General features: G+C 39.0%; 65 protein-coding genes (1 of these 65 cut by a window edge). 46 read left to right on the top strand and 19 right to left on the bottom strand.

Features of this window, described 5'->3' with window-relative positions:
- Positions 1-266, top strand: the 3' portion of a protein-coding gene (locus ACOJQI_RS21400) for a hypothetical protein (protein ID WP_421381921.1). 139 nt of this gene lie to the left of the window's left edge; the window shows 266 of its 405 coding nt (coding positions 140-405); the start codon falls outside the window, past its left edge; the stop codon is at positions 264-266.
- Positions 267-385: 119 nt separating this feature from the next.
- Here the strand turns inward: ACOJQI_RS21400 and murB are convergent, their stop codons facing one another.
- Both murB and ACOJQI_RS21390 read right to left on the bottom strand, forming a co-directional pair.
- Entirely contained in the window at positions 386-1,306 is a 921-nt protein-coding gene (gene murB, locus ACOJQI_RS21395) for a UDP-N-acetylmuramate dehydrogenase (protein ID WP_421381919.1), read from the bottom strand.
- 212 nt (positions 1,307-1,518) lie between these two features.
- Entirely contained in the window at positions 1,519-1,668 is a 150-nt protein-coding gene (locus ACOJQI_RS21390) for a hypothetical protein (RefSeq protein WP_421381917.1), read from the bottom strand.
- Between the two features lie 890 nt (positions 1,669-2,558).
- Between ACOJQI_RS21390 and ACOJQI_RS21385 the strand changes: the two genes are divergently transcribed.
- The 8 genes from ACOJQI_RS21385 (at position 2,559) to ACOJQI_RS21350 (ending at position 9,078) form a co-directional block, all read left to right on the top strand.
- Positions 2,559-3,407 carry an LPXTG cell wall anchor domain-containing protein gene (locus tag ACOJQI_RS21385; protein WP_421381915.1) on the top strand — a complete coding sequence of 283 codons (849 nt, stop codon included), beginning with the start codon at positions 2,559-2,561 and terminating at the stop codon, positions 3,405-3,407.
- Between the two features lie 54 nt (positions 3,408-3,461).
- Positions 3,462-4,142 carry a class D sortase gene (locus ACOJQI_RS21380; protein WP_421381913.1) on the top strand — a complete coding sequence of 227 codons (681 nt, stop codon included), beginning with the start codon at positions 3,462-3,464 and terminating at the stop codon, positions 4,140-4,142.
- A gap of 425 nt (positions 4,143-4,567) precedes the next feature.
- Complete coding sequence (locus ACOJQI_RS21375) at positions 4,568-5,035, top strand: hypothetical protein (RefSeq protein ID WP_421381911.1); 468 nt, start codon at positions 4,568-4,570, stop codon at positions 5,033-5,035.
- Between the two features lie 85 nt (positions 5,036-5,120).
- A complete protein-coding gene (locus tag ACOJQI_RS21370; protein ID WP_421381909.1) occupies positions 5,121-5,255 on the top strand; it encodes a hypothetical protein in 135 nt (44 codons plus the stop codon).
- A 547-nt stretch (positions 5,256-5,802) separates the two neighbouring features.
- Positions 5,803-7,044: an ABC transporter substrate-binding protein gene (locus tag ACOJQI_RS21365; RefSeq protein ID WP_421381907.1), complete on the top strand. Its 1,242-nt coding sequence runs from the start codon at positions 5,803-5,805 to the stop codon at positions 7,042-7,044.
- Between the two features lie 75 nt (positions 7,045-7,119).
- The gene (locus ACOJQI_RS21360) at positions 7,120-8,001 is read left to right on the top strand and encodes a carbohydrate ABC transporter permease (protein ID WP_421381905.1); all 882 of its coding nucleotides are present in this window, start codon (positions 7,120-7,122) and stop codon (positions 7,999-8,001) included.
- Positions 8,002-8,031: 30 nt separating this feature from the next.
- Positions 8,032-8,841, top strand: coding sequence for a carbohydrate ABC transporter permease (locus ACOJQI_RS21355; protein ID WP_421381903.1), 810 nt, complete (start codon positions 8,032-8,034; stop codon positions 8,839-8,841).
- A gap of 75 nt (positions 8,842-8,916) precedes the next feature.
- Positions 8,917-9,078 carry a hypothetical protein gene (locus ACOJQI_RS21350; protein WP_421381901.1) on the top strand — a complete coding sequence of 54 codons (162 nt, stop codon included), beginning with the start codon at positions 8,917-8,919 and terminating at the stop codon, positions 9,076-9,078.
- A gap of 55 nt (positions 9,079-9,133) precedes the next feature.
- Here the strand turns inward: ACOJQI_RS21350 and ACOJQI_RS21345 are convergent, their stop codons facing one another.
- The 4 genes from ACOJQI_RS21345 to ACOJQI_RS21330 all read right to left on the bottom strand — a co-directional run bounded on the left by ACOJQI_RS21345 (position 9,134) and on the right by ACOJQI_RS21330 (position 11,917).
- Positions 9,134-9,382 (bottom strand): phosphatase, encoded by a 249-nt coding sequence (locus ACOJQI_RS21345; protein ID WP_421381899.1) that lies wholly within the window; start codon positions 9,380-9,382, stop codon positions 9,134-9,136.
- 15 nt (positions 9,383-9,397) lie between these two features.
- Positions 9,398-9,658, bottom strand: coding sequence for a hypothetical protein (locus ACOJQI_RS21340; RefSeq protein ID WP_421381897.1), 261 nt, complete (start codon positions 9,656-9,658; stop codon positions 9,398-9,400).
- A 135-nt stretch (positions 9,659-9,793) separates the two neighbouring features.
- Complete coding sequence (locus ACOJQI_RS21335; protein ID WP_421381895.1) at positions 9,794-10,201, bottom strand: hypothetical protein; 408 nt, start codon at positions 10,199-10,201, stop codon at positions 9,794-9,796.
- A 549-nt stretch (positions 10,202-10,750) separates the two neighbouring features.
- Positions 10,751-11,917 (bottom strand): MFS transporter, encoded by a 1,167-nt coding sequence (locus ACOJQI_RS21330; RefSeq protein ID WP_421381893.1) that lies wholly within the window; start codon positions 11,915-11,917, stop codon positions 10,751-10,753.
- A 283-nt stretch (positions 11,918-12,200) separates the two neighbouring features.
- On the opposite strand from ACOJQI_RS21330, the gene rbsK reads away from it, so the two are divergent.
- From rbsK to ACOJQI_RS21315, 3 genes are all read left to right on the top strand, one after another.
- Positions 12,201-13,055 carry a ribokinase gene (gene rbsK, locus ACOJQI_RS21325; RefSeq protein ID WP_421381891.1) on the top strand — a complete coding sequence of 285 codons (855 nt, stop codon included), beginning with the start codon at positions 12,201-12,203 and terminating at the stop codon, positions 13,053-13,055.
- Between the two features lie 111 nt (positions 13,056-13,166).
- On the top strand, positions 13,167-13,931 hold the full coding sequence (locus ACOJQI_RS21320; protein WP_421381889.1) for an SMI1/KNR4 family protein: 765 nt from the start codon (positions 13,167-13,169) through the stop codon (positions 13,929-13,931).
- A 36-nt stretch (positions 13,932-13,967) separates the two neighbouring features.
- Positions 13,968-14,198 carry a hypothetical protein gene (locus tag ACOJQI_RS21315; RefSeq protein ID WP_421381887.1) on the top strand — a complete coding sequence of 77 codons (231 nt, stop codon included), beginning with the start codon at positions 13,968-13,970 and terminating at the stop codon, positions 14,196-14,198.
- Between the two features lie 70 nt (positions 14,199-14,268).
- On the opposite strand, the gene ACOJQI_RS21310 is transcribed toward ACOJQI_RS21315, so the two are convergent.
- Entirely contained in the window at positions 14,269-14,613 is a 345-nt protein-coding gene (locus ACOJQI_RS21310; RefSeq protein ID WP_421381885.1) for a DUF805 domain-containing protein, read from the bottom strand.
- Between the two features lie 566 nt (positions 14,614-15,179).
- Here ACOJQI_RS21310 and ACOJQI_RS21305 point away from each other — a divergent pair.
- From ACOJQI_RS21305 to ACOJQI_RS21285, 5 genes are all read left to right on the top strand, one after another.
- Positions 15,180-16,064, top strand: coding sequence for a helix-turn-helix domain-containing protein (locus ACOJQI_RS21305; RefSeq protein WP_421381883.1), 885 nt, complete (start codon positions 15,180-15,182; stop codon positions 16,062-16,064).
- Positions 16,065-16,478: 414 nt separating this feature from the next.
- Positions 16,479-16,937, top strand: a complete 459-nt coding sequence (locus tag ACOJQI_RS21300; RefSeq protein ID WP_421381881.1) for a hypothetical protein — start codon at positions 16,479-16,481, stop codon at positions 16,935-16,937.
- Positions 16,924-17,400, top strand: coding sequence for an HIT family protein (locus ACOJQI_RS21295; RefSeq protein ID WP_421381879.1), 477 nt, complete (start codon positions 16,924-16,926; stop codon positions 17,398-17,400). Before ACOJQI_RS21300 ends, ACOJQI_RS21295 begins: the two co-directional genes overlap by 14 nt.
- Before the next feature lie 38 nt (positions 17,401-17,438).
- Positions 17,439-18,191, top strand: coding sequence for a hypothetical protein (locus ACOJQI_RS21290; protein ID WP_421381877.1), 753 nt, complete (start codon positions 17,439-17,441; stop codon positions 18,189-18,191).
- Between the two features lie 155 nt (positions 18,192-18,346).
- Positions 18,347-20,530 carry a cell wall-binding repeat-containing protein gene (locus ACOJQI_RS21285; protein ID WP_421381875.1) on the top strand — a complete coding sequence of 728 codons (2,184 nt, stop codon included), beginning with the start codon at positions 18,347-18,349 and terminating at the stop codon, positions 20,528-20,530.
- Positions 20,531-20,701: 171 nt separating this feature from the next.
- Here ACOJQI_RS21285 and ACOJQI_RS21280 read toward each other — a convergent pair whose 3' ends face one another.
- The 6 genes from ACOJQI_RS21280 to ACOJQI_RS21255 all read right to left on the bottom strand — a co-directional run bounded on the left by ACOJQI_RS21280 (position 20,702) and on the right by ACOJQI_RS21255 (position 24,345).
- Positions 20,702-21,019 (bottom strand): DUF3862 domain-containing protein, encoded by a 318-nt coding sequence (locus ACOJQI_RS21280; RefSeq protein ID WP_421381873.1) that lies wholly within the window; start codon positions 21,017-21,019, stop codon positions 20,702-20,704.
- Positions 21,020-21,068: 49 nt separating this feature from the next.
- Positions 21,069-21,584, bottom strand: a complete 516-nt coding sequence (locus ACOJQI_RS21275) for a hypothetical protein (RefSeq protein WP_421381871.1) — start codon at positions 21,582-21,584, stop codon at positions 21,069-21,071.
- 2 nt (positions 21,585-21,586) lie between these two features.
- Entirely contained in the window at positions 21,587-22,114 is a 528-nt protein-coding gene (locus tag ACOJQI_RS21270; RefSeq protein WP_421381869.1) for a MauE/DoxX family redox-associated membrane protein, read from the bottom strand.
- Positions 22,115-22,147: 33 nt separating this feature from the next.
- Positions 22,148-23,917, bottom strand: coding sequence for an ABC transporter ATP-binding protein (locus ACOJQI_RS21265; RefSeq protein ID WP_421381867.1), 1,770 nt, complete (start codon positions 23,915-23,917; stop codon positions 22,148-22,150).
- Between the two features lie 75 nt (positions 23,918-23,992).
- Positions 23,993-24,142 carry a hypothetical protein gene (locus ACOJQI_RS21260; protein ID WP_421381865.1) on the bottom strand — a complete coding sequence of 50 codons (150 nt, stop codon included), beginning with the start codon at positions 24,140-24,142 and terminating at the stop codon, positions 23,993-23,995.
- A gap of 53 nt (positions 24,143-24,195) precedes the next feature.
- The gene (locus ACOJQI_RS21255; protein WP_421381863.1) at positions 24,196-24,345 is read right to left on the bottom strand and encodes a hypothetical protein; all 150 of its coding nucleotides are present in this window, start codon (positions 24,343-24,345) and stop codon (positions 24,196-24,198) included.
- A gap of 294 nt (positions 24,346-24,639) precedes the next feature.
- Here ACOJQI_RS21255 and ACOJQI_RS21250 point away from each other — a divergent pair, with 294 nt between their 5' ends.
- The 7 genes from ACOJQI_RS21250 to ACOJQI_RS21220 all read left to right on the top strand — a co-directional run bounded on the left by ACOJQI_RS21250 (position 24,640) and on the right by ACOJQI_RS21220 (position 28,268).
- The gene (locus tag ACOJQI_RS21250) at positions 24,640-24,783 is read left to right on the top strand and encodes a hypothetical protein (protein ID WP_421381861.1); all 144 of its coding nucleotides are present in this window, start codon (positions 24,640-24,642) and stop codon (positions 24,781-24,783) included.
- 20 nt (positions 24,784-24,803) lie between these two features.
- Entirely contained in the window at positions 24,804-25,667 is an 864-nt protein-coding gene (locus tag ACOJQI_RS21245; protein ID WP_421381859.1) for an ABC transporter permease subunit, read from the top strand.
- Positions 25,668-26,663: an ABC transporter permease subunit gene (locus ACOJQI_RS21240; RefSeq protein ID WP_421381857.1), complete on the top strand. Its 996-nt coding sequence runs from the start codon at positions 25,668-25,670 to the stop codon at positions 26,661-26,663.
- 50 nt (positions 26,664-26,713) lie between these two features.
- Entirely contained in the window at positions 26,714-27,028 is a 315-nt protein-coding gene (locus tag ACOJQI_RS21235) for a hypothetical protein (RefSeq protein WP_421381855.1), read from the top strand.
- Positions 27,029-27,337: 309 nt separating this feature from the next.
- Complete coding sequence (locus ACOJQI_RS21230; RefSeq protein WP_421381853.1) at positions 27,338-27,487, top strand: hypothetical protein; 150 nt, start codon at positions 27,338-27,340, stop codon at positions 27,485-27,487.
- Positions 27,469-27,786, top strand: a complete 318-nt coding sequence (locus tag ACOJQI_RS21225) for a hypothetical protein (RefSeq protein WP_421381851.1) — start codon at positions 27,469-27,471, stop codon at positions 27,784-27,786. Before ACOJQI_RS21230 ends, ACOJQI_RS21225 begins: the two co-directional genes overlap by 19 nt.
- 29 nt (positions 27,787-27,815) lie before the next feature.
- Positions 27,816-28,268 (top strand): hypothetical protein, encoded by a 453-nt coding sequence (locus tag ACOJQI_RS21220; RefSeq protein WP_421381849.1) that lies wholly within the window; start codon positions 27,816-27,818, stop codon positions 28,266-28,268.
- A gap of 444 nt (positions 28,269-28,712) precedes the next feature.
- Here the strand turns inward: ACOJQI_RS21220 and ACOJQI_RS21215 are convergent, their stop codons facing one another.
- Positions 28,713-29,645, bottom strand: coding sequence for a LytR family transcriptional regulator (locus ACOJQI_RS21215; protein ID WP_421381847.1), 933 nt, complete (start codon positions 29,643-29,645; stop codon positions 28,713-28,715).
- Positions 29,646-29,906: 261 nt separating this feature from the next.
- Between ACOJQI_RS21215 and ACOJQI_RS21210 the strand changes: the two genes are divergently transcribed.
- A complete protein-coding gene (locus ACOJQI_RS21210; protein ID WP_421381845.1) occupies positions 29,907-30,866 on the top strand; it encodes a cell wall-binding repeat-containing protein in 960 nt (319 codons plus the stop codon).
- Between the two features lie 130 nt (positions 30,867-30,996).
- Here ACOJQI_RS21210 and ACOJQI_RS21205 read toward each other — a convergent pair whose 3' ends face one another.
- Entirely contained in the window at positions 30,997-32,613 is a 1,617-nt protein-coding gene (locus ACOJQI_RS21205; RefSeq protein ID WP_421381843.1) for a protein kinase domain-containing protein, read from the bottom strand.
- A 92-nt stretch (positions 32,614-32,705) separates the two neighbouring features.
- Here ACOJQI_RS21205 and ACOJQI_RS21200 point away from each other — a divergent pair, with 92 nt between their 5' ends.
- The gene (locus ACOJQI_RS21200) at positions 32,706-33,131 is read left to right on the top strand and encodes a hypothetical protein (RefSeq protein WP_421381841.1); all 426 of its coding nucleotides are present in this window, start codon (positions 32,706-32,708) and stop codon (positions 33,129-33,131) included.
- A 128-nt stretch (positions 33,132-33,259) separates the two neighbouring features.
- On the opposite strand, the gene ACOJQI_RS21195 is transcribed toward ACOJQI_RS21200, so the two are convergent.
- On the bottom strand, positions 33,260-34,282 hold the full coding sequence (locus tag ACOJQI_RS21195; RefSeq protein WP_421381839.1) for a LysM peptidoglycan-binding domain-containing protein: 1,023 nt from the start codon (positions 34,280-34,282) through the stop codon (positions 33,260-33,262).
- 142 nt (positions 34,283-34,424) lie between these two features.
- Positions 34,425-35,234, bottom strand: coding sequence for an SGNH/GDSL hydrolase family protein (locus ACOJQI_RS21190; RefSeq protein ID WP_421381837.1), 810 nt, complete (start codon positions 35,232-35,234; stop codon positions 34,425-34,427).
- A 180-nt stretch (positions 35,235-35,414) separates the two neighbouring features.
- On the opposite strand from ACOJQI_RS21190, the gene ACOJQI_RS21185 reads away from it, so the two are divergent.
- The 18 genes from ACOJQI_RS21185 (at position 35,415) to galE (ending at position 54,053) form a co-directional block, all read left to right on the top strand.
- Positions 35,415-36,146, top strand: coding sequence for a YveK family protein (locus ACOJQI_RS21185; RefSeq protein WP_421381835.1), 732 nt, complete (start codon positions 35,415-35,417; stop codon positions 36,144-36,146).
- Positions 36,139-36,840 (top strand): CpsD/CapB family tyrosine-protein kinase, encoded by a 702-nt coding sequence (locus tag ACOJQI_RS21180; protein WP_421381833.1) that lies wholly within the window; start codon positions 36,139-36,141, stop codon positions 36,838-36,840. The genes ACOJQI_RS21185 and ACOJQI_RS21180 overlap by 8 nt, the downstream gene beginning before the upstream one ends.
- 79 nt (positions 36,841-36,919) lie before the next feature.
- A complete protein-coding gene (locus tag ACOJQI_RS21175) occupies positions 36,920-37,687 on the top strand; it encodes a tyrosine-protein phosphatase (RefSeq protein WP_421381831.1) in 768 nt (255 codons plus the stop codon).
- Positions 37,688-38,148: 461 nt separating this feature from the next.
- Complete coding sequence (locus ACOJQI_RS21170; RefSeq protein ID WP_421381829.1) at positions 38,149-38,301, top strand: hypothetical protein; 153 nt, start codon at positions 38,149-38,151, stop codon at positions 38,299-38,301.
- 93 nt (positions 38,302-38,394) lie between these two features.
- Positions 38,395-40,215 (top strand): polysaccharide biosynthesis protein, encoded by a 1,821-nt coding sequence (locus ACOJQI_RS21165; protein WP_421381827.1) that lies wholly within the window; start codon positions 38,395-38,397, stop codon positions 40,213-40,215.
- A gap of 12 nt (positions 40,216-40,227) precedes the next feature.
- Positions 40,228-41,121 (top strand): UTP--glucose-1-phosphate uridylyltransferase GalU, encoded by an 894-nt coding sequence (galU, locus tag ACOJQI_RS21160; protein WP_421381825.1) that lies wholly within the window; start codon positions 40,228-40,230, stop codon positions 41,119-41,121.
- Between the two features lie 520 nt (positions 41,122-41,641).
- The gene (locus ACOJQI_RS21155) at positions 41,642-42,850 is read left to right on the top strand and encodes a DegT/DnrJ/EryC1/StrS family aminotransferase (RefSeq protein WP_421381823.1); all 1,209 of its coding nucleotides are present in this window, start codon (positions 41,642-41,644) and stop codon (positions 42,848-42,850) included.
- 15 nt (positions 42,851-42,865) lie between these two features.
- On the top strand, positions 42,866-43,570 hold the full coding sequence (locus ACOJQI_RS21150; RefSeq protein WP_421381821.1) for a sugar transferase: 705 nt from the start codon (positions 42,866-42,868) through the stop codon (positions 43,568-43,570).
- A gap of 21 nt (positions 43,571-43,591) precedes the next feature.
- A complete protein-coding gene (locus ACOJQI_RS21145) occupies positions 43,592-44,329 on the top strand; it encodes a CDP-alcohol phosphatidyltransferase family protein (protein ID WP_421381819.1) in 738 nt (245 codons plus the stop codon).
- A 59-nt stretch (positions 44,330-44,388) separates the two neighbouring features.
- On the top strand, positions 44,389-45,501 hold the full coding sequence (locus tag ACOJQI_RS21140) for a glycosyltransferase family 4 protein (RefSeq protein WP_421381817.1): 1,113 nt from the start codon (positions 44,389-44,391) through the stop codon (positions 45,499-45,501).
- 25 nt (positions 45,502-45,526) lie between these two features.
- Positions 45,527-45,958 carry an adenylyltransferase/cytidyltransferase family protein gene (locus tag ACOJQI_RS21135; RefSeq protein WP_421381815.1) on the top strand — a complete coding sequence of 144 codons (432 nt, stop codon included), beginning with the start codon at positions 45,527-45,529 and terminating at the stop codon, positions 45,956-45,958.
- A gap of 23 nt (positions 45,959-45,981) precedes the next feature.
- Positions 45,982-46,917, top strand: coding sequence for a glycosyltransferase family 2 protein (locus ACOJQI_RS21130; protein WP_421381814.1), 936 nt, complete (start codon positions 45,982-45,984; stop codon positions 46,915-46,917).
- A gap of 39 nt (positions 46,918-46,956) precedes the next feature.
- Positions 46,957-48,087, top strand: a complete 1,131-nt coding sequence (locus tag ACOJQI_RS21125) for a glycosyltransferase (protein ID WP_421381812.1) — start codon at positions 46,957-46,959, stop codon at positions 48,085-48,087.
- 39 nt (positions 48,088-48,126) lie between these two features.
- The gene (locus tag ACOJQI_RS21120; protein WP_421381810.1) at positions 48,127-49,290 is read left to right on the top strand and encodes a glycosyltransferase family 1 protein; all 1,164 of its coding nucleotides are present in this window, start codon (positions 48,127-48,129) and stop codon (positions 49,288-49,290) included.
- Between the two features lie 23 nt (positions 49,291-49,313).
- Positions 49,314-50,780 (top strand): O-antigen polysaccharide polymerase Wzy, encoded by a 1,467-nt coding sequence (wzy, locus tag ACOJQI_RS21115; protein ID WP_421381808.1) that lies wholly within the window; start codon positions 49,314-49,316, stop codon positions 50,778-50,780.
- 154 nt (positions 50,781-50,934) lie between these two features.
- Positions 50,935-51,372 carry an HIT family protein gene (locus tag ACOJQI_RS21110; protein ID WP_421381806.1) on the top strand — a complete coding sequence of 146 codons (438 nt, stop codon included), beginning with the start codon at positions 50,935-50,937 and terminating at the stop codon, positions 51,370-51,372.
- Positions 51,373-51,473: 101 nt separating this feature from the next.
- Positions 51,474-53,006 (top strand): lipopolysaccharide biosynthesis protein, encoded by a 1,533-nt coding sequence (locus ACOJQI_RS21105; RefSeq protein WP_421381804.1) that lies wholly within the window; start codon positions 51,474-51,476, stop codon positions 53,004-53,006.
- Between the two features lie 36 nt (positions 53,007-53,042).
- A complete protein-coding gene (galE, locus tag ACOJQI_RS21100; RefSeq protein WP_421381802.1) occupies positions 53,043-54,053 on the top strand; it encodes a UDP-glucose 4-epimerase GalE in 1,011 nt (336 codons plus the stop codon).
- Between the two features lie 409 nt (positions 54,054-54,462).
- Here galE and ACOJQI_RS21095 read toward each other — a convergent pair whose 3' ends face one another.
- Both ACOJQI_RS21095 and ACOJQI_RS21090 read right to left on the bottom strand, forming a co-directional pair.
- Positions 54,463-54,648 (bottom strand): DUF5348 domain-containing protein, encoded by a 186-nt coding sequence (locus tag ACOJQI_RS21095; RefSeq protein ID WP_421385531.1) that lies wholly within the window; start codon positions 54,646-54,648, stop codon positions 54,463-54,465.
- Between the two features lie 50 nt (positions 54,649-54,698).
- Complete coding sequence (locus ACOJQI_RS21090; protein WP_421381800.1) at positions 54,699-55,034, bottom strand: hypothetical protein; 336 nt, start codon at positions 55,032-55,034, stop codon at positions 54,699-54,701.
- 165 nt (positions 55,035-55,199) lie between these two features.
- Between ACOJQI_RS21090 and istA the strand changes: the two genes are divergently transcribed.
- A complete protein-coding gene (gene istA / locus ACOJQI_RS21085) occupies positions 55,200-56,777 on the top strand; it encodes an IS21 family transposase (RefSeq protein WP_421379664.1) in 1,578 nt (525 codons plus the stop codon).
- Positions 56,774-57,538: an IS21-like element helper ATPase IstB gene (istB, locus tag ACOJQI_RS21080; protein WP_421379666.1), complete on the top strand. Its 765-nt coding sequence runs from the start codon at positions 56,774-56,776 to the stop codon at positions 57,536-57,538. The genes istA and istB overlap by 4 nt, the downstream gene beginning before the upstream one ends.
- Positions 57,539-57,671: the final 133 nt, after the last annotated feature.

The raw sequence follows: 57,671 nt of genomic DNA, 5'->3' as shown, positions 1-57,671 counted from the left end.
TATCCAGTGTCTGGGGGGACACTGCCACGCGAAGTTTTTTCCTTGCTATCAGGAAGGACTACTTCCCAAATAAAGCTATTGTGTTTAACGGGGCACGTGGAAATCTTACAAGCCTGGAAGCTTATTATGATGTCGTGCATGAGACAGTCGAAACACCTAAAGAAGTCCAAATACGGAACACAACCTATATTTACGACATAGCTGAAATAAAAATCAAAATGATGATCAGTTATGATGGCCATGAATTTATTGGGGAATTCGACTGACAGGTGCTCCCCAACAAAAAAGCTTTAACACTCTAAAGCGATGGGGGACTGTCCCCCGCCGCTTTAAAGCACTAAAGAGGCGGCCCTCCTTCCATAGGAGAACCGCCTCTGTATCATGATTATTCCAAATCCTCGCCAAGGATCCGCACTTCACGCTCAAGCTCGACATCAAATTTCTCTTTAACGGTCTTTTGAACATGCTCAATCAATGAAATATAGTCCTTAGCCGTTGCGTTATCCTTATTAACGATGAACCCGGCATGCTTCGTGGAAACTTCCGCACCACCGATATTCTTGCCCTGCAGCTGGCTGTCCTGGATCAACTTACCGGCAAAGTAGCCCGGAGGACGCTTGAACACAGATCCGCATGAAGGATATTCAAGCGGCTGCTTGGACTCACGCTTATAAGTCAGATCATCCATAACAGCTTTAATTTCCTCATAATCACCAGGCTTCAATTTAAACGTTGCTTCCAGCACAATGTCCCCATTATCCGGGATATTGCTCGTACGGTAATCCAAATCAAGCTCGGAAGCCAAACGCTTAACAAGATTCCCTTCCTTATCAACGACATAAGCATAATCAAGGACATCCTTGATCTCCCCGCCATAAGCACCGGCATTCATATAAAGAGCACCGCCGACTGTCCCCGGAATCCCACAGGCAAACTCAAGACCGGACAAACTTTCCGCCAATGCTCTTCGGGAAGCATCAATGATCCGCGCCCCGCTTTGTGCCACAAGCGTAGCCCCATCAGTCGAAATATCATCAAGATGCTTCAAATTAATGACGATCCCGCGGATGCCGCCATCTTTAATGATCAAATTCGATCCATTCCCAAGCAATGTAAACGGAATATTCTCTTCATTAGACAGCTTCACGACATTCTGGACTTCTTCATACGTAGTCGGGGTGATAAAGAAATCCGCTTTCCCGCCAAGCTTCGTGTAAAGATGATCCTTCAGCATTTCATCCACTTTAATATTTTCGGTTTTTACAACATCAAGCAATTTATCATGAATTCTTTTGTTATCGATCATAGACATCATTCCCATTTCAAGTTTTATTTCCCCTATAGGTATCAGTCTTTCCCTTATAATTATATGCCTAATACCATCTAAAGTTAAACTTTTTAAGGAGAAGAAAGTTCCAGGTGCAGCTATTTCATCATAATACATTCACGGGCGTTTTTAAATGGAAATGAGTATTTTAAAAGTTATGTAGGAAATCAACTTCACAAATGTGAAATTGATTACTCTTCTATCATTTTATATCGATGATATTCAATCTTACTCCTGATCTTCGTTTTAAACTCTTCATCCAAACAGCCTTCCAAAATAGTCCTGTTATATCCCAACATGAAGTTATGCCACATACGACGAATTTTGGTCAAGGTTTTCAATGGAATAGCCTCCCCGAAGTTTTCTTGTAATTATATATATACCTTCCCGCAGGATTTTAAACCAGTACCGAAAAGGGTCGGCCTATGGTCACGAATGGAGGAACTCTATGGAAAAAAAGCAATATTTTTATAAAAAATAAGGACTATTGGTTTAGCCCTTGGGTTGCCGGGTAACTTTTCAATGTACGCCGGCAGGTAAAAAAAGTAAAAAGACCTTGCATACATAACCAGCAGGAACAGCATATCAAGTGCAATGGTCGGCCCCCCTGCCACACCGAAAAGATGAACAGAAAGGAGGCAGATGCTGCTAGAAAAAGCTTTTCTTAGAACTCGTCTCCATCAGAATGCACCTAGATGCACTTCCTAAGGCGTAATCGACCAATAACTTTGGCGTGAATGAAAAACTTGGTCACTTCTTCACCGGAATGGACCAAAATCGCCAGCCGAATCGCAAAAAGAGGTCGATTAATCGTTGGAATAGTCCAGAATCTAAGGCTGCACCGAAAGATTTGGTCAGTTTTTCAGATTAATAGACCAAATCCTCAGGCAGCGCCGCAAAGTTTGGTCACTTCTTCAGCGAAAAGGACCAAGATTTCCGACTGGCCCGCAGAAATTGGTCACATCTTCACCGGAATAGACCAACAACTCTGACCCACAAACAAAACTTGGTCCATTCCAAAGCGGAAAGCACCAAAATATCCAACCAACCAGCTAAACCTGGTCAATTCTCCATCAGAACAAGCCAGTTCAAAACCGACCAGTCAACTAAATACACCCATAACTCCAGCCACCGCAAAAAAAATTGGACACTTCCCCGTCCAAATAAACCACCATCCAAGAATCAACATAACCTTCACAGTCCAAAATCAAAAAGAAAAGAGGTACAGAAATTGAATAAAAAACAAACAACGATTTTTTCAGTACTGATTACTCTCTCTTTGGTCCTGCTGAGTCTGCTCGGTACTTCCCCCGCAGCCGCGGAAGGAAATGACGAATCCACCGCCCAAAACATGAATACAGAGTTTAAAAAGATAAGGATCGCGCTTATAGAAGATGTAGAGATTAAAGATGCTGTCCTGCTGCTGAAAGATGGGACAAGTATTGAACTGGGCTCTGACGATTCTTTTGACCTTGATAAAAGCTATCATGTTGATCAAGTTTCGGAATTTGAGGCCACTATAAGCGGGGAGCAATACACCGTTCCGCTTTCAGACCCGCAAGTGGCACTCGGGACACTGATCATAGAAATCAGTTTTGAAGAAGGCCAAGAGGTATCCGGAGCGACACTTGAGAGCCCTGAAGGAAATGAAGGGGAAGCGGAAAACTTTACTGGAGTGAAGCTGAAGGCCGCTGAAGGAATAGAAGTCGAAGCAGCAAAACTGGTCCTGGCGGATCTCACTCCCGTTTTGCTGAAAAAAAGCGAAGCCGGTGTTTTTCTGACTGGTGATGAACAAGTCAGCAGGGATGATTTATTTGTCGTGATGTTGATGATTGATGGTAAAGAACACACAATCAATTTAAAGAATAGAGACTATCAAATCGATGCAGAGGGATTCCTCCACATTTCAATTGATGAAGAAATCCTAAACGGAGGAGAAGAGATGGATGCTGCACCTAAGGAGAGCGGAATGCTTCCTGAAACAGGTGACAGCAGCGATGCCATGTTCTATCTTGCCGGATTGCTGCTCATATCCCTTGGCATGTTCTCTTTAAGAAAAAGAAAGCTGTGTGAAGAGTAAGACTGGCAATGGGAGGGGGAGATTCCTCCTCCTATTCTCTTAGTGAGGTGAAATATGAAAAAAGTATTGCCCTTTGTAATAATACTAATTGGACTAAGCGTTGTGATTTATCCTAAAGCGGCAGACATGCATGCTTCCTACAAACAGGACAAGCTCATGCAGGAATGGGAAGATGAGATGGCTCCTGGAGATCAAGATAGTGTTTCCACTGACCCGGTACAAGAAACGGCTCAGGAAAGCTATATCAATCTTGATGATGTGTTTGACCCTTCTGCCAAAACCGAAGACGCTGTTTCCCAGGAAAGGGAGAGAGCGTCAGAAGCCGGCACCGAAGAATCCCTGGGGCACCAAATGCTGGGCATCATCACGATTGATAAAATCAATGTAAACCTGCCTATACTCAGAGGAGCTTCCCAGAAAAACCTAAAGTATGGCGCAGGCCATCTGACAGGGACTGTCATGCCCGGCCGGAAAGGAAACAGTGCCATTGCCGCACACCGCAGCAGAGAATATGGAAAAAATTTTAACCGATTGGGCGAAATCCAAGCAGGGGATGTCATCTCAGTGAAAACCAGGGGAGGGTCCTTTCAATATGAAGTAACCGGCACGAAAATCGTCAAACCAAGTGATTTGTCCGTTCTTCAAGAAAGTGATGGCTCCATATTGACACTGATTACCTGCGATACCATTGATAATCCGGTCAACCGGCTGATTGTCAAGGCCGAAAAGCTTTAGAAAAAAGCAGATTCTCTTATGAAATTGCTTTTTTATTGTTTGAAGTTCTATAAAAGTTTTATGGGGAAAAGGGTTATCTTCTCCATCCAGCTCCAGCGGCTAGCCCCTCGGGGTCATAAGCCAATCCGTCAAGAAGGTTAAAGAGCAACCTTCCCGCCGGCTCGTCTTATGCCTGTCGGAGCTGATCAAGCCGCTTCCGCTTTTGATCATCCAGCTCCAGCGGCCAGCGCCTAGCAGATTTCAGTCTCTCTCCTTGTGATAAGTCATCATCGAATCGCTTCGCTCTTCGTGATTCCTTTATCTCATGCGAGAGCCCTCCAATCTGTACGGCGCTGAACGGCCGCTTCCGCTTTTGTTATTTGTCTTCATAGTCTCCAACAGGTTGTCATACCTATAAAATATGGCACTTAATAAAGGAGATTACCATGCGAAGACGAAACTCACCACTTCCTTTAGTGGCATTCGGTCTTATTCTTATTTTTATCGTGATACTCGTTCTGAGATCTTGCGCGGGAGGCAGTTCGCCGCCGGATTCCCCGGAAAGCGTTATAAAACAATTTTATGAGTACGAACAGGACGCTGACTTCGGGAACTCGTGGGACCTGTTCCATTCTGAAATGAAGGAAAGGTTCAAGAAATCGGCCTACATCCAGACGAAGAATCATGTGTTCATCGGGCATATGGGTGTTGAAACGTTTGAGGTGAAAATCGGCGAAATCAAAAAGTTGGAAGAGTGGAAGATGTCCAAGGACAGCCCGGTTTTCAAGGACGTATCGGCCGCCGATGTAACGATGGTCTACAAAAGTCAATTCGGGGTTTTGGAGATCAACCAAACATGTTACACTGTGTTGGAAAAGGGAGAGTGGAAGATACTCTGGGACTATGATTTTTAACTTGAAAAAATATTAAAAAATCAGGTTTTAAAATGACATGTCCGGGTATTTAGAAACTAACTTTTTAATAGGAGGGTGAGAGACTGTGTCACTATTGTTTACCAAAGCACGCGAAATGTTTGAACAGGATGCCAAACGAATTGAGAAAAGCGGAGAAGATTTATCTGCTAACCGCGTCTATCGCAGTAAACCTTCACCCATGGGCTTTAAGAAGAAATAACAATTAAACACCATTAACAAAACCAGCCCAAAAATGGTCTGGTTCTTTTTTTTGTTGTATAGGGAATTAAAAAAGTTGTAGGTTGTGGATAACAAAGATTGATATCTGCATCCAGCTCCAGCGGCCAGCGCCTAGCAGATTTCGGTCTCTCTCCTTGCGATAAGTCAACATCGAAACGCTACCGCTCTTCGTGTTTCCTTTATCTCATGCGAGAGCCCTCCAATCTGTACGGCGCTGAACGGCCGCTTGCGCTTTTGTTCCGTAAAAATTTGTCATAAAATAAACTTTTTTGAATATTCATGTTTTAGAAAATACGAAGCGGGGTACTGAAGTAATTAAGGGACCGGCAACTGGGATAAGGATGTTTTCTTACATAATGAAATCGAATAATCTTGTCGGAAAAGAAAAAGAAAGGGGGAACGTGCCTCATTTTGTCGACTGAATGCTCAATCAGTCTACACTCATGATTTAAATTATCAGAAATTTCAAATTCTAACTTTAAATCCATTACCCACATAAAAAAATTATAAACAAAGGGGATCTCAAAATGAAAAGAAAGCTATCTTTATTATTGATGTTCATTCTGTTGGTTTCCAGTTTCCTTGCAGGATGTTCTTCTTCAGAGAACGGTTCTGCGGATGGGGCGACGGAAATCAGCTTTATCCACTGGCGCGGGGAGGACTCTGAGGCATTTAAAGAGCTGATCAGCCGATTTGAGGAGGAAAACCCGGATATCAAAGTGGAAATGACGGTCTATCCTTCTGAAAAATATCAATCTACCGCACAGACACTTCTTCGTGACGGATCCACTGGTGATGTCTTCACCGCCTTCCCTGGATCTCAATTTGAAATTATCAAGAAAGCAGGCCTTTTTGAAGATTTAACAGGAGAGGAGCTCGTCGGAAACTTTAATGAAAATCTTCTGGCTGCCGGCCAGGATGGAGATAAACAGCTGGCACTTCCGTTGCAGCTTGTCTATAACCAGCCGGTCTACAACAAAACCTTATTTGATGAGCTGGGCTTGGAACCAGCTGAAGATTGGGAAGGATTCCTTGAACTCTGCGAAACGTTAAAAGAAAACGGATATACCCCGATTGCGTTCCCTGGGGCAGACATCGGTCCGGGACAGATGATGAACTCCATGATGATGAACAATGCGCCTGAAGGCATTTTCGGTGAATTGATGAATGGAGAAACCGAACTGACGGAGGACTGGTGGGTCAAAACACTGACTCAATTCCAGGAGCTTATGGATAAAGGCTATATCGGCGAGGATGCCCTTGGTATGAAGCATGAAGGTGCGATCGCTCAGGTTGCCCAGGAAGAAGCGGCGATGCTTGCTTCAGGTTCTTATGCCATGGCGAATGTAAAGGAATTGAATCCGGATATCGAGCTTGGCCTCTTGGCACCGATCACGGTCCCTGCCGACGAAGCTGAATATGCAGGAATCCATACGACCACATTCATGCTTGCCGTGAACAGCAAGTCCCAAAATAAAGAAGAAGCGAAGAAATTCATCGACTTCCTTTCACAGCCGGAAAATGCCGAGTACTATGCCAATGAAACCGGCCAGTTCCTGACGATTCCGGGAGTCAATTATGAATCGGAATCATTGAAAGCGGCGGCTGATTGGATGGATAAAAACACCCGCTTCCAGCCTCGTTACCTGATTCCTGATGCAGACGTAGAGAAAGCGGTCATTGCTTCCATCCAAAACGTCCTAAGCGGAGAGGACCCGGAAGCAGCTGCAGAACAAGCACAGGAAATCGTCGACCAAAAGATACAATAAATCTTGATGGGAGAGAGGCGACTCTCTCTCTTCCTATTACACTATGTTTTTGGAGTTTACAAGGAGGGGGTTCCTATGGATCTAAAGAAAAATAAGGTCCTGTATCTGTTTGTCCTGCCGGGCCTGATACTCTATTCGATCTTTTTTATCTACCCGACGCTGAGCGCACTGTTCTACTCGTTCACCGACTGGGACGGACTGACGCCGGACTATAATTTCGTCGGAGTGGATAACTACATAAATATTTTTACCAACGATTCGATATTCATAAAAGCCTTCGGGAATAACCTGAAGTTCATGTTGTTCGTCGTTATTTTTCAAACAGCATTCTCACTATTGTTCGCTATCTACTTAGTCAAAAACACCAAGACCAACGTCTTCTTAAGAGCACTCTATTTCTTTCCTACCATCCTGTCATCCGTATCGGTGGCATTCATCTGGTCGTTCGTCTATGACCCGAACCTGGGGATCTTGAATACCCTGCTTGAAAAAATAAATCTCGAAGCCTTGACGCATAACTGGTTGGGGGATCCGGATATCGCGATCTTCTCGGTGGCCGTAGTCCAGGTATGGATGCACACAGGGCAGATGCTCATCATCTTCGTTGCCGGCCTGCAGAATATCCCGAATGATTTATACGAAGTGGCCAAAATCGAAGGGGCTTCCAGGTGGCAGCGATTCCGGTTTGTCACCTGGCCTTTAGTGGCGCCAGCCGCAACCATCGTTGTTGCGTATACAACGATTCAGTCGTTCAAGGCTTTTGACCTCATCTTCGCGATGACAAGGGGCGGCCCGAACTACTCGACGGAAATCCTGGCAACGCTGATCTACTCAACAGCTTTCCGAAGCTTTAAATTTGGATATGCTTCGGCGGAATCCGTCATTTTCATGATCGTGATTGCTATCATTACCATCATTCAATTCAAAGTGCTCCGGTCAGACCGGGCGGCGAGCTAATCTATAGAGAAAAAAAGGAGGGGGAAGCTCTTGAAACTGTCAAAAGGCGTTCTTACGATAATCTATGCCTTGCTGATCATCATTCCGGTCATCGCCATCTTTTTCGCAACGTTCAAATCGAATGCGGAAATGTATCAGGACGTATTGGGGCTGCCGGAAAGTTTTGATTTCGTTAACTATGTAACCATGTTTGCCGAAGAGTCAATGAGCACATACTTTTGGAATAGTGTGATCGTCACGCTGATTTCTGTAAGCATGACATTGTTCTTCTCAAGCTTGATTGCATTTGCCATCACCCGGCTGTCAGGATGGCCAGGAAGAATCTTATTCGGTCTGTTCACATTGGGAATGATGGTCCCGGCACAAGTGAACATGATTCCTCTTTATCAATTGGTCTTTGATCTAGGGCTGACAAATAGCCTGACGGGATTGATTCTCGTGAACACCGCGGTAACCACCCCGGTGGCCGTGTTTATTTTGACCGGGTTCATGAAATCACTTCCGAGTTCACTGTTTGAAGCCAGCCGAATCGACGGCGCTTCCAACTGGCAGATGTATGCGAAAGTCGCTATCCCGCTGTCGCTGCCGTCCATCTCGGCTACAGCCATCTTCCTGTTCGTGATGGTGTGGAATGACCTCTTGTATCCATTACTATTCATCACCGACAAGGATTACAAAACACTGCCCCTTGCCCTGCTGGAATTCCAGGGTGAGTACATGACCAACTATCCGATGCTCTTCACGGGAGTCATCATTGCTTCCGCGCCGATGGTCATCGCCTATATCTTCCTGCAGCGTTACTTCGTTGCCGGTATGATGGCGGGATCGGTGAAAGGGTAAAAGCCTGGATTTTTTCCGGGCTTTTTTCTGTGTGGTGAGGTTTGTTGCTTGAAATAGTTTGTTGGAAAATCTGATTTGGCTGATAGAATGTCCAAACCGATTGATAGGCGAGGCAAACTGGTTGATAGACAGGGAAAAGTGGCTGATAGAATGACCAAACTGGTTGATAGAGCAGGTAAAGTGGTCGATACAGTACCCCACTCGTCGATAGACCGGGAAAAACTCTCGATAGGATAGTAACACTAAATATAAAAAGGACAATCACTTCCTGAAGTGATCGCCCTTTTTGCACCTATTTTTTTCTAAAAGAAGTATAAATAACCGTCAAACCGATCACCCCAGCCAGCACCGCTAAACTAAGCGGCAGCGTACCAACCTCAATAAGAGCAGTCCCGAAGACTCCATACCGTCTGTCCCAGCCCTCGCCGCCATCCCTTGTCAAAACAAGAGAATAGACAGAGGCAGAGATTAACGCGGCCCCGTATAAGACGGCACTCGTCAAAAGTAAGGTTACGCCAATAATGATATTTTTAATGTTCATTTGCCCCATGCAAACTCAACCCATGCGTTTTTGCAAAAAATAAAAAGAGATGGAAAACGTGCTGACGGCCAGGAGTAAAAGAGCAATCCCCACCACTAAAGGGATATACGTCCAGGCACGGGTTAACTCGTCGGACACCATCCAAACATCTTCATAACCCTGCCTCGAAAGGGAGGATGCGATACGGCCGCCAAAACCAGACAAAAGGACCAGCAGAAACCCCGCGACAAAGCTCCAGGTCGACACGCCGAATGTTTTAAAAATAAGATTTTTCAAAGTGATTCTCCTTTTATTCAGATGAGATAATTATATCCCCATAAGGGAATAAAAGGGAATGTGTTTTTTTGAAAATTATAATAATTATTATTCGACTTTTCCCACACTTAATCTCTGAAAAACGGAAGAACGTTACTAATTATCATTCAACTTAGGGATTTTTGAAAAATAGAAATCTACAAAGAAAAATAACACACAGCATATAAAACCATAAATTCCAAAGTCCCATCCCAGGAAAGTAAAACAAATCATTCCAACGGCAATATGAACTAATAGGGAAGTCACAAAAGGTTTTACTCGTATCATCTTTCGGGAAATGAATTCTGCGAGCAGGGAAAGAGGGAGTGCATAAAAGAGATTACCTGCCAGCGCTACTAGAAAAGCAATAGATAAAACAGGCCAAACAAAGCCCATATCTATTTCAGGGTCAATAAAGAGATTCCAAAAAACATTAAGCAGTAACATACCAATAACCAAAATAAACGTAACCGCCCACGCAGCAAGGAATTTCCTGATAAATAAAATAGAACTCACCGCTTTCATCAATCATCTATTATTTGTTAATAGTATACAATACTCATTCTGAGCAATGGAATTTTTTTCACGAGCTCTAAAGGACTCTTATTCTATCTTTTAAGAATTAAAGTCCTGTAGAGAAGTTTTAAAGGCCTCTAGTTACACTTTTAAAGAATTAAAGTCCTGTAAAGAGGTTCTAAAGGCCTCTAGTTACACTTTTAAAGAATAAAAGTCCTGTAGAGAGGTTCTAAAGGCCTCTAGTTACACTTTTAAAGAATTAGAGTCCTCTAGAGAGGTTCTAAAGGACACTAGTTTTGCTTTTAAAGAATTAGAGTCCTATAGAGAGGTTCTAAAGACCTCTAGTTACACTTTTAAAGAATTAAAGTCCTCTAGAGACATTTTAAAGGCCTTTAGTTTCGCCTTTTAAAAATTAAAATCCTGTAGAAAGGATCTAAAGGACTTTAGTTACACTTTATAAAAAATAAAAGCCTCTGGAGAGATTGCAAAGAACTTAGAACATGCAAAAAAGCGAGCATCGAATTGACCCATCAATTCAATGCCCGCTTTTTATAAAGACTAACCTAAAACCTTACCTACAACAGGCTTCCTCTCGAACTTCGCAAACATATACCCGCCAATCACAACAGCCGGAATAGCTACAATCGCCATTCCCAGGAAGGCATATCCTGACGCATACTCATATAAAAATCCGCTGACAAAGGTCAGCAATGCAGTACTTAACCCGGATCCGAGCGCAGTGTAAACGCCCTGTGCAGCAGGCAGATCCTTACTTTCAAGTTCTTCATAGACAAGTCTCATGAACGCATAGTGAGTGAGACCGAAAGTAAAGGCGTGCAGCAGCTGGGTCGCCACGAACACCGATACACTCGGGAACAGGAACAGCATCGTCCATCTGAGGACGGCTGCGGAACCGGCAACCATGAACATGATCGAAATCGATTTTCCTTTTAAAAACTTATCAGAAAGAGCGAAGAACAAGATCTCTGCAATAACGGCAACATTCAGCAGGACACCGATATACATGTTGCTGACATGGAGCTCTTTCAGATAAAGAACACCGTAGTTATAGTAAGCGGCGTGGGTGCCGAGCGTAAAAATTACGATGCCCATGGCCAGGACGAATTTTTTAGATTTTAAAAGATTGCGGTACGACATTCTTTCCTGGCCGCGGGGTTCGCTCATGGAGGCAGGAAGTTTCATTAAGGAAGACAACAGGATCGTGATAATCCCGGCAAACATCATATAGATGATGGCGCCCTCGCTGAAAATCGAAGTGATGAAACCGGCCGACAATAGAGCCGATGTATATCCGATGGATCCCCAAGACCTGCTTTTTCCATAATCGATACTATCTTTCTTCATCATGACGGCTGCCATGCTTTCAACAAGCGGCATCAGCATTGGGTAAACAAGGCTGAAAATGACCATGCAAGCCATCATACCGACAAATGAGCTCAACGGGATAAATAGGAGCAGCAAAACGCTGGATGCTGCAACCAGGATGCGGGCCAGCTTACCTAGCGGAATCCGCTGACTGAGCGCCGGAAACAGATAAAAACTAGAAAACGCACGGGCAATCATGCCGGCAGCAACAAGAGACGAAGCAGTAGCAACCGAAAATCCTTTGCTCTCAACAAGCCATGCTGTCCAATACGGAATGAAAATACCCCAGGTGAACATGATGACAAAGAACTGAACGGACAGCCAAGATTGTTTCTTCATATAAAAAAGGGATCCCCCTTATGTATTAGTGAAATTACTGATTTGCGTTATATTCAAGGACAAATTATACGCCTGGCGAGAAGCGGATACAAGAGGAAATTCAGCAGATTTTTGGGTGTTTGCGCTTACATCCCCGGCCCGTCAACACAAAAAATCTTCACCCCTTTAAAGCAGTGGGGGACAGTCCCCCACCGCTTTAAAGGGGTAAAGTGTTCTGTTCATTCAAGTGGTTTTGCTGTAAGATTTTCTCAAGAGATGATAATGGAAAGGAGCGGTCACACACATGATTACGGTACTTGGAAGCATTAACATGGACCTGGTGACCTCAACGGATAAGGACCCTGACTGGGGAGAAACGGTTATTGGCAGCCAGTTTCACACCAATTTTGGGGGAAAAGGCGCGAACCAGGCGGTTGCCGCTGCAAAGCTCGGAGCAAAAGTGCAGATGATCGGCGCGGTCGGAAATGATGCATTCGGCCAGGATTATCTGGAGCACCTGAAACAATATGGAATCAAAACGGAACATATACAAACCATCCAAAACGAACGTACGGGTGTTGCGGCAATCACCTTACATAATGAAGAAAACAAAATTATCGTTGTCCCGGGAGCGAATGCCCACGTCACACCGGAAGTCGTAGAAAAGCACAAAGAAGCCATCCAACAGAGTGAATGGCTTCTGCTCCAGCTCGAAATCCCGGCAGAGAGCGTAAATAAAGCAATCGAAATTGCACACGCAACAGGGACCAAAGTGATCCTCAACCCTGCGCCGTTTCAGCCAATTCCGCAAACGTGGATCGAGAAACTCACTTACCTGACACCAAATGAATCCGAAGCCAACCAGCTGCTGAAACAATACAGCGGGAACAAATTCAACCTCCAGGACAAACTAATCATCACCAAAGGAGAAAAAGGTGTCACATTCTACCAAAACGAGCAGGAAAACCACATCCCGGCCCCGAAAGTAAAAGCAGTCGATACCACCGGAGCGGGCGACACCTTCAACGGCGCATTAACAACGGCCCTTGCGGAAGGAACAACGTTAAAAGAAGCATGCGAATTTGCCAGTAAAGCAGCCGCCATCTCCGTCACCAAACTCGGTGCCCAGACAGGAATGCCGGCAAGGGAAGAACTCTAAGCGAGGCAAAGGGATGTTGTCCGGGTCCACCCGGCACCGGCGCAGGGGAGTCTTCAAGTTACCCGGCTCCCATCCCAGCCCCCAATCCTCCAAGAAAGGACAAACCAATCCATGAAAGTCTGGAGAAAACAAAAAGGTGACATCTACAAACTGAAAAAAATCTCGGAAACACAAATCAAAGAAGCGGAAAAAGAACTCCAAATCAAATTACCAGAAGAATACATCCAATTGATACTAGAGCAAAACGGCGGTGAAATCCTATTCAATGCCCACCCATTACCTTCCTCAGAAATGGAGCACATCAACATAGAACACATAATGGGAATCGGCAGAGACAACGGCCTTTTAGAAAACAGTTACTTGCTACAGGAATGGGGGATGCCGGATGGACTCATCCTGCTTTCTGGAGACGGCCACGCCTGGACAGCCCTTGATTACAGGGATACAAAAGAGAACCCTCCCGTCGTTTTCATCGATAACGAGCAACAGAAAATAACGCAGGTCGCCGGTTCATTCAAAGAATTTTTAGCAGGGTTATATACTGAAGAAGATCCAGAAGGGGACTTCCCGGTTTTCATGGAAAAGGAATGGACATTAGAAAAAGTCAAAGCAGCCCTTGCCTCCGACTTCGAGCAGGAAATCACTCTCGCGTTCGACTACCTAGTGACGAACGCCGCCGAAAACATAGATTTAATCAGGGAAGTATTGCTCGATCTCTTGCGCCATCCTATTCTAGAAGTGAAACAAATGGCAGCCAGTGTCGCACATCACCTGGATGAAGAAGGATACCTATCAAACTCTTACATTACCGAGATAAGAAAGATCCTTCGGCAAGACAGGGATATCGCTTACTATGAGGAAATGTACTTCTCATAACAAAAGGCCAAAAAACCACCAAAAAGGAAGAAAACCATGTTAACTATTCTAAGAATCCTATTCGCACTCACCGCTCTAGCTCTAGGCATAACAGGCCTTCTCACCGACACACTGGCCATTTTACCTTACATGTTCCTTGCCTTAGCCTTCATGCTGGTCACCATGGCAGCAACAGAGTTCAAAACAAAGAGAAACCGCCTTGCCGTCCTGTTTGTCCTGGCCTCAATGGCGTGTTTCTATAACTCCTTAATCGAATTCATCAGGTAAGTTGCATCACAATCCCCGGTTCCCAAACATAAAAAAAGCCTGGTCGATTGACCAAGCTTTTACGGGAATATCAGTATTTAGGGTTTGGCCCCCATTTGTTTTGACCGTCTTCACTGTCCAGGCATGCGAACACAAGCAGAACGATTGCCCCGACTAAAGGAACTAAACTGATCAATACCCACCATCCGCTCCTGCCGGTATCGTGCAGACGGCGTACCAATACAGCAAAGGACGGCAGGAAAATCAATAAGGAATATAAAGTGGTAAGCCATTCATCTAAATCCGCCATCGTCTCGATAGCAATAAGCGGAATGGAGATGATGAAGTTAAAAAGCATAAACATCCAATACTCCTTACGTCTGGCGCGCCCGCTGAAATTCACATAATTCCTTAATACCTTCAGATACCATTTCATGATTGATCCCTCTTCTTATCTAGTATAAAAGCACTCTTATTATATCATTTATATGCATTAAAACAGAAAAATGTCAAAATTTTTAAAACCCAAGAGGGAGAAAGGTCGGTTGTCTTCCCTGTCTCTGCCAAAAGTCCCATTCTTCCTTCAGGGCAGGTTTATTCGTGAAAGAATATGCCTTCAGGCAGGGAAAAGGCGTATAATAAGAGAAAGGAAAAAGAGCACCCCATTTAAGGAGTGCCCTCGTAAATATTGTTGATTGTATTAATAGATGTTTGGAAGTTCAGTTTGAGGAGTAGCTTCATCTGCTGAGGCCATGGATACTCCGGCACCGAACACTAGGAATGTAGCAGCTAGCAAAACCATGATTTTTTTCTTCATTGGTAAATCCTCCTTTAAAATAGTAAGATAACGTTAAGATTATCTGTTAAGTTTATTAAAACACATATTGGAAATCTTCGCATTCGCCTTAAGGCGGGAATTAGAATGTTTTTTACAATAATTTTAAGGCATATAGGCTTTTTTCTCATAAAATATAACTTTAGGAATATTTAGGGGAGATATGGATGGATTTTTCAGCTGTAGGGAAAAAAATAAGAGAATTAAGAAGGAATATTGGGCTATCTCAAGAGGAATTATCAGAAGGGATATGTACCCAGGCACAGATCAGCAAGATTGAAAAAGGGGATGTCTATCCATACGCATCGACCTTGTACCTGATTTCGCAAAAACTTGGGGTGGATGTCAACTACTTTTTTGATATAGGGATGACCCCGAGACTTGATTATGTACAGGAAGTGAAAAGGCAGCTCTTCCAGGCCCGCCGCAATTTCAATTATGATGAAATGAGGCAGGTAGTGGAAACAGAAGGGCAAAACCCGCTATTCACGCAAAATAATAAGAACCTTCAGCTTCTGCTATGGCACAAAGGGATTTACCAGTATGAACTGGAAAAAGATATGGATACCGCCCTTGAAACGCTTTTCTCGGCTATTCAATTAACGCATCTATCAAATAAGTACTGGTCGGAAAGAGAGATTGAGATCATGCTGACGATCGGTGCGATTCATTTCCAGGAGGATCAACTTGATGAGGCTCTAGAGGTGTATCAAAACATTCAAAAGTATATAAGGACCATCCCTTATATTACCGATTATACCATAAAGTCGCGTCTCGACTACAACATCGCCAGAACTTTGACCAGGCTCCATAAGTATGAAGAGTCCAATGATTATTGTGTGGCCGGGATCAACTGGTGTATCCAGAAGGACAACCTCTTCGTACTCGGAGAGCTTCACTATCATCTGGGCTACAACTATGAATTGCTCGGTGACTATGAAAAAGGCATCCGGTATATGGAAAAGGCCTTGATTGTATTCGACCTTCAGCAAGATGAAAAATATAGTACGTACATTAAGGAAAAAATCAAACAACTAGAAGGCAAGCTATAAAAAATCGTCTTCGGCATCATGCCGGAGACGGTTTTTTTTGTTATTTATCAACGTTACATCAGGTGAAGGGCTAGATCTGATAATATCATCGGATTATAAGGCGGAGGAAACACGAGATTATAAAGCGGTACGTCGTCCATAACCAGGTGAATAGGGAGGAAACACTGGATTATAAAACGTGTCGTTGTCTATAACCAGGTGAATACGGTGCAAACACCGGAATATAAAGCGGGTGGTCGTCCATAGCAAGGTGAATAGAGAGAAAACACCGTATTATAAAACAGCTCGTCATCCATAACCTGGTGAATACAATTCAAACCCGGGATTATAAAGCGAGTCGTCCTTTATAACCATATGGTAAAATTAGGTGAAGGGACTAGTTCCATATCCCTTAACGAAAGCAGGAAATAGACTATGAAAAAATTAGAAAAAGCTACATATACACCATTCTATAAAAATATGAAACTAACCTGGGACATCAACACCCCGGTTTGGTATCCGTTAGCCGCAACAAATCGAGAGGACATTCTAGCATTTGACTTCAATGAGGATCCTGCTGCAAAGGAGATATTCCTTAAAAAGTTAAAACAAGTCTTATCTACATACAGAACAGAACATCTTTACCAACTAGGAGAGGCGGAACTTGGATTCACCCCTTATAAACTCACGCTCAATGAACTCCACATCAGTGCTCACCATATTATTGAAGACACGTTTTGGTGTGACCAGTCACTGGAGTGGATCATCTATGCCTGCCACGATGGATATATCACAAGTGGCGGAAATCAGCTGCTAAACGAACTGAAAGAAATTTGGACAGAATGGAACAAATACACTGTCGACCAAGGGAGAGATGAAAATGAAGCAGAATGATGACTGGAAAAAAGATAGAATAAAGTCCGCGCAGCTTGGTGAGAACCCAATGGTCATTGCTAAAATGAGAAGCGGCTTTGCGGTCATCGGCGATACACAGTTCCTGCCGGGATACTGTGTCCTTCTGCCATCTGAAAAAGTAAACTCGCTGGAAGATCTGGATTTCCAGCGGCGGTGTGAATACCTGCTGGATATGAGTTTGATAGGGGATGCCATCTTAAAAGTGTGTGAGCCACGGAGAGTCAATTATTCCATATACGGAAACACCGATGCCTTTTTACATGCACATGTGTTTCCGCGCTATAACTGGGAACCAGAAGAACGAATCCCTTACCCCGTCTGGCAATACCCGGGCGAAAAATGGAGGGACCCGGAATATCAATACTCGGAAGAAACCCATTGCGAATTGAAACAGAAACTAAGCCTGGCACTCCACGAGTTAATGAAAAAGGCTTATAAATAGGATACTAGCTTGATTCCTACAAGAATGGATTTGGTTATATGAAAATATTCCGCCACGCACTAATCTGGTTCTTCTTCCTGCTGGGATGGCTGCTCGTCCTCAGCGCTGTCCCCACTCTTTCTGAAATGGCCCGGGAGGAAAGGTATCAGTCCTACATGGACAAGACATATGATATCTACCGGCATGATTTTTTGTCAGAAGTCGAGCGGGAGCAGGAGTATCATGGTGTCAAAATCAATACCTATTACATAAATGAAAGTGAAGAAACAGAGGTTACGCCGTCTAATTATCATGTTAAAAGAGCGGATGTTGTCGTTGAGATAAATGGTGAAGCGGTCACCACCATCGAAGGGACCGATGTATATCCTGACTTGTTAGAAATGGAAGCTTTCAGGAAAACGGTCCAGTATTACCTGGTCGAAAACCTTGAAACGGGAAAAGAAGAACTCGCCATTGCCATTGAAACGACAAAACAGAATCCAAGAGACTCTGGAATCCAAATTACAGGAATGACTTTTGATGAGGATTCATCCTTCAGGGTCTTCCTGATTGATGAAGACGGCAATATTTCAAAGGAAGATTTCACCTTGGCGACGAAGAACAAACTTCAGACTCAGCTCATCCGCGACCTTACCTATTCCTGGCATGGTTACACAAGTGATCTTCCGTATATGATGCCGAATCCTTTACTGCCGATTCAGTTAGTCGGGGGAGGACTGATGATTATTCTTTCTGGGATCATCCTGATCTATCCGGTTCTTAAAAGAAAAATTCCCTCGTCTCGCAACTGACCGTCCCGCAAGCCTGCGCAGGACGGTTTTTTACAGCAATCTCCCATTTAAGCCATCTCGCGTCCCTCCGTTATGGTAAAATTGTAATATTCGGTTAAATAGAAGGTAGGTTAAAAGTACCGAAGTACATCAGGGATTAAGGGGGAAGCAGTATTTTGAAAAAGATAGTCATTCTATTAGTTGGCTTGTTCTTTCTTTGGACGAGCCAGGGTACATATGCAAGTGCGAATTATGAACGGGTTGCGGGAGATAATCGGATCCAGACCGCAATTGAGGTTTCCAAGAAGGGGTGGCCGACTGAATTAGTTAGAGACGAATCGGCTGTCATTTTGGCAAGAGCGGATAACCCGGCGGATGCGTTAGCCGCTGCCAGTCTTTCAGGTGCGCAAGACGCGCCGATCTTGCTGACAGCTACCAATAAAATCGATCCTGCAGTCTTGGATGAAATCAAACGATTGAACCCGGATCTTGTTTACCTGCTGGGTGGTACGACCGCCATCAGTGAAGAAGTAGAAACTAGTTTAAAAGATTTAGAGTATCCCGTTCAGCGGATCAGCGGGCTGAATCGTTTTGAGACAGCCTACAATATCAATGAAGCTGCTGGAACGTCTTCCAGCGAGGAAGCCATCCTGGTCAATGGCCTGACGGTGGCGGATGCCTTGTCAGCTTCAAGTGAATCAGCCATTCATCAAACACCGATCTATCTTACAAAGAACAACTCAATGCCTGTTGAACTGCCGAAAACCATTAAAAAGGTAAAAATCTATGGCGGCCCGGCGGCGATTAGTCAAGACATAGAAAACCAATTGGCTACTAACGGAGTGGAAGTGGTTCGAATCGCTGGAGCGAACCGATATGAAACAAACTTGAGAGCCATTCAAAATCTCAACAACAGCTCCATCATCGTGGTCAGAGGAACCTCCACTAGCGTTGATAAAGAAGATTATCCAGATGCTGTAGCAGTTTCCGGTCTGGCATATAAGTTGAATGCTCCTATTCTTTTGTCTCATCCAACGAAAAGCAGAGACGATTTAGAAGGTCTCTTTGAGTGGAAAAGGTTTAAGAATGTGTACATGATCGGAGGACCAAGTGCGATTTCGGACTATGTGGCGCAGCAGCTCACAAACGTTTCTCCGAAGCCTATGCCGGTTATCCCTCAGAAGACGATAACGTTGGGATCGACCATGGAAGATATCAGGGACATCATGCCGAATGGGCGCTTGCTGTCAACAAGCACCTACCAATATGGCTCCTCTTATCTTTACATTGAAGAAACAGAAGAGTCATGGGTTGTAACCGGATGGGACAACAATGGGGATTTGAAAGTCAGTGTCGGCAGTAAGGTGTCTAACGCGCCGGACATTACGCTGGGTTCAACAAAAGTAGACGTTGCAGCTGCAATGGGCACTCCATCTTATATTGATCCCAGAGGAAATTATTGGTCATACCCGAGCGGGTCCAGAGTCGATTTTGATTATCAGTACAAAGTAGACGGATTTACGAATGAAGGAGACCTGAAAGTGAAAGTCGGGATTGGTTATGAAACCGCACCCCCTTTTACCGTAGGATCGACAAAGGCGGAAGTGCTGTCAGCAATGGGCACACCTGATACGATTGAAGCAGAGTATGGCGGTTCCAGCTACTGGAGATACGGATCTTCCCGAATCGATTTTTCTGAGGATAGAGTCGAAAGCTATACAAATAATGGAGAATTGAAGATTCTTTTAAAAGATCCCGAAACCGGCGCATCTGCTGTGTCACTGGGATCATCCAAATCAGACATACTACGCGCGATGGGGACGCCTGATGACGTAGTATCCGCTGTTTACTTCAGAACAAGCTGGAAATATGGCTCTTCCTATCTTGGAGTGAATAGTCAAAATGAAGTGATTGGCTGGGTGAATAACGGAGACTTAAACGTAACCATGGGGGAAAAACTTCCCGATGCGGAACCTATCACAGTCGGTTCCACGGAAGAAGCTGTTGTTCAAGCCATGGGAACGCCGGATGAACTCGTGGATGGAAACTGGACATACGATGAATCCGACATTTTGTTTGATAACGGGAGAGCAAGATATTTAGATAATGACAGTCATAACTTGAAAGTCAGCAAACAGGAGAAAGTGGATGGTGCCCCTCCATTCACGGTAGGTTCAAGTAGAGAAGATGTGACCAGATTCATAGGAAGCCCGGACAGTATCCGGGAAGTGACAGAATACATGACAACGTATATCTGTTGGTATTACGGGTCCTCCACCATCCTGTTCACTCATGATCATGAGGTCGTCAGTTGGGATAATTATTATGGCGATCTCGGCGATGATATTCCCCAAAACTGATCAGGATACCAGCGGATAGTTTTCTCCATTAACTTCAAGCCAAGGTTCTATATGACTAAAATTAATTTATATTGGACCTTCTCACATTAAAACGTCTTTGGCTTAAAGCCAAAGACGTTTTGATTAGGAGCGGTATATTCTCATAACAGTTCACTAAGCCAACCTGCCACATTATTTAAGACCATTTTGTACCTTTTCTGATAACTTCCCATTCTGTTTGAAGGTTAGAGACATAAAAGAATCTGGAGCAACGCCATCCCAGACATACATGGTCACATCGTCGTCCTCGGCTGTCATGAGGGTTCCTTCTGTGCCTACGAGTTCCTTAACCTCTTCATAGGTCATGCCTTTCTTTATTTGGTTGAAGTCCTGCAAAGTAACTAATCCGGATTCACTGTTCTCCTCGGTTGATTGTTCTCCTTCATTAGAACACCCTGTCATAACGCTGAATAAAATACATGCTGCAAATACTGAATAGAGTAGTTTCATGAATAGCTCCTCCTAAAGATATACGTTTTGAATAACTTATTAACCTGCTTCAGCTTGCTTTCTTAAACTCGTCTATTGCCTTCAGAGAAGGGGCAGGACCTTTTGACATAATCTTTTGATCCTTCATAATAATGCCGAAAGGGAAACCTTTTATGACATAATCATTGAATATCTTTTCTGTAACTCTATTACATTCTACATTAACCTTGGAAATTTTGCTTTCATATTCTTCATATACTTCCCTGTGATCATCTTTAATAAAAACAAGAACTCTTGAGTAATCTTCCTTAAGTTTAGGTAATTCATTAATGATGCCCTTGCAGAAATGACAGCCTGTTGATAGGAAAAGGACCAGAGTCTCTTCTTTGGTAAGTTTAACATTTCCAAGAGGCTTTGCCTGACTTCCAATTGGGGGGCCAATCACATTCTTTTCCTCTTCACTTTTGGCTAAGTCATTTATAGTTTGAGAAAGGAATTGGACTTTTTTAAGCAGTTTGTACATCGTATAAAGTAATGCAATAGTGACAACCCATAGAATTATATTAGATATTAATAAGGTTTGCATGTTTAATTTAGCTCCTTCAAAATAGTATTGAATTTTAAAAATACATATCCACTTGCTAAGGTTATTCCTGAGAATACTAGTAATATGAAATAATCTGAACCATATTCATTTCCTGCATTTAAAGCTAAGGAGGCACTGCCTATTTGCAGAAGGATCAGAAGAATAAAAATTAAATTTCTCCATATTGTTTTGTATGTGATAACCTTATTACCAGCTAATCCTCCACATCCACAAGATAAATCTTTCCTGCCCCTAATTAAATTTATAAGCACAGCATATGAATATGCCAATAATAACATGAGGGCTGCTGCCAGAGCTTCCCTGATAAAAACACTAAATAATAGTGATAGCGATAATGTCAGCTCTGCCAGAGTTGATAACATTACAAAAGCTGGTATGAAGATCCTTGGAAGTACTTCGTAATTCTCGGCATGTTGTTGATGCTGCCGGTAGTGAAACAATTTGTGAAACGCAGTGGAGAGAAACAAATAAGCCGTTAGAAATTGTAATACCATCATAATCTTTTCCATTATTAACTCCCTTTTTATTTCTTGAACGGTTTATTACCTATACCATTTTGCTTGAGCATTATACATTGTGAAATAAAGGCCTTGTTTCCTAGTCAACTCATCATGCGTACCTTCTTCCACTATCCTTCCCTTTTCCATGACGATGATCCTATCTGCTAATCTTGCAGAAGCCATTCTATGAGAAATATAAATAGTCGTTTTGTTCTTAGACAATTCTTCAAATTTCTCAAAAACTTCTAACTCTGCTTTTGGATCAAGTGCTGAAGTAGGCTCATCCAGGATGAATATTTCCCCTTCTTTAAATAGGGCTCTTGATAAGGCTAAATTTTGCCATTGCCCACCGGAAAGGTCCTCACCTTTTACATAGATTTTCCCAAGAACCGCCTCGTATCCTTCTTTAAGTTGATTAGCAACATGGTCAATACCTGTCGCCTCAGCAACTCTTTTAACTTTCTCTCTATTATCGAAATCTTCAATATTCCCTACAGCAATATTTTCATAAATAGATAAATTATACTTTATGAAATCTTGAAGGATAACTGTCATCTTTTTATGTAAGCTTTCTTCTTTTATATCTCTAATATTGATACCCTCAATAAGTATTTCCCCTTCTGTCGGAGTGTACATCCCCATCAGGCACTTCACAAGGGTACTCTTTCCGGAACCATTGGCACCTACGATGGCGATTTTTTCGCCTGGACGAATGGAGAATGATATATTGTTTAAGACATATTTATCGCTCATTGGATATTTAAATTGTACATTCTTAAACCTGATGCCTTCTTTCCCTTTTCCAACGAGTTCTTTATTCATTCCAATTTCTACAGCGCCTTCTGTATATTGAAGAAAGTCAAACAAATCTTTTATATATAACTGTTGTTTGTAAACCTTTGATATATTCATCCCGAGCATTTTCATATTAATCAGGAAGGTAGTCATGGATTGTGTAACAGCTACATAAGCTCCCACTCCCATCGACCTTGATTGAATAATGAAAATTGTAAAAATGACACTTATGACATATAAAACAGAATTTAGAAATTGAAATCCGGCTTGGAAACTCTCCAGCCTTTTGGTTAAATGATAAGATTCGTTGTTGGTTTTAATAAACAAATCGGACCATCTTTTCAAAAAATAATCGCGTAAGCCAAAAATTCTAACCTCTTTAACAGAACTTCGATTATTTAGTAGTGAGTTGAAATATCTGGACATCCTGATATCCGGAGTTTGGCTTACCATTAATTCAAACTGCTTTTTCCCATATCTGTTCTGAAAAAAGATTAAAGGAACAGCCGCTAAACAATTCAAAACTATCAAACCCCAATGAATTTCTATTAAGTAGAAAACGACTGAAAAGATAGCGAGTGCATTTTTTAACATGTCCATATAGGAACTTACAGGATTCATCAGCCTTGCACCTAAGTTTCCATCCAACCTGCTTAATTTGTTATGAAAATCAGGCAAATCATAATAACTGATTGGGACGCTGGTCGCTTTATATGATACTTTTTTTTGAATATGTAGGTTTAACAAATTTTCATACTTTACATCTATGATAATCAACAAGCTTGAAATAATAAGAGGAGTTGCTTGTACTCCGAGTAATATTAAGAGAAAGTATGATAAGTCTCCAATTGACGAGTCATTACTTAATATATCGACAATCCCGTTAACTAGATTTTCGGTAACCCACAAACTGATATAAGGAATTAAACCAAGGATGATACTCGACAGTACTCTGGCTAAAATCCATCCTTTTGCATGGGCAATTAACAAAGAAGTAACTTTTTTAAAATATGACATACTTCAATTCCTCTACTGATGTAATGAAAGGAGATAACCTCAACAGTTACCCCCTTTGTGTTAGTTTAGATTAATTTAGCAGAAATTTCGGATAGCTTTTCCTTCACAGCACCATTCATATCCATTGTAGCAGCACATATAGAAGCCTTGCGGACATCCTGGATAAGGATCCCATTCCGGTTCAACAGTTCCACCAACATCTTTAATTCCTTTTTCTTCTAACATAGTTAACATCTCCTCAGCTGAAATTTAGTTTGGTTTAAGCATCAATTAAAGGATTAGCAGCCAATACGGCTCTCTGACCCATAACAGCACCATTCATATCCGTTATAGCAGCACATGTAAAATCCTTGTCGGCATCCTGGATAAGGATCCCATTCCGGTTCAACAGTTCCGCCAACATCTTTAATTCCTTTTTCCTCCAACATAATTTCACCTCCCAGAATCTACTTGCAGGTTGTAGTGTATCTTTAGATACACCACAAAACTCATAATGATTATCCAGATAATTACAATTAACTACCTGCAAGTACTAGATTAAACCATTTGACCGTACTTTTGTTGGATTATTCTTATAATTATATTTTTTTTGCAATAAGGAGTAATTTTGACAAATACTGCAATCGAATCAGTCAGATTCTGTCATAGAATGAATAATTCGAAAATATAGTGGGGGAATTAGGTGATATACTTTCTACTACAGAGGGAGGGAATTAAATAAATTGAAATCAGAAAAATTAGATGAGAGATTAATGAAATTAAGGAAACAGTATGAAAAAGTACCAAACTCAACGAATGTAAAAGCAATTATAAAAACATTAGAAGAGGCTGCTGGAAATTCAAAGAATGATAAAAATGGAAAGTGAACAATAGGAAAGGTGTCAGCATGAAGAAAGTATTAAATATTATATTAGAACTATTCATCACGACAATTTTAATAATTGTTATTAGTTGCTTGCCTGTTTATGTCCAGACATTGGAAACTAAGCAATTTATCTCAGCTTTATATGAGAGTGTTTATTATTTATTTCATCCTAGTTTAATTTACATACCGCAATCGGTTGGAGAAGATCTTACCCTATTTGAAGTGCTTCGGAAGAACTATCTTAATACGATGGTTGTTTTACTGGCTTCTTTTATTGTTTCGCTAATCTTTGCATTAATCATTACGTATATCTATATTAAATCATCCCAAAGAATTAGAAGATATTTTTCCTCCCTATTCTTTTTTCTCGAATCAATCCCAGATGTATTGATGGTTATTATGCTTCAGTTTTTGTTTATTGTTCTTTTTAAAAAATGGGGAATATCCTTTTCAGTCGTAGCATTAAATGAGGAGAACCCTATCTATTTACTGCCCATCATTTGTCTGAGTAACATTCCGACTTTACAACTGTTTAAGTATTTTTCTTCTTTCATTGAAGAAGAGGAACAAAAGATCTATAGCGATTTTCTTAGAGCTAAAGGGCTAAGTAAAGATTACATCATATGGAGGCACTTATTTAGGAATGCACTAATCCACTTCCTTAGTCAGTCTAAGAGTATTATCATGTTTATGTTATCGAATCTTCTTATTTTAGAATTAGTATTAAATATTAACGGTTTGATGGTATTTATTAAATCATATGGCATTGGAGATTTTCGAATCCTTATGTGGTGTTTAATCGTCATATATATGCCATTTCTTCTATTCTATAAAATTATGGAGCTATTCATTAGGGACTGGAAAAATGAGGGGAGGGTCGTTTAAATGGAGAAACAATATAATAGACTTAATTTCAAAGTCGCAAGTGGAGTTGTAGTAATAGGGGTACTAAGTATTTTAAGTTTCTTCCCTTCAATACTTTCTTTGTTTTTTGAAAAAGAGGGCCCGTCTTTTCTGTATAGCACTGATGGAAAACTGATTGGTGCACCTCCATTTTCTCCCTCCCAATTTCCTCCCTTGGGAACGGATCAATTCGGGGAAAGTCTACTATATCAGCTTGTTGAAGGAACCAAGTTCACCCTTTTCTTTGTCATTATTGTAGCTTGCTTACGGATTATGCTTTCTTTGACTCTATCAATACTGTATGCTTTCTGGGCTAAAGGGATACTGAAATGGATGAATAAGTCATTAGATATCATTTATTTTATTCCTCCGGTTTTCATAGTTTTTTTTATAATGGGTCCAGTCCAGAACAATTATGACCAGCTGGGAACTTTGCTCATTATACAAATTGCATTGTTTACACTAATCGCGATCCCGCCAATAAGTGTTCAACTGGGAGAGGAAATGGCAAGCTATTTAAAGGAAGACTTCGTTAAAATTGTACAATTATCAGGAGCAGGAAATTTCTATATTTTTAAAAGGCATATTTTCCGCTTAATAAAGCCCAGAATTTTTATCGTCTTCTTACAGCAAATAATTCAAATTCTGATACTACTTATACATTTAAGTATACTGGGGATTTTTGTGGGAGGAGCTGAAAAGATTAAGACATCCATGACCGGTGGAAGTTTCGAAAGTGTATCAATTTCCAATGAATGGGCGGGGCTGATTGGCCTCCATTATAAGGAACTCTTTTTAAATCCATGGTTGACGATAGCCCCTTTAGTGGCTTTTACTATTTTAATCTTTGCTGTTAAGTTGATTTTAAGTGGGATATCTGAGAAAGGAACTTATAAAGAACCACCTTTGAATATAAACCCTGCAACTAAATCTGCAAAAGGTTCATCAAAAGATTTCACCCTGGTAAGACAAAAATAAATATATTTGCTCAACATCTTTTCGTTACACTTAATTGGAGGTAATAAATCATGATAAAGTACACGGTAACTCTTTTTCTGACAATAGCAGTGGAATTTGGAATACTAAGTTTGGCCGCAGTAATATTTGATTTCAATCTCATTAATACATTCTTTGTGGGAGGATTGTCCATTTTCTGTGCTGTTTGGCTATTTTCCTTATTCACGCACCAATCCAGTAACACCTTGAATGCAGGTATCCGAGGGTGGACAGGTCAAGATGCAGGTGATATAAAACCTTTCCAGGAAAAGTTCGGACCAATTAAAATGGGGCTGGCAGCCTTTATTGGTGTTAATCTACTCATTACATACTTTTATTATTATTAATAGAAACAAAGGTGTTCATTAAATAACATCTAGGAGATTAACGATAGAGATGGGGAAAAGGAACTGTCTCATTCCGCATTAAGCGCATTTTAGCAGTATGCAATAATAGGCCACTTTGAAGGCGTGAGGGTACAGTACTTATTTATTAAGAATCTTTGTCCCTTAATATACATAATTGATATACCATCTCATCAGGTTGATTATTATGAAATTACCAGCTCCCCAATTTATAGGGGAATTCGGGGCTGATTAAAATTAGAAGCAAAAAGGAGAACATACCCATTGAGTTGAATTACTAGCCACAGAGGGGTGATCAATCTGAAAAGAATGCCAAAGGTAAGGGAAGTATGGCTTGATGAGGACATAGATGAACAGGGATTCGCCGATATCATCAGCAGCATTTATAAGCAGGGCTGTTATACCTATGCGATTATCCCTGATTGGAGGAAGAACTGTTAGACAAACTGGCAGATGACTTTATCGTAATGGGTGAAATCAAGGTCCCTTTAATAAGAATATTTCCAAGAACCATTGGGATTGCTGGATATGTAAAGGATCATAAGAAACAATATATTCACGATTTCTATACACGCTCGACAACGATAGATTATATTGTTTTTTCAGAGTCTGATGTATCTCAGTATTTAAAAAATCTAAACAAGAAGAACATTGATCTATATAATATTTTCGAGTCGAACGAGATCCCTCACATCAACATCGGTCCTGATGGCCAATGGCTAAATATAGTGGAGTATTAGGGATGTAGTTGAAAAAGGGGTGGTATCCTATGGAGTGGGCAGAAATTAAGACTAGTAAGAACATAGAGGATCTTTTGGAAAGCTTCGGGGCATTCCATGATAGTTGTTTAAAAGAGTTATATATGTCGACAGAAAGTTATGTGGATGAAAATTTATCAATGGGGATGTCCGCTGAACTCGATACGAGTGTACGGATGCTCTTTCAAAGACAGGCACGCAACCCTTCCGCCATTGAATTGTTATTTGAAGGTGTAACGCAATTTCATATCGTGCCAAGTCCCATCAACCACGATTCAATCATTTATGATGCAAAGCTCATCTTACATAACGGGTTATTCTATTGGACAGATGACTGTGAATGGGAACCTGAAAACAATACTGATGGAAGCAACAGATGGATTTCAGCGAAAAGGTTGAAGTGGCGGGATGCGAGTTCTTGGATGGGGAAACAGAATAGGTACGGTGTAATCAGTTCTGATTAGGTTTCTTAACTGTTCATTAATACCTCAAAAGCTGCCGGTGGATTCGACTATGAGTACAAAAAACCGACTCGTCAATGACGAGTCGGTTTTCATTAGGAACGGGACGAAGGGAGCAACCTGCCCCTTCGTCCCCAGGAAGCAGTGATAGAAATCTAAGGGTAGTTTTTACCGTTAATCCAGATTAAAAGTGGTTTTTGGGAAAAATAAGAGGAATTTTTCCCTCTATACAAAGCGAAATTGCTATATTCATGTTTTTCGAGTCGAATAAGAGGAATTTCTCCCTCTATTTAAGTTGTTTTCAATACTATTTGCTAATTAAGGGGAGTTTTTCCCTCTATTCTGCTGTTTAACTATTCAGCGATTGAGTCGTTAATTGATATAAATAGTAAAAAGCCTGGGATACCCCAAGCTTTTTGGTTGTTAGGGACCTGTCCCGATGTCTCACTATAACTCCAAATGATCCTGCAGCATCTTCTGAGTCTCACCGAGTTCTTCTGTCGGAACAATAAAGTAGTAAATACCGTCAATGTTCTGACCTGCTCCGGAAAGTTGAGATCTTTCGATGTTTCCGACAGCCGATTTGTAGTTCTTCTGAATATCGACCATTTCATCAAACGTCAGATTGGTTTTGACGTTTTTGCCGATGGCATCGAAGATATCCCCGTAGTTCCAAAGGGACGAGATGCTGGCTCCTTCTTTCATAACAGCCTGGATGATCTGCTGCTGGCGTTCCTGGCGGCCAAAGTCCCCGCGAGGGTCCGCTTTTCTCATACGCGCATAGTTCAATGCCTCGGCACCATCAAGCGTAATTTCACCTTCAGCAAAAGAATCTCCGCCATAAGAAAACGCAAAGCTGTTGTTCACCGTTACACCGCCTACGGCATTAACGATATCCTTGAAACCATCCATGTTGATCTTTGCATAGTAATCAATCGGGATATCAAGGAAGTTTTCAACAGTGTCCATTGCCATCTCCACACCCCCGAATGCATAGGCGTGGTTGATTTTATCCTCAGTGCCTTTGCCGACAATTTCAACTAACGTATCACGAGGGATGCTGAGCATCTTCACGGATTCTTCATTTGGATTGACGGTTACAACAATCATCGTATCTGAGCGGCCGCGGTCATTTTCGCGTTCATCGACACCCAGTAGCAGCACTGAGAATGGTTCCTGATTATCGACCGATACCTTTTCAGGACGTTTATCCGATTTCTCGCGGTCAATCTTTTCATGCATATCAGAGGCTGTCTGGTTAATCGAATGATAAATGGAATAGACATAGGCACCGCCGGCAACGAGCAGAAGCAGGACGATGATACCGAATATCTTCAGGCCTTTTCTACTCTTCTTTTTTTCATGTTTATCAGCTCTCAATGAGTTTCCCACCTAATGTAAAAATTTGTAGACATAAGAGTACTATACTAAAATCGTGTCGAAAAGAAAACTTTATAGTAAAAAATGACATTAAAACTTCACACAAATATCCTCTATTCGTCATATACCCAAAGAATCATGTTCCTACTCTCCAACCAGCTAACTGTCCAACAAGACATGCCGCTTGGAAAAAATAGGGTACTCTATTAAACTTTATAAATGCTAGAATAAAATTACAGAATAAAGGAAAGGGGAATGTTTGTGTTAAAAAGTAAACTAGCAACAATGGTGCTTGCGTTCGTGCTGATCATCAGTCTGCTGCCAAAAGAATCAAAGGCGTATATGGAAGAGCGTTTTGCCGGAGATAACCGATATGACACGGCCAGTATTCTATCGCAGGTGAGCTGGCAAGGAGGAGCGGAACAAGTTGTGCTGGCGCGGGGCGATGATTTCGCGGACGCATTGGCAAGTACACCATTTGCCGCCAAGATCAACGCACCAATTCTATTAACAAAGGATACCCACCTGCCGGACGAAACCATCAGTGAAATCCGCAGGCTGGGAGCGGACAAGGTCTGGGTAATGGGCGGGCCAAACGCCATTTCAGAGAGTGTTATCACACGTTTAAAAAATGAAGCACATGTCGGAGTGGAACGAATTGCCGGAAAAAATAGAGAGGAAACGTCATTGAAGGTTGCCGAGCTTCTTGGAACCTCTCACCAGGAAGCGATCGTTGTCAATAAAGAAAAATTCCCGGATGCCATTGCGATTGGTCCCTATGCTGCATTAAAACAGATTCCCATTATCTTGACGCACCACAGCAAGCTGACCACTGAAAGCAAAAGCTTGCTGCAAAAAGCGGGTAAAACGTATTTCATCGGCGGAGAAGCAGTATTGGCTGACAGCTTGATGCAAGAAGTGAGGAACGGAGAAAGAATTGCCGGGGAAAACCGTTATGTCACAGCTGTCCGCATTGCGGACCGATTCTTCCCGACATCATACTACCCGATCATTGCAACTGGAGAGGACTTTGCCGACGGACTGACAGGTTCATTACTCGCAGCCAAGCGCAACCAGCCAATCCTGCTAGTACAGCAAAATAAGGTCGATGTTTCAGTAAAAAGATTCTTCTATAACAGAGATATAAAAGAGTATACCGTTCTGGGTGGATATAACGCGGTCGATCAATATATTTATTATAAGATAGTAGAGGGAAGATAAGGAACAGAGCACCTCTTCCAGTATCACGCTCCAAGACCCGCAGAGGCGGGTCTTTTGTCTTTATTAACTAGGGAACAGGCTCAAAGGAAGGCTCATTAGTTATAGGTTTAGATATAAATTTCCCCCATTGTTAATTGTTATCTTTTAGTGCTTCAACTATTTCTGCATCTGTCATTTTTTTAAGCGATTTTAAATCTTCCAAAAGATTATCCTCGGTTGGATTCTGTTTGGCAATTGAAAAGAAATATGGTTCCAGTATTTTATGGTTATAAATATACTGTAGTAACTCCATATATTCTCTAAAGTCATCACTACTTAATTTTGAATGTCTTCCATCGTATGTTTCATGGATGGAATTGTAAATAGAACCTTTTGGAACAATTAACAAAGACCCATTAAACCAACGAGTTACATGAAACAAAGCTTGTTCCTCATCTTCCCTATAAGGTTCATATTGTCCAATTTCATTTATAATTAAATCTTCATTTACAGTATCTCGTGGATCCTCTTGTATCCACTTATATGTTGCTTCTGCAGCTTCAGGGTAGATTGGTTCAATATTTTCAAATTCTAAACGAAAGTAACTGAATTCGGGGTCTTCATTAGGTAATTCCCAGACAAGTCTCTTAACTTTAAAGATATTTAGCATATTAAAACCAAAATTAATAAGAACCATGTCATCTTCTTCTACGAAGTTGAATTCTGTAATATCAATTAAGTCCATTCCTCCACCATCGTGAATAAATGTATGATTAAAATTAATTTTTGAGAAGTTCTTTAGTATTTTAATAACTTGATCCTTTTCTCTCCAAATAACGGTGCTAGGAGGGTGTTGTGTAATAACCATATCTTCAAAAAATCTCCAAGCACTTTTGCTGGCTCTCCTTTCGTTTTTTGATATCTCATCCCACTCAATTAATCTACTTAAAAACTCTTTCATAGAAGGTCTTTTCGTTGGTTCTTCAGATGTTGAATCTTGAAGAAGCTTATAAAGTTCAACAAAATGAACTCCAGGGTACATTATTCCTAATCTCGAATCTTGATAGTAATTAAATTGGCCATCGAAGGCGAATTCTTCTTCCGTTAAAACAAGCCAAAGTGTTTTGGCTATTGAATATACATCAGCAGGACGAGAGTCTTTTATAAGAAAAGCCTCTCTCATTTCTGGAGCCATTGTTTTACGATTCCCTAATGATTCTTTAAGTTTAGTCAGATCTTCCTTTTCAGGGAAATCTATTAGTCCAAAATCTGCAAGGCAATACTTTCCTTCATAGTAAAGAATATTTTCTGGTTTAATATCTCGATGAGTTATACCACGACCATGGAGGTATTCTAATGTTGTTGCTAGATCCTTAAAAATATCTATTTTCTCATAAAGATTAATACTAGATAATACCTCAGGTAGAGGTGTAGCTAGGGGCATTACATAAAAGTATTCACCAGTTTCTTGACAGGGTAATTCATAATGTAAGACTGGAATAATTCCTGCTACATCTTCTGTGGTTAATTCATACATTTTGATTGCTTCATTTTTAAATCGTTCTAACCTTACTCTTTGAAAACGACTATTTGGGTTTTTTATCTTAGAAACTTTTACAGCGACAGGGACTTGATCTTTTTTTGAACGTAAAGATACTATTCCATTGCCCCCTCCGCCTAAATTTTTTATTTTAATATAATCTGAATAACTAATAATAATCTCCTCCCAGTAGCCAGTTCGGAATTTTTCATTTCTTTTAATAATCATAATGTTATATTAAATGTAGTGTGTTGGCATTAATTAGGTATGAGTGATATGTCTCTTATTACAAAAATATTAAGGGAGTGAGTAAAATACTGTTGAGACACTTTACTACAAAAGAAGATTTACTTTTAATTATCAAAGATGGTTTTTTAAGGAGCCTTAAAGAAGAAGGGAAGGAAAAAGGCAGGGTATACTTTGAAGAATATCACGATAATGATTATTTACTTGATTTTATTCTCTCCGACGAAACAAAAAAACATTTAACAAAAGACAACTATGTATCACTGTTTTTCGATTCGACAGTTCTTAAACAACATGATATAAAAATTGAAAAAAGCACAGACCTTACAAAATTAGAGACAACTATAGGTATTGGTACAATTTTCACAAAAGAAGAACAATCTCAAATAGGTGATTATTATATAGTGACAAATCAAAATGTACCTCTACAACTAAGTACAAAAGAAACTAAAAAGATGCTTGAAGGATATAATGGTTTTTCAAATATTAATATTAATTAATTTTCATTTTTTCTTGGGGTAATAACATAGGAGACTTTAAACCTGGGTAACAAACAAAACGTCCTGTTTAATTCCAGGACGTTTTAATGCAACATGTAGTTTAGTAGCTTATAATACATTTTCTGCTATCAATAAAACCTCTTAAACCCATCAAAATGATTCTTCCAATAGGTACTATCCAAACTGGAGATCTGCACTCCATTGTCACCCGCATGGATGAATTGGTTGTCACCAAGATAGATTCCCAAATGAGAGATTCCTTGTTTGTATGTATTCTCAAAAAACACGATATCGCCAACCTCTGGCTGGTTCACATAGTATGTACGATTGTAGTAGCCGCCACTCGTAAGCCTATTAACCTTATATCCAGCTTGATTGTACACATAATAGATAAAGCCACTGCAGTCGAATCCGCCGACCTTGGCTCCGCCCCATACATAAGGAGTTCCGATAAGGGACTTCGCTTCCTCAATCAACTTGGTCACATTGTAAGGCTTCCCATCTGAAGGAGGCGTTGCAGTAGAACCAGCTTTAACCTTCAGCTTCTGCCCGACAAAGATCATATCATTTCTCAAGCTGTTCCATTCTTTCAGCTGTGATACGGTAACCCCTAAGCTTCTTCCAATGGCTGATAGAGTATCCCCGGACTTAACAATGTAAGTTGATTCAGGTGACTCTATCTTTGGTGGAGCCGGCGTTGGAGCAGCCGGTGCGGGTGCAGCAGGAGCCGGCGCAACCACAGTACTCTGCCCAACAACCAAACTCTGTCCTGGATAGATGAGATGCCCAGACAGGTTATTCAAAGCCTTCAACTCTGCAAGAGTGATAGAATGCTTGTTGGCAATGCCGATCAGCGTATCCCCGGAAACCACCGTGTACTTCTTTTCAATGGTTGGAGCCGGAGCAATTTCCTGAACGGGAGGTGAAGACACCTTCTCATCAGCACTCACTTTCAGTACCTGTTTCGGATAGATGACATCAGAAGTTAAGCTGTTCAGCTCTTTAATAGTGTTGACCGATGTGCCGTATTTCTTGGCGATCGACCAAAGTGAATCTCCACTGGCAACTGTATGGGAACTTGCCTCTGCAGCAGCACCATACGCAGTGGAAATAACAGCAGTAGCGGCGACAGTAAATAACACCTTTTTCACATTATTTCCCCTTTTGTCATAAAGTAGTAGTAGTTTATGAGTATTTTACCACGGTTCTTGTAAAAAAGGGTAGTCTCTGAGCATATTATATTATTCTTTTAGACATAAAAAATCCCAGTGTGACAGACACTGGGAATAATCATTATGAATTTGTAAAGTATCCAACAACTTCATCCGCCCAAATTTCAGCGCCTTCCGCGTTAGGGTAGCCGTCATCATCAATAAAGTCTTTAAATTCAGGCTCGTTATAATCAGGCCATGCGGACCAGTGATCGATAAACGGAATCTCTTCTTCAGCAGCATATTCTTTGAAGTCTTCAACCTGCCCTGGATAGATGCTTGCTTCAAAGATAGGCAGCGCTGGTGTGAAAAAGAATACGGTATCCTCATTCAAGCTCTTAAAGTGTCCCATCAATTCCTCCATATTGGAATGATTCTCGGGAACCCCTACTTTTCCATTGTCGACCATGATAAACGGCTCGACCAAAACAAGGTCATACTCTTGGTCAAGTTCTTCTAATGTATCCAGTTCTTCAACAAGATTACGTGAAGTTCCGTCATATGTATAAGTATCTACTGTGATGAAATCCTCTCCATAAGCTTCCTGGATGCCTTCCTTCATCAATTGAGCTGAACCCTCATCATCTCCGATTGCCTTAGATCCAAGAATCAGCAGGGAAATACTGTCTCCATTTTCATAAGAAGTCAAAAATGTGTCCTGCGCTTCTTCTGGTAAAAGAGAAATAGATGATTCCAAGTCTTCCAATGAAATCTCAGACAAAGAAGCAGCCTCTTCTGTCGTACTTGCAGTCGCTTCTTCTCCTTCAATCTCAACTGCGGCACTGGCACTTCCAACATCCACAACAGCTTCCTGCTGCCAATGATACTGGCCATACCCGATAACGCCGATACCAATAATACAAAAAATAATAGCAAAAACCCTAAAGGCCAATGTCATGTCCCCTTTCTGAAATAAAGGTAATTAGGTCTATTATAATAGTAATTAGTAAAAATTTCTAACCAATTTCGACGGAAAAACACATTATTTTACAAAAACGTCTAATATCTTACGGAATATCTGTGCTATAATGTTACAAGATTTGAAACCAAATAAGAAAAAGTGGGGGAAACAATGGAAGAAACAATCAGTCTGCGAGAAATATTAGACACTCTCAAGAAGAGACTCAGTCTAATTGTCCTTATAACAGCCTTGGCCGTCATCACGAGCGGAATCGTCAGTTACTTTGTATTGACACCGATTTACCAATCGTCCACACAGCTGCTTGTCAACCAGGCAAAAAGTGAACAGGCAACTTTCGATTCCAACGACATACGAACGAACTTGGAACTCATAAATACTTATAACGTCATTATGAAAAGTCCTGCAATTCTTGACAAGGTCACAGAAAATCTTGATATGGAATCAGGAAGTCTGAGTGACAAAATTTCTGTGGGAAGCGAAAATAATTCCCAGGTCGTAAATGTATCCGTAACAGATCCAGATCCACAAAAGGCGGCTCTTATCGCAAACGAAGTGGCTACCGTATTCAAAGATGAGATTCCTAAAATTATGAACGTCGATAATGTCAGCATCCTTTCAAGTGCAGAGGTAGGAGACAAAGTCAGCCCAATCAAACCAAAGCCGATGTTAAATATCGCGATTGCATTAGTAGTAGGATTGATGGCGGGTGTTGGTTTAGCATTCCTATTAGAATACTTCGATAACACATTAAAGAGCGAACAGGACATCGAAAGAATGCTGGAACTGCCTGTGCTTGGTGCGGTCACTACCATTGATGATGTGAAAATGGAAAAGAAGAGCCGTTCTGATAGAAGAAGCATGAGAGGTGAGACGATTGGCTAGGAAAAATAAGATAAATAGTAACAGTCATGGGAGAAAGTTGATTACAGATGCTGCCCCGAAATCACCTATATCTGAGCAATTCCGTACACTTCGGACCAATATTGAATTCTCAACGGTCGATCAGCCATATCGTTCTCTGATGGTAACGTCTACAGGTCCTGGTGAAGGAAAAACCACAACGATCTCCAATTTGGCTGTCGTTTATGCCCAGCAAGGCAAAAAAGTGCTTTTAATCGATGCTGACTTAAGAAAACCAACCATTCATTACACATTCCAAAAGATGAATACAGTAGGACTATCAAACGTCATCACGAGACAAATCAGCTTGGAAAATGCGATTCAATCAACAGAAGTGGAAAATCTGGATTGCCTGACTTCAGGGCCGATCCCGCCTAACCCTGCAGAATTAATCGGATCTCAAGGTATGGACCGTTTGATTGAGGATTGTTATGAGCTGTACGATATTATCCTTTTTGATGCCCCGCCTGTCTTAGCTGTTACAGATCCACAAATTTTGGCCAACAAATGCCAGGGGACCATCTTGGTGGTATCCAGCGGAACAACGGAAGTAGATGGCGCGAAAAAGGCAAAAGAGCAGCTAACAAGTGCAAAAGCCAAACTGCTAGGTGTTGTGCTGAACAATAAAGATGTTAAATCTTCAAATTACTACTATTATTATGGTGGTAAAAAATAACTGTAAAAAAATCCCTCTTACTGATAATGGAATCTATGGTAATATAGTTATAGATTCTGACCAGGAAGAGGGATTCGTTATGATTGATATTCACTGTCACATACTTCCGGAGGTGGATGATGGCTCACCGGACATGACACACAGCCTTGCCATGGCACAGCGCGCGGCAAGTGAAGGTATAAAAAAGATCATCGCCACCCCTCACCACAGAGATGGAAGGTATAATACTCCTCAACAATTAGTATTAAAAAAGGTTGATGAATTAAACAAAAGACTACAAGAAGAGAACATACCGGTGACCATATTACCGGGGCAGGAGATACATATTTTCGGAGAAATGGCAGATGAGCTGGAAGCGAAGGAATTGCTGACACTTTCTGAAGGATCTCAATATGTATTGGTGGAATTCCCCTCCTCCCATGTGCCTAGATATGCTGAACAGCTGATGTTCGATATTCAGTTAAAAGGATATATGCCTATCATTGCCCATCCTGAACGCAACCAGGAAATTATAGAGAATCCAGATGTATTATATTCTCTTATAAAAAGAGGTGCATACTCCCAAGTAACAGCTCTTAGCGTAGCTGGCGGATTCGGAAAGAAGATTCAGAAGTTCTCTCTTTCACTCATAGAGAATAATCTCACTCACTTTGTAGCATCCGATGCCCATAATACAAAAACACGTCCATTTAAAATGGATAAGGCCATAGACGTAGTGGAGAAGAAGTTCGACACTGACATGGTCTACCAGTTGATGGAAAACAGTGAATTGTTAGTAGAGGGGCAAACAGCCTATAAAGAAGCACCAAGGAAGATCAAGAAGAAGAAAATCTTAGGATTGTTCTAGAGCGAAACTGTTAAACCATTCTATATTTAAGTTACAAAGTTATATTTCGACATATTTCGACAGAATCTCTCATTCAACCATATGACATATTATGTTATAGTTTTATAAGAATAAAGTAACAAAAACGCAATATTTGTCGTTAGAAACAGAAGATTAACTGGAAATAGACCAAAAACTAGCCAAAAGCTAGTTTTTGTTGCTGTTAAAAGCAAAAATATGTAATTGTTTCCAATTTTTATTAAAACGGTTATGTCTCCTACCCGCTATCGTCGGAGGCACTCGATCATGCTGTGGGCTGGCGCACAGTCAGACCTTAGACATCAATTGTCAATGGTAAGGTGTGAGGGTGGGTTCGATGCCCATTTTCTTTAATACCCAATTTCAAACATCGTAAACATAAAAAGTAGAATAATGCGCTTTCATAATAAACTTCGAAACCGGTGAGGAGGCTGTGTCCGTTAATGTCTAAAAAGTTTCAAGACATGCCAAAAACCATTCAAAAAACAGTCCGATATATTTATCAAGATGCCCCAATGGAAAAGCTGGAAGAAATACATAGAGTCATAGAACGTGCCATAAAGGAACGCCTTCAAGAAAATAAAGAAACCAATTAAATATGTAATGAAAAAACATTCTATTAAAATGTGTTTTTTCATTACATATTTATTTTATGCCTATTATAAATAATGAGAAAAGAAGGGATTACATTGAGTTATCAAAAACGGTTATCGCTGCTGATGCTGCTGGATTCAATTATCGTGATTAGTGCCATTTTTATTAGTTATTACACGGTTAATCCAAACCTGAGCATTGCCGCGTTTCCCATCCTTGCCTTAAGTTCCATTACCTTGCTTGTCAGCCATCACTTATTTGCTTTTGTATATCGTCTTTATCATAAGGCTTGGGAGTATGCCAGTGTCGGGGAAATGGTGGCAATCATTAAATCGGTTACGATTTCCGTTTTGGCTGCCGGAACAGTACAGCTCCTCATCCAAGGGGATGTTTACGTCCGTGTGTTGATGATTACATGGATGATGCATACCATCTTCATCGGCGGATCTCGATTCGCATGGAGAATGTACAGAGACAGCATCATGAAGTCAAAAGAGGTAAAGAAGAGGGCGCTGATTGTTGGAGCAGGATCTGCAGGAACCATGCTTGTACGGCAGTTGTTAAAGAGCAATGACACAGATTTAGAACCAGTTGCATTTGTCGATGATGATATCAAGAAGCAAAAACTGCAAATCTACGGAGTAACCGTGCAGGGAGTCACCTCCGATATTCCACAGCTGGTACAAGATTTAAAGATTGATAATATCATTATTGCCATCCCTTCATTAAGTAAAGCAGAGATTCAAAAAATCTACCAAGAGTGCAGCAAAACAAAAGCGAAAACGCAGATCATGCCAATGATTGAAGATATCGTGACTGGAAAAGTATCGGTCAATCAGTTCCGTGAAGTACAGGTGGAAGACCTGTTAGGAAGAGATCCAATTGAACTTGATATCAAGAGCATTTCCCAAAAGCTTACCGGTAAAACCATCCTGGTTACGGGAGCAGGAGGATCGATTGGTTCCGAGATATGCCGTCAGGTCAGCAAGTTCAACCCGAAGAAGCTTCTGCTGTTAGGCCACGGAGAAAATTCCATCTACACCATTGATATGGAGCTGCGCAATCAATATCAAAACGAAATTGAAATCATCCCTGTTATTGCCGATATTCAAGATCGCAGCCGTATCTTCGAAGTGATGGAAGAACATGCTCCGGATGTTATCTACCATGCAGCGGCACATAAGCATGTTCCTCTTATGGAGTACAATCCGAAAGAAGCGGTGAAGAACAATGTCATTGGAACGAAGAATGTTGCAGAAGCGGCCGATACTTTCGGTGTAAATACATTTGTTCTTGTTTCTTCTGATAAGGCCGTTAACCCTACCAATGTCATGGGATCGACGAAGCGGATAGCGGAAATGGTGATTCAGAACCTGAACAAGGACAGTCAGACGAATTTTGTGGCAGTGCGTTTCGGAAACGTATTGGGAAGTCGCGGAAGTGTCATCCCGCTGTTCAAGAGACAAATACAGGCGGGCGGTCCGGTTACGGTTACCCATCCTGATATGACACGATACTTCATGACGATTCCTGAAGCATCCAGACTAGTCATCCAAGCCGGAGCTCTTGCCCGAGGCGGCGAGATCTTTGTCCTTGATATGGGGGAACCGGTTAAAATTGTTGATTTGGCGAAAAACCTGATTCAGCTGTCCGGTTATACGATAGATGAAATCGGATTGAAGTATTCCGGTATCCGTCCTGGTGAGAAAATGTATGAAGAGCTTTTGGGAGAAAATGAAGTTCATAGTGAAGCAGTGTTTCCGAAGATCTTTATTGGGAAGACGGTCGAGTTTGATTATGAGAGAGTGTATAACCTGGTGGAAAACCATGTAAGTTTTGAACCTTATTACTTAGCACAGTATGTTTTGGATTTGGCGAATAAACAAGAAAATCTAATAATAAAAAGCGCAAACTAAGGAGTGGATGAAATGAAAAAGGTCAGAAAAGCGATTATTCCTGCAGCAGGATTAGGAACAAGATTCTTGCCGGCGACAAAGGCTCAGCCAAAAGAAATGCTCCCAATAGTTGATAAACCAACGATTCAATATATCATTGAGGAAGCGGTAGCGTCCGGGATTGAAGATATTATTATTGTAAGCGGCAGGGGAAAAAGAGCGATCGAGGATCATTTTGATAAGTCTTATGAGTTGGAAGAAACCCTTGTTAAAAAAGAGAAGTTCGAGCAGTTGAAGGAAATTCAAGAGATTTCCCAGTTAGCGAACATCCATTATATCCGTCAAAAAGAACCGCTTGGACTTGGCCATGCCATTGGCGTTGCCAGCCGTTTCATTGGGGATGAGCCGTTTGCGGTACTTCTTGGAGATGATATTGTCAACTCTCCTGATACCCCAGGTCTTAAACAGTTGATTGATGTATACGAGAGATATAATTCCTCTGTCATTGGTGTGCAGCCTGTACCTGAGGAGGATGTCTCTAAGTATGGTGTGATTTCAATAGGCCGTGGAGAAATGGAGCCGGGCGTGTTTGGCATAGATAACCTGGTTGAAAAGCCGAAGAAGGAAGAAGCTCCTTCCAACTATGCCATTATGGGACGTTATGTTCTTAGACCAGAGATATTTGAGATCCTCGAAAACCAGGCACCTGGAGCTGGCGGTGAAATTCAATTGACCGATGCGATCAAGAAATTGAATGAGCAGCAGATGGTTGTTGGTTGTGAGTTCAAAGGTGAGCGTTATGATGTTGGGGATAAGTTTGGGTTTATTAAGGCTACTGTTGAGTTTGCGCTGCAGCGTGAGGATTTGAAGGGAAATGTTTTGGAGTATCTGGAGAGTGTGATTAGTAAGGATAAGGTTGGGCTTTAGTTCGTTAAAGTTTGTTTTCTTCCTTTTATATTGGGCTGTTCTTTCGAACAGCCTTGTAGGTTCTAACGTATGTGTGGTTCGTTGTAAGGTTAAAGAGCTGTTGGCTGAATTGATTATTTTAAAAACCCTCAGTTCTATTGTTGCTATTTCTGTTATTGGTGGGATAAAGAGGAAGAGGTTTGTGAGCTAACCGAGTGTAGCTGGAGAAGGAGTATCATGGGGTATTGGTTATTTATATCCATTTAGGACTTCGTTTTTCTTCTTATCTTGTAAAGTATGATGAAAGTCTTCCGCTATAAGGTTTTGAGGAGATTTGAATGAGGATTATAGATTGATTGGATGGAGAATTAATAGAAGGAAAATCGGTTAAAGGGGTTAAAAGAAGTGAATATCTATTTCGTATTTACTTGGCAGGTTGATTTAGTGGGTTAGTAGTTGATTAGAAAAAAATAGACTCTAATTTAGTCCTAACAAACTAAATAACTATTAAACCAAAACTTGAAAAAGCGAGGAATATGCAATGAAAGATACAGAATTAAAAAATATACCTTTCTCTCCTCCAGATATTACAGAAGCGGAGATTGAAGAAGTAATTAAAGCAATGAGATCAGGTTGGATTACAACTGGACCAAGAACTAAAGAATTAGAAAAAAGAGTTGCTAAATATGTTGGGACAAACAAAGCTGTTTGCTTAAATTCAGCAACTGCTGCCATGGAGCTTACTCTTCGGATTTTAGGAATTGGTCCTGGCGATGAAGTTATTACATCAGCATACACATATACTGCATCTGCCTCAGTTATAGATCACGTAGGTGCGAAAATAGTTTTAGTAGATACAGCACCAGATTCATTTGAAATGGACTACTCTAAATTAGCAGATGCCATAACTGAAAAAACTAAAGCAATAATTCCAGTAGATATTGCAGGGAAGATGTGTAACTACGATACCATATTTGAAATAGTAGCAAGTAAAAATAAACTATTTAAGGCAAATAATGAATTACAGAGGTTATTTAATAGAATAATTGTTATAACGGATGCTGCGCATGCCTTTGGAGCTGAAAGACAAGGATTCAAATGTGGGCAAGTTGCAGACTTTACTTGCTTCTCTTTCCATGCTGTGAAGAATTTTACAACAGCTGAAGGTGGAGCTGTAGTCTGGCGTAATGTTGCTGGTTTAGATGATGAATGGCTTTATAAGCAATTCATGCTGTATAGCCTTCATGGTCAATCTAAAGATGCGCTGGCAAAAACACAAAAAGGTGCTTGGGAGTATGATATTGTTTATCCTGCCTATAAGTGCAATATGACTGATATTATGGCAAGTATAGGTTTAATCCAGTTAGATAGATATGCAGTATTATTGGAAAGACGTAGAGAGATTATTGAGATGTATGATAGTGCATTATTACCATTAGGTATCCAAGGACTGCAACATTATGGTGAGGACTTTGCATCATCAGGTCATCTTTATTTAATGAGGATACCTGGTATCAGGGAAGAAAAGAGAAATGAAATAATCGTTAAGATGGCTGATGCGGGTATTGCGTGTAATGTTCATTACAAACCATTACCTATGTTTACAGCTTATAAGAATTTAGGATTTGATATAAAGAATTATTCAAATGCATTTCATCAGTATGCTAATGAAATTACACTTCCGCTCCATACTCTGTTGAGCGATGAGGATGTCGAGTATGTAATTAGTGTTTTAAAATCCGTTATATGATAGGTGGAAGGAAATATGTCAGAGTTACATGAAACGAGAGCTAAGCAGAGGAATGAAACTTTGGATATAAATGAATTACTAGAGGAAAAAAAGGGTCAGCTTTTGATAAAAAGAGCTTTTGACTCTGTAGTTTCTTGTATTGGCCTTTTAGTTTTATCCCCTTTATTTATAATAATCTCCGTTATAATAAAATTTGATTCAAAAGGTCCTATCTTATTTAAGCAAATAAGAATCGGAAAAGGTGGGAAGGAATTTAAAATATATAAGTTTAGGACAATGGTAACCAACGCAGAGAAAAAAGGTATGCAAATAACGGTAGGTAAAGATAGTCGGATAACAAAAGTAGGTCATTTTTTACGAAAAGTAAAACTAGATGAATTGCCACAACTAATAAACGTTTTATTTGGGGATATGAGTTTTGTTGGGCCGAGGCCAGAGGTACCTAGGTATGTTGCTCGTTATAACAAGTACCAAAGAAATATTTTAAAAATAAGACCAGGTATTACTGATATTGCATCAATAGAATACAGAGATGAAAATAATATATTATCAAAAAGTAATGATCCGGAAAGAGAATATATCAATAATATTATGCCGCATAAAATAGAGCTGAATGTTAAGTATCTTGATAGATTATCAGTTATATATGATTTGAAAATTATTCTTTCAACTATTCAAATAATAATGAAGGATAGTATAAATAAGGTGAAGGATATTTGATTTTTGAAAGGGGTTCCTGTCTTGTATTTTAGTTTAAATAAAATTGTAGAGTCATTACCTAAATCTAAAAATAAAAAAAGTTCATTTTGGGTGAAAATCCTTATTCGAAGAGTTTCCTTTTTATTTACTTGGTTATTTATCAATCTAGGCTTCTCTTCAAACACTGTTTCGTATTTGTCAATTTTCGTTGCTTTATCTGGTTGTATAACTCTAAGCATTGATAACCTAATTACACAAATTATTGGAGTAGTTTTAATAAATTTATGGTTGGTTTTTGATTGTGTGGATGGAAATATAGCAAGAGTAAAAAAAATCTCTTCCCCTATCGGGTCGTTAATAGACGCACTTAGTGGTTATTTTATGGTAGCTTTTGTTTTCCTCTCTATTGGTATTGCAGCATTTAATACAAACGGAATAATATTTCAAGAACACAGTGTGTATTTAGTTATCATTGGAGCAGTTGCTTCTATTGCTGACGCTTTAGCAAGATTAATTCACCAAAAGTATAACTTTACAATGCATTTAATTGGTGTGGTAAAACCTGCAGATGAAGCCCCATCAAAAATTTCTTGGTTAAGAGAACGTATTGATAAGGAATTAGGGATTTCAGGTGCGTTTATGCCTTTGTTAATTCTTGCTCTTATCACACAAAGCTTTGACTTATTAGTTATATTCTATGGTTTATTTAATGTTTCTTCTTTAGTTGCAACGTTCACGTATTATGCTATAAGTGCAGAGAAATATAATAAATTAAATTAGTTTATAACTATAATAAATTAAAACAGTACTATAACAAAGATATTTGGGAGAGATATGTATTGGCTAATAAGAAGATATTATACGTATGTACTGTTGACTCGATGATATGGAACTTTCTTGTTCCTCATATCAGGGAACTGGAAAGTAGTGGATATACAGTTGAGTGTGCATGTTCTAGTACAGGTGAAATAATAAATGCATTACGTGATGAACATGGGTTAGTTGTACATGAAATCAATATTAAGAGAAGTCCAGTAAAGCTGACAAATTTTAAAGGCCTAATTCAATTAATTAATATTATAAAAAAAGGGAATTTTGATCTGATACATGCACATGAGCCTGTTGGTGGAGTAATTGGTCGATTAGCAGGAAGGTTTTGCAAAAAGGAAGTTTTTTATACAGCTCATGGATTTCATTTTCATCCTGGAGGTAAGAAGTTAAACAATGCAATTTATTATTCAATTGAAAAGTTTATGTCTTTTTTTACTGATAAACTTTTTGTTATGAATAATTATGATTATAAAATGGGTAAAAAAATGTATGGCGAGAACAATGTTTCCTTAATACATGGAGTGGGAGTAGATATCGAGAGGTTTCAAAATGACCAATCTAATTTAAAGGAAAGATTAGACATACGATTAAAATGTAATTTCGCTAAAAATGATATTGTCATAGGAACAGTAGCTGAGTTTATTCCACGAAAAAGATATATTGACTTTTTATATGTTGCTCAAAGACTAATTAAATTAAATAGCAACTATAAATTCTTAATGGTAGGAACTGGTGAAAAATTGGAAGAAATGAAACAGTTGGCAAAAGAACTAAGAATAACACAAAATTGTATATTTGCAGGTTACTGTAAGAATGTCATACCCTACTTTAATGCTATGGATCTGTTTTTATTTACCTCAAATCAAGAAGGTCTACCTAGAGCAGTAATGGAAGCTATGGCTATCGGTAAACCGATAGTTGCGTCAAAAATAAGAGGTAACGAAGATCTGATAGTGGATGGAGTTACTGGCTTCTTAGTACCAGTTGGCGATATTGATCAGTACGTGATAAAAATTGAAGAAGCTTTAAATACCCCTGATATAGGTATCAAGGCAAAAGAGCGTATTATTAACAATTTTTCTACATCAAAGGTAATAGAAGAAATTATTGTAGAGTATTAGAAATGATATATGGAGGAGTGATTTTATGAAAAAATTTAGTGTTGGATATGCAACTGGAGTTTTTGACTTATTTCATGTTGGACATTTGAATCTATTACGTAGAGCTAAGGATCAATGTGAGTATCTGATAATAGGAGTAACAACTGATGAGTTAGTAGAGATAAGAAAAAATAAGACTCCAGTTATTCCATATAACGAACGAGTAGAAATAGTTTCTTCAATTAAATATGTGGATAAAGTTGTCCCACAAGAAAATATGGATAAGTTTGGTGCATGGGAGAATTTAAAATTTGATGTAGTGTTTGTTGGAGATGACTGGAAGGGGTCGCCTTCATGGATAAAATATGAAGAAGAGTTCAATTCTGTTGGGGTATCGGTTATTTACTTCCCATATACTGCTGGTACCTCTTCGACTATACTAACAGAAACTATTAAGAAGATATATGTTTCTTCGTAATTTGGTTTTGAGGAGAATTTTTCATGAAAACTAGTGTTATTATCCCTACAATGAATAGACTTAAGAGTTTAGAGGTTTTGTTAGAAAGTATATTTAAACAAAGTGTTTTACCTAATGAATTAATAATAATAGATCAGAGTGAAAGGAATTATCAAAAAGAAATCAGTGGATTATGTGGTGAAAATAACTTCATAAAGCTAAAGTATGTACATGATAGAACTATTACAGGCTTAACTCACGCCAAAAATAAAGGGATTGAATTAAACACATCTGATATACTTTTCTTTTTTGATGACGACTTAGAACTATATCCAGATTTCATAGAAAAAGTGATATCAACATTTGAAGAGCATCCGGAGATATATGGGATTTGTGGAAGGCAGCATCTAAAAAAAGAGATAAATCCAATATATAATTTTATCAGAGACTTTTTTAAACGTGGACCATTTTCAGTGAGAGTGAAAGAACCGAAAAAAAATTATTTAAATAAAAATATAGAATTAATGTATAAGTTATCAGGAGGTATAACAGCTTATCGTAAAGAAGTTACCGATGAATTTCTTTTTGATGAGTGTCTAGTGAGATATTCTTTAGGTGAAGATGCCGATTATTCCTATAGAGTAAGTCAAAAGTATTTAATTGGAAAATTAAATGATGCGGTAGCCTATCATCATCATATACAAACTGGTAGGTATAATATGCGTAAGGATTATGATGCGAGAGTTTGTTTTTATTATTATTTTTACAATAAAAATGTAAAAAATTATTCTTCTAAACTTACAAAGTGGTACTTGATTTTTGTCCTCCTAGGAGTATTAATAGACGCTTGTAATAAGGGGATAAGAAATTCCACTTTTGACCCATTGTTAGGATTTTTTGATGGTGTTTTAAGAGTTAAGAATAACTATGATGGGGCAAGCTGTATAAATATAAAATCAGGATCAAACTCATTTTTATAATATGTATTTATATATTTATAGAGAATTAGGGGGGGAAATATGAATAAGCCAATTAGGGTATTACAAGGATTTATCGCAAACACAAAGAGTGGCTCAACTGAATATTTATTAAATAATTATAGGAATATTAATAAGCATAAAGTTCAAATTGATTTCCTAACGTTTGAAGAAAAATTGGATTTTGAAGACGAAATTACTAGTACAGGTGCTAATATATATAAAATACCGCTCTTTAAGAAAAGCCCATTTCTTTTTATAAAAGAATTAAAAAAAGTATCAGATAACAATAATTATGATTACTTTTATATTAACCTATCATCAGCTGTGCCTGCAATTTATGTTATTATAGCTAAATTACTTGGATTTAAGAATATTATTATTCATTCACATAACACATTTATTGATAGCTCTAATAAGGTAAAAAGAGTATTAAGTTCGTTATTACATTACATTTTTAAACCAATTCTTATCTTATTTCCTAACTATAAATTTGCGTGTTCAATTAAAGCAGGAGAGTGGCTTTTTGGGAAAGCGGATGTCTCTTCTGGTAAGGTGAAGGTTCTCAAAAACGCCATAAATGCCTCAACTTTTAGACATAATAAAGAAACAAGAGATAAACTTAGAAGTAAGCTAGGGTTGAAGGGTAAATACGTTATAGGTCATGTTGGTAGATTCAGTTACCAAAAAAATCATATGTTTTTAATAGATGTATTCAATGAAGTTTATAAAAAAAATAATAATGCAGTCCTATTACTTATTGGAAAAGGCGAGTTAGAAAAAAGTATTCGGAATAGGATTGATGAGTTACAATTAAATGACGCAGTTATTTTTGCCGGAATACGTTCTGACATCCCAGAAGTATTACAAGCAATGGATATTTTTATTTTACCATCTTATTTTGAAGGACTTCCAATTGTAGGAGTGGAGGCACAAGCAGCGGGACTCCCTTGTATATTTTCAAGCACAATAACAAAGGATTCAGATATAACAGGGTTGGTTGAATTTATTGACCTAAATAAACCTATTCAATTTTGGTCAGATGAAATTTTAAGATACGCAAATGGCTATAATCGGAAAGATATGTTTTCTTCTATAGTCGAGGCTGGATACGAGATTAATTCCACAGTAGAATGGCTGGAAGATTTTTATATCAACAATAGGCCATCTTAATAAAATGTGTGTTTTAGGAAATATTGAAGGTGAGAATTATTGATTACTAAACTAGAAAAAGATAATAGAGACGGAAATGTTACAAAAATCAAAAGAGTCTTGCATATTGTTAGCAGAACCAACCGTGGTGGTGCAGAGACTATGATTATGAATTTATATCGGAACGTTAACCGATCCAAAGTGCAATTTGACTTTATCTCTCATTCTAATGAGAAGGGAGATTTTGATGATGAAATACGCCAGATGGGTGGAAATATATATTATTGTCCTAACATAAGAAAAGTAGGGCCGGTTAACTATGTTATAAAACTACTAAACATTATCAAAAAGAATGGCCCTTTTGAGGCCGTACATTCCCACATTGATTATTTGAGTGGTTTTGGGTTATTAGCTGCTAAACTTGCTAAAGTGAAGAAAAGAATTAGTCATTCTCACAGTTCTTCGTGGAACACCAATGAAGGTATTTTTAATGATATTTCTATGTATCTGCTTAGGGGATTGATCCAAAGTAATGCGAACATATTATGTGCATGCAGTGATGAGGCTTTTCAATTTTTATTTAAACCAAAAGATGAAGAAAGAATAATAATACCTAATGCGATTAATTCAGATAATTTTTTGAATGTAAACAATGAGAAGGTTTCAAATTTTAAAAAAGAACTATCGATTCCTGAGGGAGCAATTACTATTGGATTGATAGGTAGTTTTAAACATGTAAAAAATCATGAATTTGCAATAAAAATAGCACAGTACTTTAAACAAAAAGGTAAAGAATTTCGAATGGTCTTTGTTGGAGACGGTGAATTAAGGAGTAAGTATGAGGATAACGTTAGAGCCCTTAAATTAACTAAAGAGGTGAAATTTTCAGGAGTAAGAGAAGACATTCCTGTTGTTTTGAAAGCTCTTGATATTTTGATAATGCCTTCTTATTATGAAGGGGTTCCACTAACATTGATAGAAGCACAAGCTGCTGGACTTCCTGCAATTGTTTCTAACGGAGTGACAAGTGATGTTGATTTAGGTTTAGGGCTGGTGAACTTTGAAAGTCTTGAAAGTGACATAGAAGTTTGGTATCAGCTAATTTTAAACAAAATTAAAGTTGAACAACCTGATAACAGATATATTCAAGAAAAAATTGCCCAAGCTGGATATGATGTAACAATAAGTGTAGAAAAAATACTGAAAATGTATGGTATAGACTAACTAGGTAGAAAGGATATATACACATGAATAATATAAATTCAAAGGTTTACTATGCCTTAGTTCAGATATTAATTACCATACTTTCAATTTTTTTTGGTTGGCTACTATTGAATCAAGGAAAAAGTGGATATTATGACGATTCATTAATTGTTGTATCAGCTTGGATAGGGAACTTTGTGTTAGCATGGAATATTTTTTCTTGGTGGAGACTTACAAAAAGGCTACTAAGTCCTTATATAATTTTTATCGTTACATTTTATTTTTTTACTTTTGGTCTACCCTTTTTAAGGTCTTTCGGAATTTTTTATAAAGGGGATAATTTATACGATCATTTCAGTAGCGAACAAATGCTATCAGCTCAAATTTTCACCAGTATATGTGTAGCATTCATACATATCGGTGCGATTTTTTCCCTATCAAGTAATACTGTAGACTCAAAACCTTCCCATTTCGGTATTAACAATAAACATTTGTTGAAATCTATTAAAATTGTTGGATGGGGCTTATTTATTGGTTCAAGTTATTTTTATCTTAGCCACGCGATAAATAATGCATTAATTTCCATCCAGTATGGCTACATGTCCTTATATAATTATGATGGTTCACGTCATGTTTCATCATCATCAATGGGAAATTTTGTTGCTTCCATAAAATTGTTTTTTATTCCTAGTGTATTTTTACTATTAGTAGCTTATAAGAAAAAGCCGGTAATAAGTACACCTTTAACTGCTATTTTAATCATTTCAGTTCTTCTTGGTTTTTTATCAGGGGAGCGAGGTGGTTCCACAGCACTATTGATTAGTTATGTATGGTTTAGACACGTTCAAATTAAACCCTTTAAAGGTCATAGGAAGGTGTTTATGGTAGTAGGGGGTTTTTTCTTCGTAAGTATTCTCCCTGTTATAGGTCAGTTTAGAATAGAGAAAACCAAAAATGCGAGCGTGTTTTTAGAAATCTTAATAAAAAAGTTTACCAGTGAAAACCCCTTGTTTACTGCCATAGGAAGTCTAGGGGGCTCAATGCAACCATTATTGGAAGTGATGAGATTAATTCCTGATTTTTACTCTTTTCAATATGGTGAAACATATTTTAGTTCCGTTATGGCTATTATACCGAGTTTTTTAATGGGAGGATTTAGTTTCTCAGATAATGCTGCCTTAGCAGAATGGTTAATGAATATTTTGAACTTGAATTACGGACTTGGTTTTTCTTTACCTGCTGAAACTTATTATAATTTTGGATGGTTTGGAGCAGGCATAATGGGTATAATCGGGTTTGTTTTTGCAAAAGCATTTACTACAAGGTACCAAGGGAATGACAAACTGGTTTTAAAAAACGCACTTATTTCAATAGCGCTATACTATTTAATTATGACGTCAAGAGACTCAATGCTTTTTGTTTTTCGATATATGTTTTATTGCGTGATAATTCCATATGTATTAATTGTTTTAATTACTTCAATTCAAAGTAAAGGTCGTAGAGGTGATTAAGTAAATTATTTTACCAGTATGAAATATCAGAAGAATCTATAGCGCAAATGTAGTATCTAGTCGATGTTTCTATTTCTCCAAATTTAATATTGGCAAGCTACTGTTTTGGAATTTTTACTTGAAGTACTATCGGTAGAATTAAAGGAGTGAAACGATGGAAATCTTAGAGGAGTTTCAAAAAAAGTTTAACATTGAAGAACTAAAGATCTATGAAACAAAACATTGGATTTGGTCATTAAGGCCCAATCAAGCAACACTTGGTTCTGGGGTTCTTTCCCTAAAAAGAGAATGTGCTACTTTTGGAGAGCTAAAACCCGAAGAGTATAGCGACTTAAATAATATAGTTAAAGTTATTGAAAATACACTAAAAAATTCATTTGACTATGATATTATAAATTATTTAATGCTTATGATGGTAGACAAGCACGTACATTATCATATAATCCCGAGATATAGAAGACAAATTAATTTATTCAACTTTTTATGGCTTGATAAAGGGTGGCCAGGGTTACCTAACTTATCAGGAGAATCTATGGATATAACTAATTTGCAAGAGATTAATACCTACATTCAAAATAATATTAATAAATAACAATACAAGTTGCAAAACCAAAGCTAGAAGTCATCTAAGTTTTGGAAAGTTATAATGCAGTATTATATTTTGTAAATTTATGAATATAAAGGAAATTAAAAATGCGTATTAGAAGCTCATTAAAAAACCTAACATTTGCTTTGGGAGGTCAAGTTATTGGCCTCCTAGTTAGTTTTTTTGCAAGAATAGTATTTATCCAAGTTTTAGGCGCGGAATATTTAGGATTAAATGGTCTTTTTACAAATATTTTGACCATTCTTTCTTTAGTGGAACTAGGAATTGGCCCTGCCATGACATTTAGTCTTTATAAGCCACTTGCTAATAATAATATTGACAAGGTTAAGTCATTAATGTGGCTATATAAAAAAGCCTATATAAGTATAGGAATATTACTTTTAATATTAGGAATTAGTTTTACTCCTTTTTTAGAAGTGTTTATTAAGACAATTCCAAATATCCCTCACATTCATGTGATTTTCTTATTATTTGTTATTAATTCAGCCATTTCATATTTTTATTCATATAAACGTTCTTTAATTATTTCTGATCAAAAACGTTATATAGCTACATTATATAGATACTCATTTTTTGTTGTGTTAAATATTGTACAAATAACAGTTCTCTTTATCACGCAAAATTTTATCTTATTTCTTATATGTCAGATAATTGCTACATTAGCTGAGAATATTGCAATCTCTAGAAAGGCAAATAAACTTTATCCGTACTTAGTAGATAGAAATGTCCAAACTGTAGATAAGTCAACTCTAAAGGAAATTACTAAAAACGTACGTGCTATGATTGCACATAAATTAGGTGGAGTAGTTGTAACTGCAACAGACAGCCTTATTATTTCAAAATTCGTTGGATTAGTAGGTGTAGGATTATATTCAAATTACCAACTTATCATTAACGCATTAAATATAATAACAACACAAATATTTTCATCAATAACAGCTAGTGTTGGAAATTTAGGCGCTACTGAAACAGATGATAAAAAAAAATCTATATTTAATGTAGTATTTTTTGTTAATTTTTGGATTTATAGCTTTATTTCTATATGTTTAATGGTTCTTGTTAATCCATTTATTAAGTTATGGATCGGGGATGACTTTGTTCTTCAAACAAATATAGTGTTAATAATTATTATCAACTTTTTTTTAACTGGTATGAGACAAGGTGTTCTTACCTTTAGAGAAGCACTTGGGTTATATTGGTACGATAGACATAAACCTATTTTTGAAGCAATTATTAACTTTGTTGGATCTTTAATTTTGGTTAATTATTTCGGTATGATAGGTGTGTTTATCGGTACTACTATAAGTACTATTACTACATGTTTTTGGGTGGAGCCATATGTTCTTTACAAATATGGTTTTAACTCATCAGTTTTACCCTTTTTTAAAAAATATTTAATATATACCTTTGTGACATTTATTACCTGTCTTATAACTTTAGAAGTTGCCAATTATTTTCAAGGTGAGACAATTCTAAATTTTATTATACGAATTTTTATTTCTATAGTAATTCCAAACTTGTTTTTCTTATTAATTTTTTTCAAAACTGATGAATTCAAATATCTTTATAAATTGGGCACAAAAATAATATTAAATAACTTTAAAAAAACTAGATTATAACTTTAAGATTATTAAAAATTAGTAGAGGTGAAATAAATGAATATTCTGGTAACTGGAGGAGCAGGATATATAGGTTCCCATACATGTGTTGCCTTGCTGGAAGCAGGACATTCAGTAGTAATTGCTGATAATCTTTGTAATAGTAAGCGTGAATCCGTTGAGAAGATTATAGACATTACAAAAAAAGAAGTAACTTTTTTTGAGGTTGATGTAACTGATCAAGAAGCTGTTGATGTTATTTTTAATCATAATAATATTGATGGTGTCATTCATTTTGCCGGGATGAAAGCAGTAGGGGAATCTGTTGAAATACCTTTAACTTACTATTATAACAACATAGTCAGTACGATGGTTCTTGCAAAGGCCTGCCAAAAATATGGTGTGAATAGTTTTGTTTTTAGTTCATCAGCAACAGTATACGGTGACAACGCTGCACCATTTGTAGAAACAATGAATCTTCTACCTACTACTAATCCTTATGGTGAAACAAAAGCGATGAGTGAGAGGATTCTTTCGGATATAGCTAAGGCGGATTCTGAATTTTCAGTTTCTATTCTCAGATATTTTAATCCGGTAGGAGCTCATGAAAGTGGATTGATTGGTGAAGCACCTAACGGAATTCCCAATAACCTTATGCCTTATGTTACACAGGTAGCTAAAGGTACGTTAAACAAGCTTAGAGTGTTTGGAAGTGACTATCCCACATTAGATGGGTCAGGCGTAAGGGATTTTATTCATGTGGTGGATTTAGCTGAAGGTCATGTAGCTGCACTCGATAATCTCAAAAAAGGTGCGCATATTTATAATTTAGGTACAGGTCAAGGTACTAGCGTATTAGAGTTGGTTAAAGCCTTTGAAGAAGCTAATGGAATTGAAGTTCATTATGAAATAGTAGAACGCAGACCTGGAGATATTGCTTCATGCTATGCTGATGCTTCAAAAGCAGAGAGAGAACTAGGATGGACAGCAAAACGTGATATTTTCGCTATGTGCCGAGATGCATGGAAATTCGAAAAGAATTATAAGGATCTAGTTGAAATAAAATAGAGTTTTATTACCTGTTGAGTCGGATATCGGGGCCTGACCACCAGTACGTTAAAGTGCTAAAGTGAGGTTTTGCTTTGGTGCTTTCGCGTGTTGGTTTTCGGCTTCTTTGTTATCGATGGTAGTTAAGGTTGCCGGATTGAGTTTGACTGTGTTTGGCTTATTGAGAATATTTAAATTTAGGGAGTTGTAGACGTCAAGTTGAATTTTACACTTATTGCTCGTTTCCTTTTTACACTTCTGCTGAAAAAATGCTCTTTAAGTTTTTCATCCGATGACTCTCCTCATTTTCTCATCTATTGTTAATGACGCTCTTTAATGTCCAGAAACTGACGGCTCATTTTGTCCTAAACTTGACGGACTTTTTGCCATTTAAAGATAGGGAGGCTCGTCAGGCCTTCCTAATATAATGCTATAAATCTACGTCATAAGTTTCATTATGCTTTAAATAAAAACGGACTTCATGACTGCCGGTAATGATGTACCAGTCTCTGCTGAGCCCCAGCCCGCATGACAACACCTTGCCATAACCAAGATTCAAGTAGAACCATTCGCCACACCTCATTTTATAACCAGTGTGATCTCCCCAATCAACGATCTAACAATCAAGATCCTCATCAAAGTACATATTCTTCCAACGGTTTTTCTTCATGCAAGTTCTCCTTCAATCACCTTCTTGACCATACGGTCATCAATGATTCTGGCACCGTTTTGAGTTGCGAACAGTAAACAATGTGTTGCCAGTTTATTGATCAGTCGTGATGCACCACTTGAATAGCTAAAAATCTCATCAAAGGCTAGATCACTGAAAATATCACGTTCAATACCGGCATAACTTAAATGCTTAATCATATATTGCTCTGTTTCTGCCCGGTCAAGACGATCAAGCTTAAACTGAATATCGATGCGTTGTCGGATTGCTGCGAAGGATTGAAGTTGGAGGCGATCCCAAAATTCAGTTTGTCCTACCATAATCAACGCCATTGGACTTTGCGCATCCATACGGAAGTTGTGACTGCTAAACTAAAGTAGACAGTTTTTGCTAGATAAGATGAAACACTTATTTACCCGAATATACCAGTAAAATATAGGGTCCTTCCGTTATATGATGATGGTTTGATTTATAAATCATTGGAGGGCTGAGTAAAGGTGGATAAGTGGGAAATGTATATGGAAATTCAGCAGTTAATCAAGAAAGGATTCAGTAAAACGAAAGTAGCAGATAAGCTGAGGGTGTCTAGGGCGACTGTATATCGTCACCTTAAGAAATCTCCTTCGGAGATGGCAGAATGGGTAGAGTCCTTACAAACAAGAACGAAAAAGTTGGATCCTTATAAAGAGCTAATCTTGTCCTGGTTAAGGGAACATCCTGATCTTTCAGCAGCACAAGTGGAAGATTGGTTGATGGAAAGATATAAGGAGCTTGAGGTTGGTGAGAGCACTGTCCGTGCTTACGTTAGAGAGTTAAGAGCTGAATATAAAATAGCTAAGGAATCTTCACCAAGGGACTACGAAGCAATACCTGATTCTCCAATGGGAGAACAGATCCAAGTTGACTTTGGACACACAAAGCAAAAAACATCTAATAACAAAGAGGTAAAGCTGAATTTTATTGCCTTTGTGTTATCTAACTCCAGATACAAATATAAAGAATGGTTAGATCGTCCATTTACAACTCAAGATGTCATTCAGGCTCATGAAAATGCCTTTCAATGGTTTAGTGGGATTCCAAGTGAACTCGTGTATGACCAGGATAGCTTAATTGTGGTGAGTGAAAATGGTGGTGATCTCATTTTGACTAAAGAGTTCCAGCAATATAAACAAACGAGGAAATTAAACCTCCGAGTTTGTCGGAAAGCTGATCCTGAAAGCAAAGGAAAAATTGAGAATGTCGTAGGCTTTATTAAGTACAATTTCGCCAAGTATAGAGTGTTCGATAATATTGACTCATGGAACGAACAAGGTTGGGAATGGTTGAATCGTACAGGTAATAGAAAAGTTCATAATACAACAAAAAAAAGACCGGTCGAAGTGTTCTCCTTGGAAAAGCAACACTTAAGACCAGTCACAGGAAACATTAATTTCCTAAACAACTATGAAAACAGTATAACAAGAAGCGTCCACAAGGACAATACCATACGGTATTTATCTAATAGGTACTCCCTTCCACTTGGAACTTTTCATAAGCATGAAACTGTCTCAATAAAAGAAACAAAAGACAGAGAACTATTAATCTATAATTCTCAGACAGGAGAACTACTGGCCAAACATCAGATTCCAGACGGTATAGGGCAATTAATAAAAGACAGAAAACATACCAGAGATCGTACAAAAGGCATTGATGCATTCATTGATACCGTAGCGAAACGGTTTGAAGAAACAGAAACTGCTTATGGTTATCTGGATAAACTTCGCGAGAAGTACCCACGGTACATTCGTGATCAGTTACAAATGATATTAAAGGAAACTAAGCAACATAACGGCCAGCTTCTATCAGCAGCGCTCATGGAATGTATCAAGAGAAACTTATACAGTGCGACAGATTTCAGCGATATCATTCTATACCTCAAGCGACAACGACAGGATTATGAGACAACAAATGATAGCGCTGAGACTGTTTCAGTTTCGCCTTTAAACAGCATATCTGGCTGGATTATGGACACAGAAGCACAAAAAAGAAATGTAGATGCCTATACTGTCATTTTGGAAGATGGTGATCAAAGTTGAATCAGCTTCAGGAGGTCCAAAACTTATTGAGGTCCCTTCGGTTAGCTGAGACAGCTGATCGATTACCTGAATTGATTAGAGAAGCTGAGAAAAAGGACTTGTCCTTCACTCAGTTTCTACTAGATGTAGCAGCATATGAACAAAAACGGAGAGACGAAAAACAATTGGAAAAGCGTTTTAAGTGGGCAACGTTTCCGTTCCATAGTACCGTTGATGAATATGACGTAAATGAGCAAAAATCCTTAAGTAGCAAGAAGCTAAACCAGTTAAAGGACTTAACCTGGATTGAACAGCTGTATAATATCATATTTCTTGGACCGCCAGGTGTAGGTAAAACCCATCTTTCGATAGGTCTAGGGATCGAAGCGTTAAACCAGGGATATAAAGTGATCTTTACCACTATGGGAGATCTAATTCAGGCATTAAAGACAGAGGAAATAACAAGGAAATCCAAAACAAGAATGAAGCGAATTAGAGAAGCAGATCTGGTCATCATAGATGATTTGATGTTTATGGCTATGGATAAACAGGAAGCCAATATGTTCTTCCATCTCATTAATAACCTCTATAATCAATCCTCGATTATACTTACGTCCAATAAAGGACCCAAAGAATGGGGTGAACTTTTGGGCGACCAAGCCATTACTACAGCTATTCTTGACCGGATCTTACATCGAGTGGAAATAGTTCATTTAAATAAAGATAGTTGGAGAATGAAACATCGAAAAACGATTTTTGGTGAACAAAGTGTTTCAAATTAATCAGCAAAAATTGTGTCATTCTACTTGACGGTCACAGAAGTTTAATAGGAAATGATTATTGCAGTTAAAATGAGCCACTTATGCGGAGTTTTGAGCCAGTCATTGCGGAGAAAAGAGCCACCCCTTGCGGGCT

Source organism: Bacillus salacetis (assembly GCF_049177075.1).
Classification (GTDB): domain Bacteria; phylum Bacillota; class Bacilli; order Bacillales; family Bacillaceae_B; genus Rossellomorea; species Rossellomorea salacetis_A.
This window is presented reverse-complemented; position numbering and strand designations above follow the sequence as displayed.

What these genes read in the sequence shown, in the direction of transcription:
- murB (WP_421381919.1), bottom strand. Translation starts at nt 1,306, where the DNA reads ATGATCGATAACAAAAGAATTCATGATAAATTGCTTGATGTTGTAAAA.
- ACOJQI_RS21380 (WP_421381913.1), top strand. Translation starts at nt 3,462, where the DNA reads ATGAAAAAAGTATTGCCCTTTGTAATAATACTAATTGGACTAAGCGTT.
- ACOJQI_RS21375 (WP_421381911.1), top strand. Translation starts at nt 4,568, where the DNA reads ATGCGAAGACGAAACTCACCACTTCCTTTAGTGGCATTCGGTCTTATT.
- ACOJQI_RS21365 (WP_421381907.1), top strand. Translation starts at nt 5,803, where the DNA reads ATGAAAAGAAAGCTATCTTTATTATTGATGTTCATTCTGTTGGTTTCC.
- ACOJQI_RS21360 (WP_421381905.1), top strand. Translation starts at nt 7,120, where the DNA reads ATGGATCTAAAGAAAAATAAGGTCCTGTATCTGTTTGTCCTGCCGGGC.
- ACOJQI_RS21345 (WP_421381899.1), bottom strand. Translation starts at nt 9,382, where the DNA reads ATGAACATTAAAAATATCATTATTGGCGTAACCTTACTTTTGACGAGT.
- ACOJQI_RS21335 (WP_421381895.1), bottom strand. Translation starts at nt 10,201, where the DNA reads ATGAAAGCGGTGAGTTCTATTTTATTTATCAGGAAATTCCTTGCTGCG.
- ACOJQI_RS21330 (WP_421381893.1), bottom strand. Translation starts at nt 11,917, where the DNA reads ATGAAGAAACAATCTTGGCTGTCCGTTCAGTTCTTTGTCATCATGTTC.
- rbsK (WP_421381891.1), top strand. Translation starts at nt 12,201, where the DNA reads ATGATTACGGTACTTGGAAGCATTAACATGGACCTGGTGACCTCAACG.
- ACOJQI_RS21320 (WP_421381889.1), top strand. Translation starts at nt 13,167, where the DNA reads ATGAAAGTCTGGAGAAAACAAAAAGGTGACATCTACAAACTGAAAAAA.
- ACOJQI_RS21315 (WP_421381887.1), top strand. Translation starts at nt 13,968, where the DNA reads ATGTTAACTATTCTAAGAATCCTATTCGCACTCACCGCTCTAGCTCTA.
- ACOJQI_RS21310 (WP_421381885.1), bottom strand. Translation starts at nt 14,613, where the DNA reads ATGAAATGGTATCTGAAGGTATTAAGGAATTATGTGAATTTCAGCGGG.
- ACOJQI_RS21305 (WP_421381883.1), top strand. Translation starts at nt 15,180, where the DNA reads ATGGATTTTTCAGCTGTAGGGAAAAAAATAAGAGAATTAAGAAGGAAT.
- ACOJQI_RS21300 (WP_421381881.1), top strand. Translation starts at nt 16,479, where the DNA reads ATGAAAAAATTAGAAAAAGCTACATATACACCATTCTATAAAAATATG.
- ACOJQI_RS21295 (WP_421381879.1), top strand. Translation starts at nt 16,924, where the DNA reads ATGAAGCAGAATGATGACTGGAAAAAAGATAGAATAAAGTCCGCGCAG.
- ACOJQI_RS21290 (WP_421381877.1), top strand. Translation starts at nt 17,439, where the DNA reads ATGAAAATATTCCGCCACGCACTAATCTGGTTCTTCTTCCTGCTGGGA.
- ACOJQI_RS21280 (WP_421381873.1), bottom strand. Translation starts at nt 21,019, where the DNA reads ATGAAACTACTCTATTCAGTATTTGCAGCATGTATTTTATTCAGCGTT.
- ACOJQI_RS21275 (WP_421381871.1), bottom strand. Translation starts at nt 21,584, where the DNA reads ATGCAAACCTTATTAATATCTAATATAATTCTATGGGTTGTCACTATT.
- ACOJQI_RS21270 (WP_421381869.1), bottom strand. Translation starts at nt 22,114, where the DNA reads ATGGAAAAGATTATGATGGTATTACAATTTCTAACGGCTTATTTGTTT.
- ACOJQI_RS21265 (WP_421381867.1), bottom strand. Translation starts at nt 23,917, where the DNA reads ATGTCATATTTTAAAAAAGTTACTTCTTTGTTAATTGCCCATGCAAAA.
- ACOJQI_RS21260 (WP_421381865.1), bottom strand. Translation starts at nt 24,142, where the DNA reads ATGTTAGAAGAAAAAGGAATTAAAGATGTTGGTGGAACTGTTGAACCG.
- ACOJQI_RS21255 (WP_421381863.1), bottom strand. Translation starts at nt 24,345, where the DNA reads ATGTTGGAGGAAAAAGGAATTAAAGATGTTGGCGGAACTGTTGAACCG.
- ACOJQI_RS21245 (WP_421381859.1), top strand. Translation starts at nt 24,804, where the DNA reads ATGAAGAAAGTATTAAATATTATATTAGAACTATTCATCACGACAATT.
- ACOJQI_RS21240 (WP_421381857.1), top strand. Translation starts at nt 25,668, where the DNA reads ATGGAGAAACAATATAATAGACTTAATTTCAAAGTCGCAAGTGGAGTT.
- ACOJQI_RS21235 (WP_421381855.1), top strand. Translation starts at nt 26,714, where the DNA reads ATGATAAAGTACACGGTAACTCTTTTTCTGACAATAGCAGTGGAATTT.
- ACOJQI_RS21220 (WP_421381849.1), top strand. Translation starts at nt 27,816, where the DNA reads ATGGAGTGGGCAGAAATTAAGACTAGTAAGAACATAGAGGATCTTTTG.
- ACOJQI_RS21205 (WP_421381843.1), bottom strand. Translation starts at nt 32,613, where the DNA reads ATGATTATTAAAAGAAATGAAAAATTCCGAACTGGCTACTGGGAGGAG.
- ACOJQI_RS21185 (WP_421381835.1), top strand. Translation starts at nt 35,415, where the DNA reads ATGGAAGAAACAATCAGTCTGCGAGAAATATTAGACACTCTCAAGAAG.
- ACOJQI_RS21175 (WP_421381831.1), top strand. Translation starts at nt 36,920, where the DNA reads ATGATTGATATTCACTGTCACATACTTCCGGAGGTGGATGATGGCTCA.
- ACOJQI_RS21170 (WP_421381829.1), top strand. Translation starts at nt 38,149, where the DNA reads ATGTCTAAAAAGTTTCAAGACATGCCAAAAACCATTCAAAAAACAGTC.
- galU (WP_421381825.1), top strand. Translation starts at nt 40,228, where the DNA reads ATGAAAAAGGTCAGAAAAGCGATTATTCCTGCAGCAGGATTAGGAACA.
- ACOJQI_RS21155 (WP_421381823.1), top strand. Translation starts at nt 41,642, where the DNA reads ATGAAAGATACAGAATTAAAAAATATACCTTTCTCTCCTCCAGATATT.
- ACOJQI_RS21150 (WP_421381821.1), top strand. Translation starts at nt 42,866, where the DNA reads ATGTCAGAGTTACATGAAACGAGAGCTAAGCAGAGGAATGAAACTTTG.
- ACOJQI_RS21135 (WP_421381815.1), top strand. Translation starts at nt 45,527, where the DNA reads ATGAAAAAATTTAGTGTTGGATATGCAACTGGAGTTTTTGACTTATTT.
- ACOJQI_RS21130 (WP_421381814.1), top strand. Translation starts at nt 45,982, where the DNA reads ATGAAAACTAGTGTTATTATCCCTACAATGAATAGACTTAAGAGTTTA.
- ACOJQI_RS21125 (WP_421381812.1), top strand. Translation starts at nt 46,957, where the DNA reads ATGAATAAGCCAATTAGGGTATTACAAGGATTTATCGCAAACACAAAG.
- wzy (WP_421381808.1), top strand. Translation starts at nt 49,314, where the DNA reads ATGAATAATATAAATTCAAAGGTTTACTATGCCTTAGTTCAGATATTA.
- ACOJQI_RS21110 (WP_421381806.1), top strand. Translation starts at nt 50,935, where the DNA reads ATGGAAATCTTAGAGGAGTTTCAAAAAAAGTTTAACATTGAAGAACTA.
- ACOJQI_RS21105 (WP_421381804.1), top strand. Translation starts at nt 51,474, where the DNA reads ATGCGTATTAGAAGCTCATTAAAAAACCTAACATTTGCTTTGGGAGGT.
- galE (WP_421381802.1), top strand. Translation starts at nt 53,043, where the DNA reads ATGAATATTCTGGTAACTGGAGGAGCAGGATATATAGGTTCCCATACA.
- ACOJQI_RS21090 (WP_421381800.1), bottom strand. Translation starts at nt 55,034, where the DNA reads ATGGCGTTGATTATGGTAGGACAAACTGAATTTTGGGATCGCCTCCAA.